This is a genomic window from Pseudomonas sp. 22082 (assembly GCF_052046055.1).
Lineage (GTDB): Bacteria > Pseudomonadota > Gammaproteobacteria > Pseudomonadales > Pseudomonadaceae > Aquipseudomonas > Aquipseudomonas pharyngis.
In genome coordinates this window covers 1-54905 of record NZ_JBQEQB010000011.1, presented here as the reverse complement: position 1 = coordinate 54905, position 54905 = coordinate 1, and the positions used below count along the sequence as shown (strand labels likewise).

Genomic DNA, 54905 nt, shown 5'->3' with positions numbered 1-54905 from the left:
CGGGCCGATGCTCTATGACGTGGCGATTGCCCTGAACGACTGGTGTTCCGATGACGAAGGCCTGATCGACGGCCCGCGTGCGCGGGCGTTCCTCGGTGCCTACGCGGCATTGCGACCTTTCACGGCGGCCGAGGCCGAGCTGTGGCCGACCATGCTGCGAGTGGCGTGTGTGCGGTTCTGGCTGTCGCGGTTGATCGCGGCGGAATCGTTCGCCGGGCAGGACGTGCTGATTCACGATCCGAAAGAGTTCGAGCAGCGGCTGGCGCAGCGTCAGCAGGTCAGTACACCGCTACCTTTCGCCCTGTAAAAAAACCGCAGCCTGTACAGGCTGCGGTTTTTTTGTATCAGAGCGATTCCAGGCAACCCGCCAGATCATTCCCCAGCTTCTCCAGCACTTGCTCATAACCCTGAGCCGTCGCTGGCGTGTATCCGCCCAGCGCATCCAACTCCGCCAGCTTCACCGGCAGGCCCGCCACCAAGGTCTCGGCCAAACGTGGACGCAGCGGCGGCTCACTGAACACGCACGTCTTGCCGACTTCCTGCAAACGCGTACGCATCGCCGCCACATGCTGGGCCCCCGGCTGCACTTCCGCCGCAACGCTGAACACGCCGGCGTGTTTCAAACCGTAGGCCTCTTCGAAGTAGTCGAAGGCTTCGTGGAAGACGAAGTAGGGTTTGCCTTCAACACTGGCCAGGCGTTTCTTCAAACGCTGATCCAGTGCATCCAGACGCTCATCGAACGCCTTGGCATTGCTCTGATAGCGCTCGGCATTGGCCGGGTCGGCGGCACTCAGGTCAGCGGCCATTTTGTCGGCAATAACCCGCGCGTTCACCGGCGATAGCCACAAATGCGCATCGAGACTGCCCGGGCGATGGTCGTGGTCATGTTCGTCGGCTTCTTCAGCGTGGGAATGGTTGTCCGCAGCGAAGCGGCGCAGCTTCATGCCCGGCAAGTCCTGCACGGCGACGCTCGGCAGCGTACGACCATTCAGCACGCGTGGCAGGAAACCTTCCATGTCCGGGCCGATCCAGTACAGCAGGTCCACCGATTGCACCTTGCGCACGTCGGACGGTCGCAATGCGTAGTTATGCGGCGAAGCGCCCGGTGGCAGCAGCACTTCCGGAATCGCCACGCCGTCCTGCACCGCGGCGGCAATCAGTTGCAGGGGCTTGATGCTGGTGAGAACTCTGACCTCGGCCTGAGCCGGACCGATCAGCAGAAAACCGGTGATGAATACGACAAAAACAGAAAAAAGTCGGGACACGATGACCACTCAATGAGGCGAGAACGGGTAACATAATAACGTCTCTAACCAAACTCGTCGCCGCTCATGCCTATTACACCGATTGCCAGCCGTCCCCACGACCACTCGCACTGCGTTCACAGCGCGCTGTCCGAGGCCGATGCCCTGTGTGCACAGAAAGGCCTGCGCCTGACCGCGTTGCGCCGGCGGGTACTGGAACTGGTCTGGCAGAGCCACAAGCCGCTGGGCGCCTACGACATTCTGGCGGTGCTCAGCGAGCAGGACGGCCGCCGCGCCGCGCCGCCGACCGTATACCGGGCGCTGGATTTCCTGCTGGAAAACGGTCTGGTGCACCGCATTTCCTCGCTCAACGCCTTCGTTGGCTGTGTTCACCCGAAACATTCGCACCAGGGCCAGTTCCTGATTTGCCGCGAATGCCATGCCGCCATCGAACTTGAGCAAAAAACCATCAGCGATGCGATTGTCCACAGCGCCAAGGACGTCGGCTTCATCGTCGAGGCCCAGACCGTCGAAGTGGTTGGCCTCTGCTCCGGCTGCCGGGGGGCTTGATGAGCGATGCGCTGATCCGTCTGGAGCAGGTAGCGGTCCGGTTTGCCGGGCAGAACGTGCTGGACAACATTCACCTGAGCGTCGAACCGGGGCAGATCGTCACCCTGATCGGCCCCAACGGCGCCGGCAAAACCACGCTGGTCCGCGCCGTGCTCGGGCTGTTGAAACCCGACAGCGGCAGCGTCTGGCGCAAGCCGAAACTGCGCGTCGGCTACATGCCGCAAAAACTTCACGTCGATCCGACCTTGCCGCTGTCAGTGCTGCGCTTCCTGCGGCTGGTGCCGGGCGTCGATCGCCCGCGTGCGCTGGCGGCACTCAAGGAAGTCGGCGCCGAGCACGTCATCGACAGCCCGGTGCAAAGTGTTTCCGGCGGTGAAATGCAGCGCGTGCTGCTGGCCCGTGCCTTGTTGCGCGAGCCGGAACTGCTGGTGCTCGACGAGCCGGTGCAGGGCGTCGATGTCGCCGGGCAAGCCGAGCTGTACAGCCTGATCACCCGCCTGCGTGACCGTCATGGCTGCGGCGTGCTGATGGTGTCCCACGATCTGCATCTGGTCATGAGCACCACCGATCAGGTGGTGTGCCTCAACCGTCACGTCTGCTGCTCCGGGCATCCCGAGCAGGTCAGTGGCGATCCGGCCTTCGTCGAGCTGTTCGGCAACAACGCGCCGAGCCTGGCGATCTATCACCACCATCATGACCACGCCCACGACCTGCACGGTTCGGTGGTCAAAGGGCCTTTGACGGGCCAACCTCACGTTCACGGAGATAGCTGCAAGCATGGCTGATTTTCTGTTCTACGCCCTGCTTGCAGGTCTGGCGCTGGCGGTGGTCGCGGGGCCGCTGGGCTCGTTCGTGGTCTGGCGGCGCATGGCCTATTTTGGCGACACGCTGTCCCACGCCGCGCTGCTCGGCGTGGCGCTGGGCTTTCTGCTGGATGTCAGCCCGACCGTCGCGGTGACTGTGGGCTGCCTGCTGCTGGCAGTGCTGCTGGTGACCTTGCAACAGCGCCAGCCGCTGGCGTCCGACACACTGTTGGGCATTCTTGCACCGAGCACGCTCTCTCTCGGGCTGGTGGTACTAAGCTTCATGCATGAAGTGCGGATCGACCTGATGGCCTATCTGTTCGGCGACCTGCTGGCAATCAGCCCGACCGATCTGGCGTGGATCCTCGGCGGCAGCGCGGTGGTGCTGGTGTTGCTGGTGACGCTGTGGCGCCCGCTGCTGGCGATCACCGTGCACGAAGAGCTGGCCAGAGTCGAAGGTCTGCCGGTGGCCGGTTTGCGCATGGCGCTGATGCTGTTGATCGCAGTCGTGATCGCAGTGGCGATGAAAATCGTCGGTGTGTTGCTGATCACGTCGCTGTTGATCATCCCGGCGGCTGCGGCACAACGTCACGCCCGTTCGCCGGAGCAGATGGCACTGGGCGCGAGTGTGCTGGGCATGCTCGCCGTGTGTGGCGGGCTGGCGTTGTCGTGGTTCAAGGACACCCCGGCCGGCCCGTCAATCGTTGTGACGGCGGCCGCACTGTTTCTGCTGAGTTTTGTTCTGCCCCGTCGAGGGGTGTAGACTTGCTCGTTTTTTGCGCAAATAGAGAGTCGCAGGAATGAAGCCGTTCGCCTCCCGTTATCTGCTCCTTGTGGCCTTTTCAGTGCTGCTGGGCGCCTGCCAAAGCACGCCACCGGTGGCCGAAGTCCCCGATGCGCGGGCCACGGCCATCGCACAGCTGGAGCAAAGCCTGGCCAGCAGCGAACTGGCCACTGCCGAAGACCAATTGGCAGCCTTGCAGGCCGAAACCCCCAACGATCAATCCCTTGAGCAATACCAGCGCCAGTTGGCCGAGGCCTATCTGCGCCGCAGCCAGATCGTCCTGCAAAAGGGCGATGTGAATGCGGCCGCGACCGCGTTGGCCCGTGCCCGCGTGCTGATGCCCAAGGCCCCGGCACTGACCGGTGGCGTCAATGGCGCGATCACCGAAGCGCGCAAGGCCGAGCTGGAGAAAGCCGAAGCAGCGCTGCAGGCCGCTGAAGCCAAGCCGAAAGCCAAGGTGATCGATCCGACTGCCGAAAGCACCACGGTTGCGCTGAATATCACTGATAGCCGCAAACTTCGCCGCCAACTGGATGCGATCGCCGCCGATGTGGTGAATTATGACTGTGCGGTGAGCATTCAGGCTCCGCGCACCAATGATTACCCGTGGCTGGCGACGTTGATCACCAAGCGCGTTAAGAAGCTCGATCCGGATTTCGATCTGCAAATCAAGAAGCAGATCCTACGCAGCGTTCCCGCTCAAGTGGTTTTGAGTCCTCGTAAACCATAAAAAATCGCGAGCAGGCTCGCTCCCACAGGTACAACATGATTCCTGTGGGAGCGGGCTTGCTCGCGAAGGCGTCCTTTCAGTCAACCAGCAACCTTAAGCTGGAATGGCCTTGGCCTTAGGCTCCCGATCCCAGACCCGATGCTGCCCGATCGCCGCAAAGAACGGCTGGGTCAACGCCTGCACATCCTTGCCTTCGATCAACCCCGCATCCGCCTCCAGTTTCAGCACATCCAGCAACTGTTTGGCCTCGCCATGCAGCGCAATCGCCTTCAAGTGCTTGTACGCCTCCAGCAGGTAATGCAACGCCACGCCGTCACCGCTCAACGTTTTGACCGACGCCGCGCCACCCGGCACGAACACCGCATCGAACGCCACAGAAGGCAAACCTTCCATCGACGCATCCACCGCCAGGCTTTTGCCATCGGCGGTTTTCACCGGCGCCGAGGTCGGGCCGAGCAGTTTGGCGTGCGCACCTTCTGCCGCCAGCGCCTGCTTCATCGCATCAATCGCCGCACCATCGACGCCGTTGGCCGCCAGGATCGCGACTTTTCGGGTCTTGATGTTCTCCGGCAGCAGGTTGGCCTGACTCAGCGCCGGCGAGCGATCCAGTGATGTTTTCGGCACGTCCACGGTGCCTTTGCCTGGCGCTGGCAGACCCAGGTTGGCCGCCACGCGTTTGGCCAGGTCCAGATCGATGTTGGCGAGAATCTCGTTCACTTCCCGCGCCCGGATGAACTCACGCTCGACCTTGCCCAGTTCGAAACTGTAGGCGGCGATGATGTGCTCCTTTTCGTGCGGGCTCATGCTGTTGAAGAACAGCCGCGCCTGGGAGAAGTGGTCGCTGAACGACTCGCTGCGCTGACGGATCTTGTTGGCGTCGATACGTTCCGGGTAGCTCTCGAAGCCGCCGTCCTGCGCGGCCGGTGGCGTCTCTTTCGGCCAACCGCCATCGATGGAATTGGGTTCATACGAGGCACGGCCCTTGTCGATCACTGTACGGTGCTGGGCATCGCGCTGGCCATTGTGGAACGGTGCTACCGGGCGGTTGATCGGCAGCTCATGAAAGTTCGGCCCGCCGAGTCGGCTGATCTGCGTGTCGGTGTAAGAAAACAGCCGACCTTGCAGCAGCGGGTCATTGGAGAAGTCGATCCCCGGCACGATATGGCCGGGGCAGAACGCGACCTGCTCGGTTTCGGCGAAGAAGTTGTCCGGGTTGCGGTTGAGGGTCATCTTGCCCAGCGGCGTGATCGGAACGATTTCTTCGGGAATCAGTTTGGTCGGGTCGAGGACGTCGAAATCGAAGTCGTGCTCGTTTTCCTCTTCGATGACCTGAACGCCGAGTTCCCATTCCGGGTAGTCACCCATTTCGATGGCTTCCCAGAGATCGCGCCGATGGTAGTCGGTGTCTTTACCCGCGAGTTTTTGCGCCTCGTCCCATACCAGCGAACAAGTGCCGGCAGTAGGGCGCCAGTGGAATTTGACGAAGCGCGATTTGCCCTCGGCATTGATCAGCCGGAAGGTGTGCACGCCGAAGCCCTGCATGCTGCGCAGGCTTTTCGGGATGGCCCGGTCGGACATGGCCCAGATCACCATGTGCGCCGATTCCGGCACCAAGGACACGAAGTCCCAGAAGGTGTCGTGGGCCGAGCCGCCGGTAGGGATCTCGTTATGCGGTTCGGGTTTCACCGCGTGGACGAAGTCAGGAAACTTGATCGCGTCCTGAATGAAGAACACCGGCATGTTGTTGCCGACCAGATCGAAGTTGCCTTCTTCGGTGAAGAACTTCACAGCAAAACCGCGCACGTCACGGACGGTGTCGCCGGAGCCGCGCGGCCCCTGGACCGTGGAAAAGCGCACGAACACCGGAGTTTTCTTCCCCGGATCCTGCAGGAAACCGGCCTTGGTCAGCGCCGCATGGTTCTCGTAGCTTTGAAAGAATCCATGGGCGCCGGTGCCGCGGGCGTGAACGATGCGCTCGGGAATCCGTTCATGGTCAAAGTGCGTGATCTTCTCACGCATGATGAAGTCTTCCAGCAGCGACGGCCCGCGAGCCCCGGCCTTGAGGGTGTTCTGGTTATCAGCAATTTTCACGCCCTGGTTGGTGCGCAGGGCCTGACCGGTAGCGTCGGAGCGAAACTTTTCCAGGCTGTCGAGTTTGGCGTTGGTATTGGCGCGATCCGGGGTATCGGTGCCGGCCAGTTGGCTTTTGTCATCGGCAGGTTTCTTGGTACTCATCAGTCATGAACTCCTGTTTGTCCCGGGATTGCTCCGGGACGCTTGAGTGTTTCCCAGGCACGGCACCCAGGGTTTTCAAGTCGCTTAAGTAGTGACTAACGAGGGTTTCGGGCGTTCCTTTTTTATGACCTTTGATCCTGTTATTGCCAAATCGAAGGTTATTTGCGAAATAAATGCTAAGAACCTCTATACGGACAGGCTAAAATGCGCGCCCGGCTAACCGCTGATCCTTTTCCAACGCGCCCCACAAGGTTCGCTACGTGATCGAGTTTCAAAACGTCCATAAGACTTACCGCGTCGCCGGTAAGGACATCACCGCGCTGCACCCGACCAGCTTCTCCATCGAGAACGGTCAGGTGTTCGGCCTGATTGGCCATTCCGGCGCGGGAAAAAGTACCCTGCTGCGTCTGATCAATCGCCTGGAGCAATCCAGTGGCGGCAAGATCATCGTCGACGGCGAAGAAGTCACCGCGCTGGACGCCAACGGCCTGCGCCGTTTCCGTCAGCAGGTCGGGATGATCTTCCAGCACTTCAACCTGTTGGCGTCCAAGACCGTGGCCGACAACGTCGCGCTGCCGCTGACCCTGGCCGGTGAACTGTCCCGCGCCGAGATCGACCAGCGTGTGGCCGAGTTGCTGGCGCGGGTCGGTCTGTCCGATCACGCCAAAAAGTACCCGGCGCAGCTGTCCGGCGGTCAGAAGCAGCGTGTCGGCATCGCCCGCGCCCTGGCGACCAAACCGAAGATCCTGCTGTGCGACGAAGCCACCAGCGCCCTCGACCCGCAGACCACGGCGTCGGTCCTGCAACTGCTGGCCGAGATCAACCGCGAGCTGAAGCTGACCATCGTCCTGATCACCCACGAGATGGATGTGATCCGCCGCGTGTGCGATCAGGTCGGCGTGATGGATGCCGGTGTGATTGTCGAGCAAGGTTCGGTAGCCGATGTGTTCCTGCATCCGAAACACCCGACCACCAAGCGCTTTGTTCAGGAAAGCGAGCAGATCGACGAAAGCGAGCAGCGCGATGACTTCGCTCACGTGCCGGGCCGCATCGTGCGTCTGACCTTCCAGGGCGAAGCGACCTACGCGCCGTTGCTCGGTACCGTCGCCCGGGAAACCGGTGTGGACTACAGCATCCTGGCCGGTCGTATCGACCGCATCAAAGACATTCCTTACGGGCAATTGACCCTCGCCGTCACCGGTGGCGACATGGAAGCGGCGTTCGCCCGCTTCACCGCCGCTGACGTTCATATGGAGGTGTTGCGCTAATGGAAGACCTGATGAGTTTCTTCACCAATATCGACTGGTACGAAATCTGGCTCGCAACCGGCGACACCATGATGATGCTCGGCGGTTCGCTGCTGTTCACCGTGCTGCTCGGCCTGCCGCTGGGCGTGCTGTTGTTCCTGTGCAGCCCACGCCAGTTGCTCGAAGCCAAAGGCGTGTACGCCTTGCTGTCGCTGGTGGTGAACATCCTGCGTTCGCTGCCGTTCATTATTCTGTTGATCGTGATGATCCCGTTCACCGTGCTGATCACCGGCACCTCGCTGGGCGTGGCCGGTGCGATTCCACCGCTGGTGGTAGGTGCAACGCCGTTCTTCGCGCGGCTGGTGGAAACCGCCCTGCGTGAAGTCGATCGCGGCATCATCGAAGCGACCCAGTCGATGGGCGCGACCACTCGCCAGATCATCATGAACGCTTTGCTGCCGGAGGCCCGTCCAGGCATCTTCGCAGCGATTACGGTGACGGCGATTACACTGGTTTCCTACACGGCGATGGCCGGGGTGGTCGGTGCCGGTGGCCTGGGTGACCTGGCGATCCGTTTCGGTTACCAGCGGTTCCAGACCGACGTGATGATCGTTACCGTGGTGTTGCTGCTGATTCTGGTGCAAGTGCTGCAAATGGTCGGCGACCGACTGGTCGTGCACTTCTCGCGCAAATAACCGGTTTTGTAATGACATGAGCCGGCCATTCGCTGGCAGGCGCCAGACGGGCGCCGTAAAAAGGAGTTAGCTGAATGAAAAAACTGATCGTTGCCCTGGCTGCCGTTGCAGCGTTCTCGGCCCACGCCGACGAAACCCTGACCGTTGCTGCCACTCCGGTACCGCACGCGGAAATCCTCGAATTCGTGAAGCCGGCTCTGGCCAAAGAAGGCGTGGATCTGAAGGTCAAGGTCTTCACCGACTACGTACAGCCGAACGTCCAGGTGGCCGAGAAGCGTCTGGACGCCAACTTCTTCCAGCACCAGCCGTACCTCGATGAGTTCAACAAGGCCAAGGGCACCAGCCTGGTGTCCGTGACCGGCGTGCACCTGGAACCGCTGGGCGCCTACTCCAGCAAGTTCAAGAAAATCGAAGAGCTGCCAAGCGGCGCCAACGTGGTGATCCCGAACGACGCCACCAACGGCGGCCGTGCGCTGTTGTTGCTGGCCAAGGCCGGCGTGATCACCTTGAAGGATCCGACCAACATCCTGTCGACCGTCAAGGACATCGCCCAGAACCCGAAAGACCTGAAAATCCGTGAACTGGAAGCCGCGACCATCCCGCGCGTGCTGACCCAGGTCGATCTGGCGCTGATCAACACCAACTACGCGCTGGAAGCCAAGCTCGATCCATCCAAGGACGCGCTGGTCATCGAAGGCAGCGACTCGCCTTACGTGAACATCCTGGTGTCCCGCGCGGACAACAAGGACAGCGATGCCATGAAGAAACTGGCCGCTGCGCTGCACAGCCCGGAAGTGAAGAAATTCATCACCGAGAAGTACAAAGGCGCGGTGCTGCCGGCGTTCTGATTCGGACGCCGCAACGAAAAAGGGGACGCCATTGGCGTCCCCTTTTTTTGTGCCCAAAACACAGCCCCTGTGGGTGCGGGCTTGCCCGCGAAAGCGGTGGGTCAGATAAACATAGGTCGACTGACACACCGCATTCGCGAGCAAGCCCGCTTCCATATTGGAACAGTGCTGTTCTTACTTGCGGTTGAGCATAATCGGGAGTTGCGCCACCAGCTTGGCATTATTCAACGGCGCCCGAATAAACCCGCGCTGTGTCCCGTCCGGCCCGATCACCGCCAGGTTGCCGCTGTGATCCACCGTGTAATTCGGCTTGCTGGTGTCCGCCGGAATGAACGGAATGCTCACCGCGTTCGCCATCTTCTGCAGCTCGTCGATGGACTTTGGTGTCAGGCCGATGAACTGTGGATCGAAGTAGCCCAGGTACTGTTTCAACTGCGCAGGGTTATCGCGGTTCGGGTCGACGCTGACCAGCACGATCTGCAACTTGTCCACGGCATCCTTCGGCAGTTCGCTCTTGATCTGGCGCAGCTGGGCGAGGGTGGTCGGGCAGATGTCCGGGCAGAAGGTATAGCCGAAGAACAGCAGGCTCCACTTGCCCTTGAGCTCGTTGATCGTAACCGGTTGGCCGTCCTGATTGGTCATCGTCACGTCCGGCAGGTTGCGGCTCTGCGGCAGCAGGATGATGCCGGCGTCGATCAGTGCGGTCGGGTCGCCCTGGCCCTTGCCGCTCAGCACTTTGTTGACGGTCAGGCCGAGGATCAGCGCGATCACGGCGACGAGGATGAAGACGGTTTTCTGTGTTCGAGTCATAGGTTCAACAGTAAGTAGTGGTCTACGAGCAGGGCGATGAACAGCAGAAACAAGTACCAGATAGAGTACTTGAAGGTGTTGATCGCCGCGTGCGGCCGGGTGCCACGGTACAGCACCACGGCCCATTGCAGAAACCTGGCGCCCAGCCCGAGCGCGCAGATCAGGTACAGCAGGCCGCTCATGTGGATCACGTACGGCAACAGGCTGACCGCCAGCAGGGCGAAGGTGTACAGCAGAATGTGCACCTTGGTGTAGTGCTCGCCATGGGTGACCGGCAGCATCGGAATGTCGGCCTTGGCGTATTCCTCTTTGCGATGGATGGCCAGCGCCCAGAAGTGCGGCGGGGTCCAGGCGAAGATGATCAGCACCAGCAGCAGCGGTTCGGCGCTGACGTGGCCGGTGGCGGCGGTCCAGCCGAGCAGTGGTGGCGCGGCGCCGGCGAGGCCACCGATGACGATGTTCTGCGGCGTCGCGCGTTTGAGGAAACCGGTGTAGATCACCGCGTAGCCGAGCAGCGAGGCCAGGGTCAGCCAGGCAGTCAGCGGGTTGGTGAAAGTCAGCAGCAAGGCCTGGCCGAGCAGCGCCAGCACCAGCGCAAAGGTCAGTGCCGCCGTGGGCGAAACCCGGCCCTCCGCCAGCGGCCGTTTATGGGTGCGGGCCATGACCGCATCGATGCGCCGGTCCACCACGTGATTGACCGCCGCCGCGCCACCGGCACACAACGCGATCCCCAGGTTGCCGAACACCAGCACCGTCCACGGCACCCCGGCGCGGGTCGCGAGGAACATGCCGACCAGCGAGGTGATCAGCATCAGCACCACGACTTTCGGTTTGGTCAGCTCCAGGTAATCACGCCACAGCGCCTGCGCCGGACGTTCGCCGATCAGAATCGCCATGGCGTCTCTCCTTTAATAGTGATGGGCGCCGCCGAGTGTTTACGCGGGCTCAGGCGCCAGCGCGCGATCATCGGCTGCTTGACCCGAACCAGACTGGTCCGCGCGTGATAGTTGACCAGCACCATCGTCAGCAGCAGCGCTGCACCGCCGGCGTTATGCGCCACGGCCACCGGCAGCGGCAGATGGAACAGCACGTTGCTGATGCCGAGGGTGATCTGCGCGCCGAGGGCGATCAGCACCAGCCCGGCCAGTCGTGTCATGCCCACCACTTTCAGTTGCCAGGCCAGACCGAGCAGGACGACCGTCACCAGCAGCGCGCCGATGCGGTGGGTCAGGTGAATCGCCGTGCGTGCATCGCTGTCGAGTTGCCCGCCCAGGTAATTGGGGCCGATGTGTTGGGTCAGGTGAAAGCCGTTGGCGAAATCCGCCGGCGGCAGCCATTGGCCGTGGCAGGTCGGGAAGTCGATGCAGGCCACCGCCGCGTAGTTGGAACTGACCCAGCCGCCGAGGGCAATCTGGCCGATCACCAACAGCAATCCGGCAGTCGCCCAATATTGCAGACGCTTGGGCACGGTCAGCGCCGGCAGCACGCCGGACAGTCGCAACGTCAGCAGAAACAGCAGGCTCAGGGTCGCGAAGCCACCGAGCAAATGCCCGGTCACCACTTGCGGCCAGAGTTTGAGCGTCACCGTCCACATGCCGAACGCTGCCTGGGCGAACACCACCGCCAGCAGAAACAGCGGCAGTTTCAGCGGTTGCCCGGGATGACGACGATTGACCCACGCGCGCCCGGCCAACACCGAGATCAGCAGGCCGAGGGTGCCGGCGAAGTAGCGGTGGATCATCTCGTTCCAGCCTTTGTGCGCCTCCACTGGCGAGTCGGGGTAATGCAGTTCGGCATGGGCCAGCTGGGCTTCGCTTTTCGGCACGCTGATGAATCCGTAGCAGCCCGGCCAGTCCGGACAGCCGAGGCCGGCATGGGTCAGGCGGGTGTAGGCGCCGAGCAGCACGACGATCAGTGCCAGCAGGGTGGCAAACAGCGCGAGGCGAAATCCAGGTTTGGCCATGACGATGCCCTTATCCGATGTTCGACAGTTTCAGCAGGTGGCGCAGGTCGTTGAGCAGATCCTTGCCCTTGACGCTCGGGTCGTAACGCAGCACGAGGTTGCCGTGGGGGTCGATGATCCACAGCTGCGGTGTGGCCTTGTCGCCCGTGGCCTTGCTGAAGGTGGCTGCGTCCAGCGGGTAGCGTTGCAGCTGCGGATATTCGCGGGTCAGCTTGGCTTCGTAGTCGGCAGCCAACGGTTGTGCAGCGGCCAGGGCGTGGCTGGCGCGCCCGGCTTCGCGGCCCAGGCCGATCTGGATCTGCCGCGCCAGGTACACCAGTTGCTGGCAGTCCACCGCGCAATCCTTCGGTGCGGTAACCAGCATCTGCCAGCGCGTTTCGTCAGCCTGGATGCCAAGGTCGGCGCGGGTCTGGCCGTTGCCGATCAGTTCGCCGTGGTAGCTGCGACCTTCCGGCACCCAGAACTGCAACTTGTACATGCCGGTGGCGAGGATCATCGGACCGACCACGCCGAGCACGATCAGCAGCAGCTGGATGCGTCCGCGACGGCGACTGGCCGGGACTTTCGTTTCAGACATGCTGGGTGGATTCATGGCCGCTCCCATGGTGTTTCTCCTTTGCGTTGTGCCAGCCGAGATAGAGGTAGAGACCGAGCAGGGCGGTGGCCATGGCGAACCACTGCACGGCGTAACCGAGGTGTTTTTCCGGGCCCATCGCGACCACCGGCCAGTCGGCCTGATAGCTGGCGGGGCCGGGTTCGGCGCGTAATTCGTAGGCGAAGCCGTCGCGTTCGAGGGTTTTCCACAACTTCGCGGGGTCGATGGCGGTGACGGTTTGCGGCCAGGTGCTGCTGACCGGATCGGCATGCAGCTGGAAGGTGGCGCCGGGGGCGACATACACCCAGGCATCGACATTCACGGCATCGGTCGGGGTGTTGAATTGCGGTGCCGTGCGCCGGTCCGGCCACGGCAGCCAGCCGCGATTGACCAGCAGCCACTGGCCGCTGCGCTGATCCTGAAACGGTTGCAGCAATTCGACACCGACCTTGCCGTTGCGCTGACGGTTGTCCAGCAACAGGCTGTGGGCGGCATCGAACTGGCCGTGCAGATGCACCCGGCGAAAGGCCGGATCGGCGCTGTGCAGCAACTCGGTGCTGGCCATCGGTTCGGCGGCGCGGCGTTCGGCGTAGCTGGCGAGCAGGGCGGTTTTCTCCGCGCCCCGGCCCAGTTGCCAGAAGCCCAGCGAAATCAGCAACGGCAGCAGCAGGCCGACCACCAGTGTCGGCACCACGCCCGGCCGGAAGCGCTTCATGGTCGCGCCAGAAAATCAGTCAGTGCGATCGCTATACTCAACTGCATCGCTTGTTCCCCCGGAGTTCTTCCCATGCTCAAAGCAGCCATCGTCCTGATGCTGATTGCCACGGTGGTCAGCCTGTTCAGCGGCCTGTTTTTCCTGGTCAAGGACGACAGCAGCTCGAATCGGCTGGTGATCGCCTTGAGTGTTCGGGTGACGTTGGCCGCTGTCACCGTCGGCCTGATCGCCTGGGGTTTCTACAGCGGCCAACTGGTGTCGCACGCGCCTTGGTAGCTCTGTTCCTCAGAGCACGTAAACGAAGATGAACAAGCCGATCCACACCACATCGACGAAGTGCCAATACCAGCTTGCCGCTTCAAAACCGAACTGATGTTCGTTGTCGAAGTGGCCCTTCATGATGCGCATCAGCATCACGAACAGAATGATCGTGCCGATGGTCACGTGGGCGCCGTGGAAACCGGTGAGCATGAAGAACGTCGCGCCGTAGATGCCCGAGCCGAGGGTCAGCCCCAGTTCGTGGTAGGCGTGGATATATTCTTCGGCCTGGAAACCGAGGAACGCGCAGCCCAGCAGCACGGTGATCGCCAGCCACAGTTTCAGCGCGCCGCGATGACCTTTCTTCAGCGCGTGGTGGGCGATGGTGATGGTCACGCTGGAACTCACCAGCAGGATGGTGTTGATCAGCGGCAGGCCCCAGGGGCTGATGACTTCCTTGGGCGGCGGGAACAGTTTCGGATCCGGCGTGTGCAGCAGCGGCCAGGTGAACTGGAAATTCGGCCAGAGCATGTGGGCGATGCCTTTGGTGCCTTCGCCACCCAGCGCCGGGCCGGAAATGTGTCGCACGTAGAACAGCGCGCCGAAGAAGGCGATGAAGAACATCACCTCGGAGAAGATGAACCAGCTCATGCCCCAGCGGAACGAGCGGTCCAGCTGCGGGCTGTACAACCCCGCGCGGCTTTCCTTGATCACCGTGCCGAACCAGCCGAACAGCATGTACGCCAGCAACAGGCCGCCGACGAAAAAGATCAGCGGGCCGTGGGATTCCGGACGCGCTGCCTTCAGATCGTTGAACCAGGTCGCCAGGCCGTACACGGTGACGAACATCCCCACCGTGGCGACGATCGGCCACTTGCTCTGGGCCGGGACGTAATAGTGCTCATGAGTTGCCATTTATTGTTCTCCTTATCGGGCACGCTTAACCGCCAGTGTTTGCAGCCACCGGAGGATGTCGGGCGGTGATATCGAACAGCGTGTAGGACAGCGTCAGGTGCTTCACGTCCTTGGGCATGTCGCGGTCAACGATGAAACGCACCGGCATCTCGATCTGCTGACCGGGCTGCAGCACCTGCTGGGTAAAACAAAAGCATTCGGTCTTGTGGAAATACGCCGCCGCATTGCTCGGCGCGATGCTCGGTACGGCTTGCGCGCTCATCGGTTTGTCGGTGGGGTTGCGCGCAATGAAGATCATCTCGTTCACCGCGCCGGGGTTGGCCGTCAGTTCGTCATGCTTGGGGTAGAAATCCCATGGCATGTCGGCGGTGTTGGTCGACAGAAACTGCACCCGCACCTGCCGCGAGGCATCGACGGTCTGCTCGCCCTCGTACTGCCCGGCGGTCTTGCCGTTGATGCCGAACGCCTTGCACATCACGTCGTAGATCGGCACCAGGGCAAAGCCGAAGACGAACATCGCCACCACCACGCCGAGCAGTCGGGTGACCAGCTTCTTCATCGAAATCGAGTCAGCCATGGTGGCGGCCCTCAACGGCTACAGGGTTCATTTCACTTCCGGCGGCGTGGTGAAGGTGTGATACGGCGCCGGAGACGGCACGCTCCATTCCAGACCTTCGGCGCCATCCCACGGTTTGGCCGGAGCCGGTTCGCCGCCACGGATGGTCTTGATCACGATGAACAGGAAGAAGATCTGCGTGGCGCCGAACATGAACGCGCCGATCGACGAGACCATGTTGAAGTCGGCGAACTGCAGGTTGTAGTCCGGAATCCGCCGGGGCATGCCCGCCAGGCCCACGAAGTGCATCGGGAAGAACGTCAGGTTCATGCCGACGAAGGACAGCCAGAAGTGCAGCTTGCCCAGGGTTTCGTCGTACATGTGGCCGGTCCATTTCGGCAGCCAGTAATAGGCCGACGCGAAGATCCCGAAGATCGCCCCCGGCACCAGTACGTAGTGGAAATGCGCGACCACGAAGTAGGTGTCCTGGTACTGGAAGTCGGCCGGGGCGATGGCCAGCATCAGCCCGGAGAAACCGCCGATGGAGAACAGAATCACGAACGCCACGGCAAACAGCATCGGCGTCTCGAAGGTCATCGAGCCTTGCCACATGGTGCTGGCCCAGTTGAACACTTTCACCCCGGTCGGCACCGCGATCAGCATCGTCGCGTACATGAAGAACAACTCGCCCACCAGCGGGATGCCCACCACGAACATGTGGTGCGCCCAGACGATGAACGACAGGAACGCGATGCTCGCCGTGGCGTAGACCATCGAGGTGTAGCCGAACAGCGGCTTGCGCGAGAAGGTCGGAATGATCTGGCTGACGGCACCGAAGGCCGGCAGGATCATGATGTACACCTCGGGGTGGCCGAAGAACCAGAACACATGCTGGAACAGCACCGGGTCACCGCCACCGGCAGCACTGAAGAAGCTGGTGCCGAAGTGGATGTCCATCAGCATCATCGTCACGCACCCCGCCAGCACCGGCATCACCGCGATCAGCAGGAACGCGGTGATCAGCCAGGTCCAGACGAACAGCGGCATTTTCATCAGGGTCATGCCGGGGGCGCGCAGGTTGAGGATGGTGGCGATCACGTTGATCGCGCCCATGATCGAACTGATCCCCATCAGGTGGATGGCGAAGATAAAGAACGTCACGCTTTCCGGCGCATAGGTGGTGGACAGCGGTGCGTAGAACGTCCAGCCGAAGTTCGGCCCGCCACCGGCGGTGAACAGGGTCGAGACCAGCAGCAGGAACGCCGCCGGCAGCAGCCAGAAGCTGAAGTTGTTCATCCGCGGCAGGGCCATGTCCGGCGCGCCGACCATCAATGGGATCATCCAGTTGGCGAGGCCGACGAACGCTGGCATCACCGCCCCGAATACCATCACCAGCCCGTGCATGGTGGTCATCTGGTTGAAGAATTCCGGCTGCACGATCTGCAGGCCGGGCTGGAACAGCTCGGCGCGGATCACCATGGCGAACGAGCCGCCGAGCAGGAACATGCAGAACGCAAACCACAGGTACAGCGTGCCGATGTCCTTGTGGTTGGTGGTCAGCACCCAGCGCATCAGGCCTTTGGCGGGGCCGTGGGCGTGGTCGTGGTCGGCATGACCGTGGTCATCGATGACAGCGCTCATGGCCGGTCTCCTTCAAGTGAGTGGACTGGGCAGGCCGGGACGCAGGGCCCCGACCGGTTCACGAAGTACGCAATAGACCGGCTCATTTGCTTTCCGCCTGTTTCAGCTCCAGCACTTCTTTTGGCGTGACCATGTCGCCCTTGTTGTTGCCCCAGGCGTTACGTTCGTAGGTCACGACCGCTGCGATATCGACTTCCGACAGCTGCTTGCCGAACGCCGCCATGGCGGTGCCGGGCTTGCCGTGGAAGACAATGCTCAAGTGGCCTTCTTTCGGGCCGGTGGCGATTTTCGAGCCCTTGAGGGCCGGGAACATCGGCGGCAGGCCCTGGCCTTCGGCCTGGTGACAGGCGACGCAGGTGGTGTGGTAGATCTTGTCGCCACGTTCCTTGAGTTCGTCGAGGGTCCATTCCTTGCTGGTCAGCTCCTTGAGCTGCAACGCTTCGGCCTTGCGCTCGGCGAGCCATTTTTCGTAGTCGGCCTTCTCCTTGACGTCGACCACGATCGGCATGAAGCCGTGGTCCTTGCCGCACAGTTCGGCGCACTGGCCACGGTAGAGGCCGGGCTTGTCGATGCGGGTCCAGGCTTCGTTGACGAACCCGGGGATCGCATCGCGCTTGACCGCGAAGGCCGGCACCCACCAGGAGTGGATCACGTCGGCGGAGGTCACGAGGAAGCGCACCTTGGCCCCGGTCGGCAGTACCAGCGGCTTGTCGACCTCGAGCAGGTAGTGTTCGCCCTTGGCTTCCTTGTTGTGGATCTGCTCGGCGGGCGTGGCCAGGTTGCTGAAGAACTCGACGTCCTGGCCCAGGTATTTGTAGTGCCACTTCCACTGATAACCGGTGATCTGGATATCGATATCCGGCTCACTGGTGTCGTACATCTTGATCAGGGTCGCGGTCGCCGGAACGGCCATCGCCACCAGAATCAGCAGCGGGACGACGGTCCAGAGAATTTCGACGGTGGTGCTTTCGTGGAATTTTGCGGCGACCTGCCCGGTAGAACGGCGGTGCACCATCATCGACCAGAACATGGCGCCGAAGACGATGATCCCGATCACCACACAGATCCAGAAAATGGTCATGTGCAGGTCGAATACTGCGTGACTGATTTCAGTCGCTCCAGGCGCCATATTCACAGTCCAGGCAGCGTGCACCGGGCTGAAAATCGACCACAACAGGAGGCCCATCCAGACGTGTGGATGTCGCATCATTGCGGGTTCCCCTTATCGTTCTTGTTATCCCGCCGGCTTTCACCAGAGGCAAGGGAGCGGCTGCATCAGACTACGAACTTGAATCGCCGGGCCTTGCTGCGTGGGCAGTCGGGCGTCATCAGCTAACTCCATTCAATGGCGAGTATAGACAGCCACCGAGAAATGCAATGTGAGGACGTAAATCGAATGAAACAGCTGACGCTTGCGTTCCAGGGCACGAATGGAGAAGGATGCAGACGAGTGGTGGCAAACCGATATAACGCCGGTGCATCAAGGATGAAATAATTATGACAAATGCGTCTTAGCATTTTTCGTAAGCCAGCTAAGTTATGTCTTCCCTATTTCATTGCCTTGTTTCCTGGAGTTTTCATGAACACCGCCGCATTGCGCGAGCAAATACACATAGCCCGACAACACGAGATTGAAACCGGAAAGCTGACCCGTCAGCTCGAAGCCCAACTGCAACACCTGCACCCGGCGATCCAGTTGCCGGAAACCGACGCCAACGGCGTGCTGACGCGTTTTGTCGCCGCCTACATCGACGAAGTGCCAGACCTGCTGGATGCAGCCAATGAAGTCGCCAGGGAAGCGGGAATCGAATCGCAGATCAAACCGGTGCTGAAAATCGCCGAGCAGTACTTCCTCCAGCCGCCCGTGGGCCTGGACAGTCTGCTGGACGAAGCCTATCTGGCGCACCGTTTCGTCGAAGAGGTCAACGACCTGTACATCAAGCATTTCGGCCAGCCACTGATCCCCTTGGACATGACGGTCGCCAATCTGATTGCTCACCAGTTGATCGGTGAGAAATTTGCCAACCAACTCGACGAAGTGGTGCATCACGCGGTGGACAGCATGCTCGACGACGACAGCTTTGCGCTGGAGTCGGTGGAAGCCTACCGCGAGAAACTCAGCAGCCCGGACACCGGCGCGGCGTGGAAACGCTGGCCGTGCATGAGTCGCCGTCTGGGCGTGGGCCTGGAACTGGATCAGCCTGCGGCTTGATCTCGGCGCAAACGATTGGGGGAACAGATTGCTCTGTTCCCCCAAATGTTTTCAGCCCGCCGCTCCGATCCCAGTGGTGGTGCGGATCCGTCCCTCGAGCCGTCGCTTCAATCCACGCGACTCGATCAACAGTTTCGCCCCCTTGGCCGCATTCGCCCGGCCCCACTCTTCAAGCAGTTCCAGACACGAATGGTCGATGTAGCTCAGGTTGTTGAGTGGCACATGCACCGTCGTGCCCGGCGGAATGCTGCCCAGCACCTGAGTCAGTGCCGGCACCTTGAGGAACGTCGCGGCGCCCACCAGACGCAACTCCATTTCCCCTTCCTGCGGCAGATCGATCAGGCTGATTTTCAGGCGCGAGGCCTTGAACGCCAGTTTCAACAAAGTCAGGCCGAAACCGATCAATACGCCCGTCAACAGGTCGGTGAAGATGATCGCCAGCGCCGTGGCGGCGTAGGTGAACATCGGCATCCGCCCATAACGCCCCAGACCACGGAACGCCTTGAGATCCACCAGTTTGAAACCGGTGTAGACCAGAACGCCCGCCAGACTCGCCACCGGAATGCTCTGCAGTACACTCGACAGCAACAGCACGAACGCCAGCAGCCACAGGCCATGGAAAATCGTCGAGTAGCGCGTGGTGGCGCCGGCCTGGACGTTGGCCGAACTGCGTACGATCACCCCGGTCATCGGCAGCGCGCCGACCAGACCGCAAAGCATGTTGCCGACGCCTTGCGCCGACAGCTCACGGTCGAAGTCCGAACGCGCGCCACTGTGCATGCGATCCACTGCGGCGGCGGACAGCAGGGTTTCGGCGCTGGCGATGAAGGCGACAGCGAACGCGGCGATCAGCAGCGTCGGGTCAGCAAGGCTGAGCAGGTCCGCCGGTTTCAGCCAGTCGATGGCTTCGGCCAGATTCGCCGGCACTTCAACCCGCTTCACTTGCAGCGCCAGCAAAAGGCTGGCACCTGTCGCCAGCCCGACCCCGAGCAGCGCGCCGGGAATGAAACGCAGCGAATGCGGGCGGAATTTTTCCCACAGCCACATCACCGCGATGGTCGACAGCCCGAGCAGCCCGGCCTGCCAGCCAAAGGACGGCAAGGCCTGCGCCACTGCGCCGGGAAATGCCGTCAGATTGTCCAGACCAGAGGGTTTCGGTGACGCGTCAAGCATCACATGCACCTGTGAGAGCACGATCAGCACACCGATACCGGCAAGCATGCCGTACACCACCGCTGGCGCCGTGACCCGGAACCAGCATCCGAGCTTCAGGCGTCCCGCTACCAGTTGCAGGAAACCGGCGAGCAGCAGGATCGGCCCGAGCATTTCGATGCCATGCTGGCGTACCAGCTCGAACACCAGCACCGCCAGACCCGCCGCCGGCCCGCTGACCTGCAACGGCGACCCCGCCAGCCAGCCCACCACCAGACCGCCGATGATCCCGGTGATCAGGCCTTTGGCCGGCGGCAGCCCTGACGCAATGGCAATGCCCATGCACAGCGGCAACGCGACCAGAAACACAACCACCGAAGCGAGCAGCTCCCGTGGCAACACAGCTTTCAATTGAGCCGCACGCATGGCGATACTCCCGAAGTTTTCTTCAGGCGTGGCAAGGCCTGGCCGCTGAAACAGCGGCCGGCGTCAAACCACACGGATTTTAAGGAGGATTTAGAAGCGCGCTTTGGGCGTCGCCACCGGAATCGGATGGCTGCCGTCGAGCGGCAGGAAGCATCCCTGATCCGCGTCGTAAGCTTTGATTTCGCTGGTTTCGATGTTGTAGACCCAGCCATGGATGAACAGATGACCGTTCGCCATGCGCGAGGCTACCGAAGGATGGGTACGCAAGTGCTGCAGTTGGGCGATGACGTTTTCCTCGGTGAGGATCGGCATGCTTTCTTTTTCGTCGGCGCAGTTGCAGTTGTCATGCACCATGGTTTTCGCGACTTCGGCGTGGCGCAGCCAGGCTTTGACCGTCGGCATCTTTTCCAGGCTGTCCGGATTGAGTACCGCGCGCATGGCGCCGCAGTCGGAGTGGCCGCAAATGATGATGTGCTGCACGCCGAGGGCCAGTACCGCGTATTCGATGGCGGTGGAAACGCCGCCGTTCATCTGGCCGTAGGGTGGCACGACGTTGCCGACGTTACGGGTCACGAACAGATCGCCGGGCGAACTCTGGGTGATCAGTTCAGGAACGATGCGCGAGTCGGCGCAGGTGATGAACATGGCCCGTGGCGATTGGGCCGTGGCGAGTTTCTTGAAGAGTTCTTCCTGCTGCGGAAAGACCTCATGATGAAAATGCAAAAAGCCGTCAACGATACGCTTCAACGCTGCATCGGCGGATTCCGCCACAGGGGCGGCTTGCGCCGACGCAGCCAACGGCTGTTTATCCTTGTCACTCATGATTCATCCTCATTGGCGGATTCGGGGAGTCGTTCCCGTGTATTCCGGTGTGAAGCCAGTGGCTGTTTAGAACATCCGGGTCATCCCGACCCGTCAGTCACTCGATGAGCAAGGTAACTGCCGAAACTTAACTCAAACTGAATCAAGCGCTCTAGAACGTGTGTTCCAGGTCACAAAATGTGTGACCGGCGTAAACCGGGTCAAGCATTCCTTCCTCTCAACCATGGGCCAATTGTCGCTAAATCAGCGCCATCTGACGACCCGGCGGACAGAAGGCCGTGCAGTCGAGGTTGTAGCCTTCGCGGTGATTGAGCCCAAGACGTTTCAATGCTTTGGCGAAGCGCTGGGCGAGCAGGTCGGCAAACGGCCCCTCGCCGCGCATCCGGGCACCGAAACGGCTGTCGTACAGCTCGCCGCCACGGCTCTGGCGGATCAGGCTCAGCACATGCGCCGCACGCTGCGGGTAGTGCGCCTCGAGCCATTCCTCGAACAGCGGCGCCACCTCCATCGGCAGGCGCAGCATCATGTAGGCCGCGCTCTGGGCGCCGGCCGCGTGGGCCTCGGTCAGCAGGCTTTCGATTTCGCTGTCGTTGATCATCGGAATCATCGGCGAACACAACACGCCCACCGGAATCCCCGCCTCGCGCATCACCCGGATCGCCCGCAACCGGGCCTTGGGTGCGGCGGCGCGGGGTTCGAGGATGCGTTTGAGTTCGTCGTCCAGGGTGGTCAGGCTGATCATCACCGCCACCAGCCGCTGTTGTGCCAGTTCGGTGAGCAGGTCGAGGTCGCGCAGGATCAGCGAGCCCTTGGTGACGATCGTCACCGGATGCCGGTAGCGCAGCAGCACTTCGAGGGTCTGGCGGGTGATCCGGTGTTCGCGTTCGATCGGCTGATAGGGATCGGTGTTGGATCCGAGGTTGATCGGCGCACATTGATAGCCTTTTTTCCCCAGCTGCTCTTCCAGTAGCTGTGCGGCGTTGGTTTTGGCGATCAGTTTGGTTTCGAAATCCAGCCCCGGCGACATGTCCCAATAAGCGTGGCTGGGCCGTGCATAGCAATAAATGCAGCCGTGCTCGCAGCCGCGATAGGGGTTGATCGAACGGTCGAAGGGCAGGTCCGGCGAGGTGTTGCGGGTGATGATGGTCTTCGCGGTTTCGAAGCTGACTTCGGTGCCCTGAGTCAGTGGCACTTCCTGATACCAGCCGTCATCCTCGGCCACCGAACGACTCGGCGCGAAGCGGTTGTGCGGGTTGGTGGCGGTGCCGCGACCGCGCGGAGGAAGAGGGGTGGACATGGCAATGCCTCGATACTGTGTGCATATACAGTATCGAGGCGCTGTCGGTCTGACTAGTGCCGTTGGGCGAACAGTCAGTTGTGCTGTGTCACCTGGCCGAGGTCATCGTTCGAGGTTTGCTTCATATCGTCCTTGCGCAACTGGGTCACGTCAGCGGCCTTGACCGGCGCGCCCTTGTTGCCCCAACTGCCACGGATGAAGCTCACCACATCGGCCACTTCCTGATCCGACAGACGCCAGGCGAAGCCAGGCATGGTGAAGGTCGATGGCGCGGCGTGCGTCGCAGGTAGAGTGCCGCCCTTGAGCACGATGTGAATCAGCGAGGTCGGGTCGTCCGATTGCAGCACCGGATTGCCTGCCAGCGCCGGGAACACCCGGGTGTAGCCGTGGCCGTCCGTGCGGTGGCACGCCGCGCAGTTGTCGATGTACACCGACGCGCCACGCTGACTGTCATCACCGTTCCACAAGGCCTTGGCGGCTTTCTCGTCGTACTGGTGCGGCTGGTCGGCAGGATCATTGGCCGGCAGCGATTTCAGGTAACGGGCAATCGCGGTCAGGTCGGCGTCGGTCATGTACTGCATGCTGTGGGTGACCACGTCGCTCATGCCGCCGAACACGGCGCTGCGGTCGCTGCGACCGGTCTTGAGGAACTGCACCAGTTGCTCTTCGCTCCAACTGCCGAGACCGTCCTTGTGGTCACCGCGCAAACTTTTGGCGATCCAGCCCTCCAGCGGCGCGCTGCCTGACAGAAAACTGCTGCCTTCGGCCGCGCTCAGGGATTTTTCCTGCATGGTCAGGGCCCGTGGCGTATGGCAGGCGCCGCAATGTCCGAGGCCTTCCACCAGATACGCCCCACGGCTGACGACGGCATCGTCCGACGCGGGTTTGTAGTCCTCGACCTTTGGCGCGAACAGCCAGCGCCAGCCCATCAGCGGCCAGCGCATGCTCAATGGCCACGGGATGTCACTGGCCTTGTTCTCTTGCGCCACCGGTGCAACGCCATGCATGAAGTAGGCGTAGAGCGCCCGCATGTCGGTTTCGCTGACACGGGCGTAGGACGGGTACGGCATCGCCGGGTACAGGGTCGTGCCGTTTTTGGCCACACCATGCCGCACGGCCTGGTCGAAGTCCTCGAAACTGTAGTCACCGACACCGGTTTTATCCGGGGTGATGTTGGTCGAGTAGATCGTGCCGATCGGGGTTTCCATCGGCAGGCCACCGGCGAACGGCTTGCCATCCTTGGCCGTGTGGCAGGCCACGCAGTCGCCGGCACGGGCGAGGTATTCGCCTTGCTTGATCAAGGATTGATCAACTTCGGCGCCGTGAGCGGCCGTGCTGCCGAGCAGCGCGAGGGTCGCGATAACGAGAGTCTTCATGGTCATCGCTCCTTAAGCCTGAACCAGCGGGCCGGGGTTTTTCAGGTACTGCTCGCGAATCGCTTTCGCCGACCAGTAGGTCAACGCGGCGACCAGCCCGGTCGGGTTGTAACCCAGGCCTTGCGGGAATGCCGAGGCACCCGGAACGAACACGTTGTGCACGTCCCAGCTCTGCAGGTAGCGGTTCAGCGCGCTGGTCTTCGGATCGGTGCCCATGATCGCGCCGCCGTTGAGGTGGGTGGTCTGGTACGACGCGCTGTTGAAGTGGTCGCCGACTTTCTTGCCGATCACGGCAATGGCTTTCGGGCCCATGGCCTCGGCGATCTTGCCCATTTTCTCGACCATGAAGCGGTTCATCTTGATGTCGTTTTCCTGCCAGTCGAACGTCATCCGCAGCAGCGGCATGCCGTAGGCATCGCGGTACACCGGGTCCAGATCGAGGTAGTTGCCACGGTAGGACTGATGTGCGCCGTGGGCGTCCATCGACACCTGGTGGGTGTAGTAATCGGCGGTCGCGCGTTTCCACGCACTGCCCCAGGCCGGAGTACCGGGCGGGTTGGAGGTGCCGGCGATCGGTCGGCTGCCGGCCTGGTTGACCCACATCGGCGAGCCACCGACGAAACCGTGAGGCCCGTGGTCGAAGTTGTCGGCGTTGAAGTCATCCACCGCCACACCGTTGCCGCCGGCGCCGATGAAGTTGTTGGTGTGGGTGTCCTTGTCGAAGAACGCCTTGATCGTGGCCATGTTCTGGTAGGCGAAGTTGCGCCCGACCACGCCTTCTCCGCTGACCGGGTCGTAGGGTTTGCCGATGCCGGAGAGCAGCATCAGGCGCACGTTGTGCAACTGGAATGCGCCGAGGATCACCAGGTCCGCCGGTTGTTCGATCTCGCGGCCCTGGCCGTCGACGTAAGTGACGCCGGTGGCTTTGGTTTTCGTACTGTCGAGGTTGACCCGCAGCACGTGGGCGTTGGGCCGCAGTTCGAAATTCGGCAGCGGCTTCAGCGCCGGCAGAATGTTCACGTTCGGCGACGCCTTGGAATACATGTAGCAAACGTAACCGCTGCAGAAACCGCAGAAGTTGCATGGTCCCATCTGCGCGCCGTAAGGGTTGGTGTACGGCCCTGAAGTATTGGCGGAAGGCAGGTTGTAGGGTTTGTAACCCACCTCCGTAGCCGCTTTACCGAACAGTTGTGCGGAAACCGTGTTTTTCTGCGCTTCCAGCGGGAACGGGTTCGAGCGATCCGGTGCGTACGGGTTGCCGCCCTTGCCCTGGCCGACCAGTTGGCCTTTCACGGTCCAGGCCTGGCCGGAGGTGCCGAAGACTTTTTCGGCGAAATCGAAGAACGGTTCCAGCTCTTCATAGCTGACGCCGAAGTCCTGGATGGTCATGTCCTTGGGGATGAAGCTTTTGCCGTAGCGCTCTTCGTAGTGGCTGCGCATGCGCAACTCGATCGGGTCGACCCGAAAGTGCACGCCCGACCAGTGCAGCCCGGCGCCGCCCACGCCATTGCCGGGCAGGAACGCGCCCAACTGGCGATTCGGGAGGGCGATGTCGTTGATGCTGTGGCGGATGGTGACGGTTTCCTTGGAAACGTCCTGGAAGAGTTTTTTCCGCACGCTGTAGGTGAGTTCGTCGATCACCTGGGGATAGTTGCCGTCCGGGTAGGTGTCCTGCATCGGCCCGCGCTCCAGCGCCAGCACGTTGAGTCCCGCTTCGGTCAGCTCCTTGGCCATGATCGCGCCTGTCCAGCCGAAACCGACGATCACTGCGTCGACCTTCTTCATTACCGTTGCCATGCTCACGCCCTCTCGCCGCTAATCGAAACTGCCGGGAAGGGGTACTGCTCGTTGCGTTCCACCCAATCCATGAAATCGGCGCGGGCGCCGGGGAAGCCGATCATGGTCCAACCGACCATGCCTTTATTGCCGCCGTGGATCGGGTCGCAGAAGAACCCTTCCTTGGTGTTTTGCAGCAGCAGACTGAAGAAAATCTTCGCCGGAACCGCGTCGAATTGCGGTTTTCCGGCTTCAAGCTGCTTGAGCAGGTCGTCTCGGGTAGCGCTGTCTTGCTCGGCAAATGTTTTACCGTTGATGGATTTTGCCCACTGATCCGTGGCGGCAATGCCGAGGCGATAGATCTCTTTCGGGACCAGTTTGCTCTGCCAGCCCATCTCCGGCGCGGCGTCGGCATTGAATGGCCCTTGCATGTACCAGAGGGCGCCGGCGGCGTACGGCGTGTTCATCTGACGGTCGATGTATTCCGGCACGCCGGCCTCGAGCGCACCTGGGCCTTGCGCATCGTTGGGGATCAATTGCGCGACGGCGGCATTGATGAACGCCCACTCTTCGGCAGTGAAGTAGCTCGGCTGATAAGTGCTGGCTTCAACGGCGGCCGTTTTCGCCGGCGCTTTGGCAGGCGCGCTTTCGGGCGCGGCTTGCAGCACCGAGCTGCCGAGACCGCTACCGGCGAGGGTGACGACCGGAATAAGGGTCAGGGATTTGCGCAAAAACTCACGCCGCGGGTTGTCTCGATCTTCATCAGACATGGGGATACACCTCATCAGGCATTGATGGTTGTCAGCCGTTTCTGCGAACGGCTCAAGAATTTTCTGGCTGCGACGTGGCCGGAATGACCGGGAGAAAGGGGACGCGTCTGCAACATGATGTGACAAATGGTAGCAGGCTAAGCAACGGGATGAACCGATTCAGCCAAAAAAACAGCGCTTTTCGATCAAGGGAACCGCGGTATTCACGATTCTTTTACAAGCGCCTCACGCGGATTTGACCGCGAAGCTCGCAAGCTGCGGCCTTCACTGACGAAACCCACACGGTCGCCGTAAAGCATGTTCCTGACGCGTTTTTCCTCCGCTTTCTGTTTATCGCTGCTGGCCCTGTTCAGCTGGATTCCAGCTCAGGCTGCGCAAACCCCGGCTTCCCGTCCCGTCGAGTGGGCGCAACCGGTAGAGGTGCAATACAACCTGTTCCAGATGTCGCCCACGCTGTATCGCAGCGCGCTCCCTGATGACGGTGCGGTGCCGTTGCTGAACAACCTGAAGGTGGCCACCGTCATCAATTTTCTGCCGGAAGCGGATTCCAGCTGGCTGAAGGCCCCCGGTATCCATCAGGTGCAATTGCCCTATCGCACCAATCACGTGGACGACAGTGATGTGCTCAAGACCCTGCGTGCGATTCAAGCCGCCGAAGCCGACGGCCCGGTGTTGATGCACTGCAAGCACGGCTCCGATCGCACCGGCCTGATGGCGGCGATGTACCGGATCGTCGTGCAGGGCTGGAGCAAGGAGGATGCCCTGAACGAAATGACCCAGGGCGGCTTTGGTGAAAGTGGTCACTTCCGCGACAGCGTGCGTTACGTGATGCAGGTCGATGTCGACAAGTTGCGCACCGCGCTGGCCAATGGCGATTGCAGTACCAGCGCGTTTGCTACGTGCTCGATGAAGAGCTGGTTTCAGACGGTCAATCTGAAGTAACCCTTCCGGCCTCCTCATTAACGAGACCGGCGACTGGCCGGCCGATGAACGCTTCAACCGCATCCAGGAGCGGACGCCCCGCACCCGGTGTAAAGAACGTTGCGCGAAACTCACGACCGGTCTGCGCGTTGAACACCCAGTCGCGGCTGAAGCGCTTGAATGCTTCCTGGGCCAGCATGTTCGACCAGACATAGGCGTAAACCGAAGCGTCGTACTGGGTCACCATGTAATCGAAACCATTGGCGAACCGGTGATCGTCCGGTAATTGCAGATGAGTCAGAGTGCGCTGCACATCGTCGCAAACCTCTTCGACCGAGCGTCCATCGCCGTGGGTCAAGTGCAGTTCGAAGTCAATCATCGCCCCCATCAGCAACAAGGCCTGTTGCCGGCTGGAATGGGCCTGACTGGCTGACAGAGCCGCGTCGACCCGTGCGGCGCTCAAGCGCTCGCCGGTCTGAAAATGGGCACCGAGCCACAGCACAAACTCGCGCGACTGACACCATTGCTCAAACAATTGCCCGGAAAACTCTGCCGCTTCATGCCCCAATTGCAGGATGCCGGACAGCGTGTAATGGGGCGAACGCGTCAACACGTGCTGGAGGCAGTGGCCAAACTCATGGAAAAGCACCCGAAGATCGTCGATTTCGAGGCGGCACGGATGGGTATCGGTGGGCAGTGTGAAATTGCTGTGGAGCAGGGCAATCGGCAGCGCCGGGCGACCTTCGGCGTTGATCCGGCGATTGCGCAGTGTGGTGGTGCCGGGGAAGTCCACCGCCTTGTCGCGGTGAAACGGGTCAAGGTAGATGTAGCCGATGACCTGTTCATGCTCGCTGATTTCCAGCAGGCGCACATCGTCATGCCAATGCCCGCCGCCGGACTGCTCGACGATGCGGATCCCGAACATCCGTTCACAGAACAGAAAGAGCCTGCGCAGGGTGCCCTCCAGTGGGAAGTAATCACGCAGGTTTTCCAGTGCGCCGGGAAACTGCTGCTGGCGCCATTGTTCGGCGAGGAAGTCTTCATCCCACGGCTGGACCCGGTCGATCCCGCATTGCTGCGCAAAGGCCGCCAGTTGTTCTGCATCCTGCGCGAGGGCAGGTGCCAGCTGCGCCGCCTGACGCTGGAGAAAACCACTGACCCACGCCGTCGTCCGGGCGCTGTGTTTGGCCAGACTCAGTTGCGCGGCGTTTTCATGACCGAGCAAACGGGCTTTCTGCTGGCGAAAGGCGAGCAGCTTGGTCAACACCGGGCCGTTATCGAAGCGTCCGGCCAGTGGGCCCCGATCAGAGGCACGGGTCAGGTAGGCCACATAGCATTCCTCCCGCAAGGCGCGGTTTTCGGCGTACTTGAGGATGTGCTGGCAGGTGTTCTGGTCCAGGCGGATCAGCCAGCCGTCATGCCCGGCCTGGCGTGCGGCGCGCGCCAGGCGATCCTTCATCGCCTGTGACAAGCCTGAGAGCAGCGCAATATCGTCAACACGTTTGCTCCACGCCTCGGCCCAGCGTTCGAGGTTGTCCAGAAATACGAATTCCAACCCACCGATCTCGCGGTTCAACCGCGCCAGCTCCTGCTGCTGTTCAGTGGGAAGCTCAATGCCCGACTGCTTGAATCGGCGCAGAATCCGCGCCAGTGCGATGTTGCGCGACTCATCGAAACTGCCGGCGATCGAGCTCTGCGCCAGACGCTGATAGGTCTCGTACAACCGGCGATTGCGGGCTTTTTCAGAGCGATACTGATTGATCGCCAGATGCGCCTTGGCGCTTTCCACGAGCCAGGTGGGATCGTCGGACCTGACCATCGACAACGTTTCGAGAATCGAGCGGACTTCACCGAGGCGGGCATCGGCTTCGTCGATGCTCAGCACCAGATCGTCCCAGCCGGGATGTTCGGACTGACTGGCGATCACTTGGGCGATGATGTGTCGATTGTCGGCAATGATGCGGTTGACTGCCGGCACGAGATGCTCGGCGCGAATCGCTGGCCAGGGTGGCAGCGTCCAATGTTGCAGGAGGGGATTGGTGTCGGGCATGGCAGCTTCCTTCGAGGCGTGGCGCAAAGGGGCCAGCCTACGAAGCAAGTGCGGGGGACAGGTGTTAAGCCAATACCACCTTCCACCGACGAATCGGGGAAGGTGGTCGAGGATCAGTGCTGCTCGTCAGGCTTTTTCTTCAGCTTCGGATTCGGGAAGAACTGCACCGCCTGAATTGTTTTGTCCGGGGCAGGCTTGAGCGCGCTGGTGTTGACCCGCGTGCCCAGCTCTTTCGGCACCGACAGCCCCTGGGCATTGAGCGTGTCGCTGTAACCGCACGCCACGCATTCACGGTGCGGGACATCGTCCTCGCTCCACATCATCAATTTGTCCGGCTCGCTGCACGCCGGGCAGACCGCCCCGGCGATAAAGCGTTTTTTGGTCTTCACGGGTGCCTCACTCATGCTGCCGCGTCCTCACTCAGGCCGCTGTGGCGCAAGAGTGCGTCAATCGACGGCTCACGGCCACGGAAGTCGACGAACAGCACCATCGGCGCCTGCGAACCACCGCGGGCGAGGATCGCTTCGCGGAAGGCGCGACCGGTGTCGGCATTCAGCACGCCGTCTTCTTCGAATTTGGAGAAGGCATCCGCCGACAGCACTTCCGCCCACTTGTAGCTGTAGTAACCCGCCGCGTAACCGCCGGCGAAGATGTGGGCAAAGCTGTTCGGGAAGCGGTTGTAGGCCGGAGGACGCATCACCGAGACTTCGTTGCGCACGCCTTCGAGCACCTGCGCGACGCTGCGGCCGTCACCGTGGGTGGCGTGCAGTTCGAAGTCGAACAGCGAGAACTCCAGTTGGCGCACCATCATCAGGCCGGACTGGAAGTTCTTCGCCGCGAGCATTTTTTCCAGCAGATCCTGCGGTAGCGGCTCGCCGGTTTCGTAGTGGCCGGAGATCAGCGCGAGACCTTCCGGCTCCCAGCACCAGTTCTCCATGAACTGGCTTGGCAGCTCGACCGCGTCCCACGCCACGCCGTTGATGCCGGACACGCCGGCATGCTCGACGCGGGTCAGCAGGTGATGCAGGCCGTGGCCGAATTCGTGGAACAGGGTGGTCACTTCATCGTGGGTCAGCAGCGCAGGCTTGCCGCTGTCGGCCGGGGTGAAGTTGCACACCAGGTTGGCCACCGGGCTTTGCAGCACGCCGTCGACGGTGCGGCGACGGTCGCGGGCGCCGTCCATCCACGCGCCGCCACGCTTGTTGGCGCGGGCATAGAGGTCGAAGAAGAAGCGGCCGACGTGCTGGCCGTTTTCATTGATCTCGAACAGGCGAACGTCCGGGTGCCAGGTGTCGAAGCCTTTCAGTTCGGCGATCTCGATGCCATACAGACGCTGAACAATAGCGAACAGGCCGCCCAGCACTTTGTCGATCGGGAAGTAGGCGCGCAGGGTTTCCTGGGCGACGCTGTAGCGTTGTTCACGGAGTTTTTCACCGTAGAAACCGCTGTCCCAGCTTTGCAGATCGGGGCAGCCCTGCTCGGCGGCGTAAGCCTTGAGCTGTTGCAGATCCTGGGCGGCGAACGGTTTACTGCGTTTGGCCAGATCGCGCAGGAAGCTCAGTACCTGATCGCTGGACTCGGCCATTTTGGTCGCCAGGCTCAGCTCGGAGAAGCTGGAGAAACCGAGCAGTTTGGCCAGCTCCTGCCGCAGGTCGAGGATTTCGCCCATCACCGGGCCGTTGTCGTTCTGGCCGGCATTCGGGCCTTGATCCGACGCACGGGTGCAGTAGGCGGCGTAGACTTCTTCACGCAGCGCACGGTCCTGGGCGTAGGTCATCACCGCGTAGTAGCTCGGGAATTCCAGGGTGATCAGCCAGCCGTCGAGGCCTTTGGCCTGGGCGGCAGCAGCCATTTGCGCCTTGGCCGAATCGGTCAGGCCGGCGAGGGCGGCTTCGTCGGTCAGGTGCTTGGTCCAGGCCTGGGTGGCGTCGAGCAACTGGTTGGAGAAGCGGCTGCCCAGTTCGGACAGCTTGCTCTGCACTTCGGCGTAGCGCTTCTGCTCGGCTTCCGGCAGGTCGATACCCGACAGACGGAAATCGCGCAGGGCGTGTTCCAGAATGGTTTTTTGCGCCACGTCGAAGCCGGCGGCTTCCGGGCTGTTGGCCAGGGCTTCATAGGCCTGGAACAGTTCGCGGTTCTGGCCCATTTCGGTGGAATAGGCGCTCAATGCCGGCAGGCACGACTCGTAGGCTTCACGCAGTTCGGCGCTGTTGCACACGGCATTGAGGTGGCTGACCGGGCTCCAGGCGGCGCCCAGGCGATCATTGAGTTCGTCCATCGCCAGCACCAGCCCGGCCCAGGTCGGGTTCTGGCCCTGGGTCTTGAGGATTTCGGCGATGGCGGCGCGGTTGTCGGCCAGGATGGTTTCGATGGCCGGCTGCACGTGTTCGGCACGGATCGCGGAGAACGGCGGCAGGTCGTAGGACTGCAGAAGAGGGTTGTTCACGCTCACGGTTGGCACCTTGGCTGGAAGAAACATGCGCCCATCTTAATTACAATCGACACCCACCGCAGCTATCGGCGACAGAGAGAGAACTAATCGTGTCCCTTCGCAAGTACCAGAATCACACCCCACGCTTGAGCCCAGGCGCTTTTGTCGACGGCTCGGCGGTGGTGATCGGCGACGTCGAAATCGGCGAAGACAGCTCCGTGTGGCCGCTGACGGTGATCCGCGGCGACATGCACCGCATCCGCATCGGTGCGCGCACCAGCGTGCAGGACGGCTGCGTGTTGCACATCACCCACGCCGGCCCGTTCAACCCGGACGGCTTCCCGCTGCTGATCGGCGATGACGTGACCATCGCCCACAAGGTCATGCTGCACGGCTGCACCGTCGGCAGCCGCGTATTGATCGGCATGGGTAGCATCGTGATGGACGGCGCGGTGGTCGAGGACGACGTGATCATCGGCGCCGGCAGCCTGGTGCCGCCGGGCAAGCGCCTGGAAAGCGGATTTCTGTACGTGGGCAGTCCGGTGAAACAGGTTCGTCCGCTGACCGACAAGGAAAACGCCTTTTTCACCTACAGCGCGGCGAACTACGTGAAGCTCAAGGACCTGCATCTGGCTGAAGGCTACGACCATCTCTGACTTTTCTCTCTACCGCCCGGGATTTTTCATGCATTACCAGACCGTACTGTTCGACCTCGATGGCACCCTCACCGATCCGCGTGAGGGCATCACCCGTTCCATCCAGTTCGCCTTGAGCAAACTCGGCATTGATGAGCCGGACCTGACCAAGCTGGAACACTTCATCGGTCCGCCGCTGTTGCAGGCATTCATGCAGTTTTATGGTTTTGATGAAGCTAAGGCGTGGGAGGCGGTGAATTTCTACCGCGAGCGTTTCAAGGTTACCGGTCTGTACGAGAACCGGGTGTTTGAAGGCGTCACGCCGTTGCTGGAAACCCTGAGCGGCCAGGGCCGTCAGCTGTATATCGCGACGTCGAAGCCGTGGGTGTTCGCCCGGGAAATCGCCCGGCATTTTGATTTTGCCAGACACTTCAAGGTGATCTACGGCAGCGAACTGGACGGCACTCGCACCAACAAGGTCGAGCTGATTGCCCACCTGATCGCCGAGGAAGGGCTGGACCCGGCCAGCACGCTGATGATCGGTGACCGCAAGCACGACCTGATCGGTGCTCGCAGCAACGGTCTGGATGCAGCGGCTGTTGGTTATGGGTTTGGCAGTTTTGAAGAGTTGAATGCCGAGGCGCCGGCTTATCACTTCGAGACTTTGGATCAGTTGCATCAGGCATTTTTGCAGCGCTGATCAGATAGCCTTCGCGAGCAAGCCCGCTCCCACAGTGACCGCGTTTCAGTACCGGAACTCGGTTTCCTGTGGGAGCGAGCCTGCTCGCGATGGGGCCAAAAAGCCGCAGTAGATTTATGAGCCTGCCAGCACTTTCAGAGCCGACTTACGCTCAACGACTGGCAAGCCACCCAACTTCTCGACTTCTGTGTAAAACCTGACCCAATCCCCATCGACCTGCCTGAACAACGCCGCAAACGCCGGCACCCACTGGTCATAAAGCCCGAACGGCAACAGCCGCGCGTTGTTCAACGGCGCATTGACCCAGGCGTCATAGCGTTTGTCGCCGGCCCACTGGCTATCGCGCATTGTTCGGTAGTCGTGTCGAAACCGTTCGAACTCCGCCGCCTTGCGCTCGCGCATCTGCGCTGCCGCCAATGGTTGTGCATAAAGCTTTTCAAGACGTGAGCGGGTATCGAGGATCAACTGAATGAATTGATCCCGCTGCTTGAGCTTCGAGTCGTTTTCCGGGGGTAAGCCCCGAAACGCTCGCCACTGCCGCGTACCTTCCTGCTCGACGAAGGTCGCGAAGGACTCGTTGAACTCGGTGTCGTCCTTCACATAGAGACGCTGGTGAGCCAGTTCATGGAAGATCAGCGTTGCCAGACGCTCGTCGCCCCAGCCCATCATCGAATTGAGGATCGGGTCATTGAACCAGCCCAGGGTCGAATAGGCCTCGACGCCGCCGATCGACACGTCCATACCCTGCAGGCGCTGAATCGCGGCTTCGCCCCGCGCCGCACTCTGGCTGTAAAAGCCGCGATAGGCCACACAACCGGCAATCGGGAAGCAATGGTTCTGCGGGCTCAGGGAAAACTCCGGGGTGGCGAACACATTCCACACGACAAACGGCCGACCGATGTCGGCGTAGAGGCGATAGCTTTGGTTGTCCGGCAGGTGCAGGTGTTCGCTGGCGAAGGCCCGGGCTTTCTGGGACTGGGCCAGGTGCGTGCGCAGTTTGGCATCGCGAGCCGGGTCGGCGATCACCTTGGCCACCGGCTCCCGCGCCCGCAAAAGCTGCAGCTGACCGCTGGCCAGCTGGCTGTAATAGCTCAGGCTTGAGCAACCGTTGAGCAACAAAATCATCACACCCGGAAACAAAATCCGCAAAACGCGATCAAGTAACCCATGGCTTGGAAGCGGCCTGATCAAAATAAGAAATCCCCCGGAAAGTCTGCCCAAGACTATCCCGCCCATTGGAGCTTCGCTATGCGCATGTTGATACTGACAGGAAGCGTGCTGACGCTGGCCGGTTGTGCCGGATTCGGAATGCCGACCCCTGACCCCTCGCAAGCCTGGATCGATCTGGATGCCCGGCAACAGGACACGGCGCTGCAGGCGCTGGAAGTCGACGACAAGGCTGCCGTCGATCATCGTTACTTCGAAGTGCAGCCCGGCAGCCATGAGCTGAGGGTGCGTTATCAATTTCCGGTCGAGGCGACCAACATCGGCCCGGATGCCGAGCCGCTTTGGCGTGATTGTCAGTTGAACGTGAAATTCAAGGATTTCAACGCCGGCCAGCGTTATCAGTTGCAGGCGGGAAGCATCGGTTTCCGCCCGTGGGCCAAACTCTACGATCAACAACGCAACGTGGTGGGCCAGGGCACGCCGGCGGGCTGTCAGCGAACCTGATCGGCGTTATGCTGGATGTCCGAACTCACGGACATCCATCATGCGCACGTTGATGCTGTTGCTGGTCGCAGGCTTGCTCGCCGGTTGCCAGACACCGTTGCCCCCTGTCGATCCGAACATGGCCTGGGTCGAATTCTCGACGCCGTCCCCGGGCGGTAAGTTGCTGATGGCCGAGCGTCTCGACAACCAGCGACTGACTGATGGGCGTTTCTTTCAGGTTACGCCCGGCAGCCATGAGTTGCGGGTGCGTTTCGACTTTGAAGTGTTCGGCGGAGGCGGCAGCCTAATGACCGGCCCTGTGGAGCGCCTGTGCTACCTGACCATCCGCTACGATCATTTCGAGGCAGGGCAGCGTTACAGGCTGGAAGGCCGCTCTCTGGCATTCACCCCGAGTGCCCGCCTTTACAACGACAGGCGGGAAATCGTCGCCGAGGATCGCGAAGTCAACTGCATCATCTGAGGCGTATCAGCGGTCGTTCTTCTGATAGATGATCTTTTTTGTGCCGTTGTCGCAGGTGCCAACAACCATGTTCTGATCATGGACTTCGTCGTTGGTGACAATCTCGAGCGTATAAGAAGTCACTCCCTGAGCCTGGATCTTGGCTTCGATCTCGGCTTTCAGTTCTTCACAGGGTTTTGGTGCGGCCCAAACCGAGCTGGCTACTACCAGACCAAAAACCGCCAAGGCAAAACGTTTCATGGTTGAAGCTCCATCGAAGCAGCGCGCACGAAGATGCGCGAAAGCTGCTGTCATTTATTCGACCACACTTTTGCCTGGCGGGTTCTGATCCGGCTCAAGGCAGTCAGCTGTCCAGCGATGCGTCGAGACTGATCTTCGCATTCAGCACCTTGGATACCGGGCAACCTTCCTTGGCCTTGTTGCTCAGATCTTCGAACTGCGCCTGGGTCGCTCCCGGAATTTTTGCCTTGAGGATCAGTTTCACTGCGGTGATTGCAAAGCCGCCGTCCACCTGATCCAGCGTGACCTCAGCCTGGGTGTCGATGCTGTCGGCCTTGAGCCCGGCGTCGCCGAGAATCATCGAAAACGCCATGGAGAAACAACCCGCATGGGCGGCGCCGATCAGTTCTTCCGGATTGGTGCCCTTGCCGCCTTCGAAGCGGGCCTTGAAGCCGTAGGGCGCTTCACGCAGGACGCCGGTTTCGGTGGAAATCGAGCCGATGCCGGTTTTCAGGTCACCTTCCCAATGCGCGGATGCCTTCTTCACGATAGCCATGTGTGCCTCCTTCAATTCGGGCGCGAAACGCCGCGCCGTCGTGGTTTTTGCCTGCAAGGCTTCTGAGGATAGATGCCGGAACAAAGTTCAGCCCAAGTGAATCGTTGACTTTTTTAGTAGGAAATTTCAGATCGGCTATTGAAACTCGGGTATATGCCCTTATTGCACAGAACACGCTTATGAATTGGGCAGGTTTGCGTTCGCCAAGAACACACCTGCGCCCTCAATCGGAGATGCAGGTTTATGAAGCAACTGTCCGACGTAAAATTTTCCACCCTCGATCTGGTGCCGGTGCGCGAGAACGGCAGCCCGGCCCAGTCGCTGCGCAACTCGCTGGACCTGGCTCAGCATGTCGAGAAATTCGGCTACACGCGGTTCTGGGTCGCCGAGCACCACAACATGGATGGCATCGCCAGTTCCGCCACCTCGGTGTTGCTGGGTTATCTGGCCGGCGGCACGTCGACCATCCGCGTCGGCTCTGGCGGCGTGATGCTGCCCAACCACGCACCACTGGTGATCGCCGAGCAGTTCGGCACCCTCGAAAGCCTGTATCCGGGACGTATCGACCTCGGCCTGGGCCGTGCGCCGGGTTCCGATCAGATGACCGCCCGGGCCTTGCGTCGTGAGCGTTCCGGCAGTGCTGATGATTTCCCCGAAGACGTGGCTGAGCTAGCGCGCTTTCTAGGTCCGCGCACGCCGGATCAGCGGGTGATCGCGATGCCGGGAACCGGCACCAACGTGCCGATCTGGCTGCTCGGCTCGAGTCTGTTCAGTGCGCAACTGGCCGGTGAGCGCGGTTTGCCCTACGCTTTCGCCTCGCATTTCGCACCGCGTTTCATGCACGAGGCGATTCGCGTCTACCGCAATCACTTCAAGCCATCGGCGGTGCTCGACAAGCCGTACGTAATGCTCGGTGTGCCGTTGGTGGCAGCCGACACCGATGAACAGGCCGACTACCTGGCGACCTCGGTGTACCAACGAATCCTCGCGCTGATGCGTGGGCAAAGTCTGGTGCAGCGCCCACCGGTGAAAACCATGGACGGCCTGTGGCTGCCCCACGAGCGTGAGGCCGTGGGTGATTTCCTTGGTCTGGCGATGGTCGGCAGTCCGCAGAAAATCCGCGCGAAACTCGAAGTGCTGATCGAACAGACCCAGGCTGATGAGCTGATCTTCACCTGCGACCTTTACGAACATGCCGATCGCCTGCATTCCTACGAGTTGCTGGCGCAGGTCATGAGGGGCTGAGCCCGATAGCCGCGCACAAAAAAGCCGACGCATAGCGTCGGCTTTTGTTTCTCCGGCGTGATCAGCCGCGTGTGTAGACGATCTCTTTGTCGCCGCCTTCACAGGTGCCGACGACTTTGCCGCCACTGGCCGCACCCTTGTCGACAATCTCCAGCGAATACCCGGAAACGCCCTTGGCATCCAGCTTGGCCGCGATTTCGGCCTTCAGTTCTTCACAGGGCTTGCCGGCAGCAAACGCACCACCCGCAAGGCTCAACAAACCTACTGCCAATATCAACTTCTTCATCGGTCGCACTCCCTGGTCGGATTAATTAAGGCGGGCATCGAGCCGTTCGCTCGATGCACTCACCTCGTAGCGCATTGCCATTCCTATGGCACTCGGCCAGCGCGCAAGTTCAGAAGCGTAGACCAAACTCAGCTGCTGGCTATCCGGAACCCGACTTTCAGGGTCACTTGAAAGTGGGCAGCCTTGCCGTCCTTGATGTGGCCGCGGGTTTCGGTCACTTCAAACCATTCCAGATGCTTGATGCTCTTGTTGGCCTCGGCCAACGCATTGTTGATGGCGTCTTCGATGCTGCTGGTGGACGAACCGACCAGCTCGACTTTCTTGTAGGTGTGATGGTCACTCATGGTGTTCTCCTTGAAGTGTGCAATTGAGCCTAGCAGCGATTTGCCGTGTTGATTTCGGCGACTTGGGGGAATGGAAGTTCAGATTTTCTGCACTTTCCAGAAACGTTGAAGTCCCAACCAACACACGCCACTCATCAACAATGCAGGAGAGCCACCATGGCCAACACCTCGTTACGCAAAGCCTCGTTGCAAAGCATGGAAGCGGAGATCGAGAGTCTGCTCAAGTCGTTGGAAAGCCTGAAGGACGACGCTTCTGACGAGTCGCGCAAGACCCTCAAGGCGCTCAAGAGCAACGCTGAAAGCGCGCTGAAACACTCGCGCAGCCTGCTCAGCGATGCCTACGAAGAAGTCAAAGTCAAAACCCGCGAGACCGGGATTGCCACCCGCGATTACGCGCAGGAACACCCGTGGACGACTGCCGGTGTGGCGGTCGGTGCGCTGGGTCTGCTGGCCGCTTACTTGCTGTTCAAGCGCGGCGAGTGATCCGCCTGGCGCAGTTCGTTCCTGAGCCACTGCGCCAATTGCCGGGCGCGCCCGTCCGCGGCGCGCTTGGGTAGCCACAACGCCAGTTGCGCCGGGGTTTCGCTGAAACCCCACGGCGCGACCAGGCGCCCGGCCTTTAAATCTTCGGTCACCAGCGGTTCCGGCGCGATCGCCACGCCCAGCCCGGCGACGGCCGCTTCCAGCAAGTAATACAAATGCTCGAAACCTTGCCCCATCTTCAACGCCTTGGCGTTGAGGCCGCTTTGCTGCGCCCAGCTCGGCCAGGCTTGCGGGCGTGAAGTCGTGTGCAGCAAGGGTTCATCGAGCAGGGCAATGGGCGGTGCCGATTGCAGGCGCTGGTAGCCGCTGAACAGCGGGCTCATGACCGGGCCGATGCGCTCGCTGGCCAGCTCATAGACTTGCATGTCTGCCGGCCATGGCGGTTCGGCGAACAGCAGCAATGCATCCAGCCCCGGGCGACGCGGGTCGAGATCGCCTTCACCGGCGGACAGGTGCAGGCGCAAATCCGGCAGATCGGCATTCAGCCTTCCCAGTCGCGGAATGAACCAGCGCGCCAGCAAGCTACCGGAGCAACCGAGCACGAACGGCGCATCGGCGGTGCTTTGGGTCAGTTCGGCGCAGACGCTGCGCAAGCGGTCGAACGCCTCGCCGCTGGCATCGCGCAGGCGGATGCCGGCATCTGTGAGTTTCAGGCCACGACCGTCCTTGACGAAAAGACTGATACCGAGATGCTCTTCCAGCACCTTGAGCTGGCGGCTGACCGCACCGTGAGTCACGTGCAGTTGCTCCGCAGCCTGGCTGACGCTGTTCAGGCGGGCGGTGGCTTCGAAGGCGCGCAGGGCGTTCAGCGGGGGAAGGTCATGGCTCATGATATCTGTGAGTTTTCCTGACAGGTTGTGGCGATCTTATCGGTTTTCAGTCTGGAAGGTCAGGGGTAGAGTGAACGCCATTGTCTTCTCGTGAAATCCGCTGGAGCGAACCATGACCCAGACTTCGAACACCTCCGATCTGCGTAACGGCCCTGACGCCAACGGCCTGTTTGGCTCGTTCGGCGGCCGTTATGTCGCGGAAACCCTGATGCCGTTGATCCTCGATCTGGCCCGCGAATACGAGGCGGCCAAGGAAGATCCGGCGTTCAAAGAGGAATTGGCCTACTTCCAGCGTGACTACGTCGGACGTCCGAGCCCGCTGTATTTCGCCGAGCGCCTGACCGAGTTCTGCGGTGGCGCCAAGATCTACCTCAAGCGCGAAGAGCTGAACCACACCGGCGCGCACAAGATCAACAACTGTATCGGCCAGATCCTGCTGGCGCGGCGCATGGGCAAGAAACGCATCATCGCCGAGACCGGAGCCGGCATGCACGGCGTAGCCACCGCCACCGTGGCTGCGCGTTTCGGTCTGGATTGCGTGATCTACATGGGCACCACCGACATCGAGCGCCAGCAGGCCAACGTGTTCCGCATGAAGCTGCTGGGCGCCGAGGTGATCCCGGTGGTCGCCGGCACCGGCACCCTGAAAGACGCAATGAACGAAGCGCTGCGTGACTGGGTGACCAACGTCGACAGCACCTTTTACCTGATCGGCACCGTGGCCGGCCCGCACCCTTATCCAGCCATGGTTCGCGACTTCCAGGCCGTGATCGGCAAGGAAACCCGCGATCAGCTGCAAGCTCAGGAAGGTCGCCTGCCGGACAGCTTGGTGGCGTGCATCGGCGGTGGTTCCAACGCCATGGGCCTGTTCCACCCGTTCCTCGATGACAAGAGCGTCGAGATCATCGGCGTGGAAGCCGCCGGTTATGGCATCGAGACCGGTAAGCACGCGGCCAGCCTCAACGGTGGCGTACCGGGTGTGTTGCACGGCAACCGCACCTTCCTGCTGCAGGACGACGATGGCCAGATCATCGACGCCCACTCGATTTCCGCCGGCCTCGACTATCCGGGCATCGGCCCTGAGCACGCGTGGTTGCATGACATCGGCCGCGTCCAGTACACCTCGGTGACCGACGACGAAGCCCTCGCTGCGTTCCACCAGTGCTGCCGTCTGGAAGGGATCATCCCGGCACTGGAAAGCGCCCACGCCCTGGCCGAAGTCTTCAAACGTGCACCGAAACTGCCGAAGGATCACCTGATGGTGGTCAACCTGTCCGGCCGCGGCGACAAAGACATGCAGACCGTCATGCACCACATGGAACACTCTCAACAAGAGCAATCGAAGCAGGAGAAACACTGATGAGCCGCCTGCAAACCCGCTTTGCCGAACTCAAGGAACAGAATCGCGCCGCCCTCGTGACCTTCGTCACCGCTGGCGACCCGGACTACGACACCTCGCTGGCGATCCTCAAAGGCCTGCCGAAAGCCGGTGCCGACGTGATCGAACTGGGCATGCCGTTCACCGACCCGATGGCCGACGGCCCGGCAATCCAACTGGCCAACATCCGTGCCCTTGGCGCCAAGCAGAATCTGATCAAAACCCTGCAAATGGTCCGCGAGTTCCGCAAGGACAACAGCGACACGCCGCTGGTGCTGATGGGTTACTTCAACCCGATCCACAAGTTCGGCGTCGAGCGTTTCATCGCCGAAGCCAAAGAGGCCGGCGTTGATGGCCTGATCGTGGTCGACATGCCGCCGGAGCATAACTCGGAGCTGTGCGACCCGGCCCAGGCAGCGGGCATCGACTTCATTCGTCTGACCACCCCGACCACCGATGATGCGCGTCTGCCGAAAGTGTTGACCGGCAGCTCCGGCTTTGTTTACTACGTGTCGGTTGCCGGTGTGACCGGCGCCGGTGCGGCGACTCTGGAACACGTCGAGGAAGCGGTGGCACGTCTGCGTCGTCATACCGATCTGCCGATCAGCATCGGTTTTGGTATCCGCACGCCGGAGCAGGCCGCGTCCATTGCGCGTCTGGCCGATGGTGTGGTGGTGGGTTCGGCGCTGATCGATCACATTGCCAACGCGACCACGCCGGACCAGGCCATCGACGGCGTGCTGAGCCTGTGCTCGGCGCTGTCCGAAGGCGTGCGTAAGGCTCGCGTCAGCTGAAGGTAAAGTTCCTGATACAGAGGAATTAGGGCCTCGCGGCACAGACTAATTGAGCAAGACCGAGGGGTTCAGAGCCACGTTCTGAACCCCTTTTTGCTGTCAGTGCAGTGAGGAAAGACCCGATGAAAATGCCGAAACGTCTGATTGCCAGTCTGGGCGTGCTGATGATCAGCGCGACGCCGCTGCTGGCCAGCGCCGATCCGCGCGACGATCACGACCACGGCGGCCCGCAGCAGGGCCACTACGACAATCGCGGTGGTGATCACCCTGATTGGCAAAACAACCATCGCGGCGGCCCGCCGCCTCGGGATTTCGGCCCGGTGCGTCAGGTGATCCGTGACAATCATGGCTATTTCGTTCGCGGTGCGCCGCCCCCTCCAGGCATCCATCTGGTCCGTGGCCGCCCGCTGCCCCATGGCTATTACGGCGAGCGCCTGGATAACCGGGCCTTGAGTCGTTTGCCGTATTACCCGGGTTATGAATGGCGTCGTGCCGGCGGTGACATCGTGCTGATCGCGGTGGGCACTGGGATCGTTTACGAAGTGTTGGATGGCGTTCTGTACTGATCGTCAGGCAATAAAAAAGACCGCAGCCTTTACGGGCTGCGGTCTTTTGTTTTCAGGGCTGTTGTTCAGGGCAACTCCAATCCGCCCGAGGCTTTGTGCAGTTTGCGCAGATGTTCGCCGATCTGCTTTACGTTGGCCTCGCTGGCCGCAATCTCGGCTGCTCGTTTGGGCTCCAGCAGCGCGCGCACTTCCTTATCCAGATCGCCGGTCAGTGCCAGCAACTGTTTCTGGCGCTGGCTGCTTTCGGCTTCCAGGCGGCTGAACTCGCTCGGTTGCGGCAGGCCATAACCCCGGGAATCGAGCAGTTCCGCCGGTCGGCTGAGGAAGCCGCTGTTGGCGAGAATTTGCTGCAACGTCGCGTTGGCCTTGTCCATGCCACCGTTCTCCAGCTCCCGGGCGCCGAGGTAGCGTTGCTTGACCTCATCCTGAGCCAGCAGCAGTTGGCGGCGGAAACTGGCCTGTTCCAGCAATAGCAGCGCGGCACTGGTGCGCAGGTCGGCCCGTTCGAACCAGGGGCGACGCTCTTCGGCGGATAGCGAAAGCCATTCTTCAACGGTTGTCTGCTTGATCGGCAATTGCTTCTTCAACACATCGAACATCGCCTGATAACGGTCACGGAACGAGTCAAAGCGATAACCCAGGCGCAGCGCCTCTTTCGGATCATCGAGCACGCTGGTGTCGGCCAGGCCTCGCCCCTTCAGCACTTCCAGCAAACCGTTGGGCATGATGCTGTCGAGGCCGGTCAACCGGGCGTTATTGCTGCCGCTGCGCAGCAGTTTCAAGCCTTCGACCGCACAGTTGTTGGAGAGGAAGAAGTAATTGCCGTCGTAGCTCCAGTGCATTTCGGCAGCGTGTTCGACCACGCCCTCGATTTCGCTGCGAGAGAGATTCAGCGGCACCGAAGCGAGGCTGCGCAGTTCGGTCTTGGTGTATTCGTCGATCACCTGCGCCAGCGGCAGCACGAACAGTCGCGAAGGGTACTTGCCGACCAGCCCGTCCCAGCTCGACAGCTGCACGTCGCCGACGAAAGCGCGGTACGACAACACCAGATGCTGATCCAGATCCAGTCGGCAGTCCGGCCCGCGTGGCCGGCCCGGTGCGCAGATCACCAGACGCAACATGCTGTGGCCCCAACGGCTGACCCAGTTCTGGTTGGCTTCGGCCAACAGGTAATCCACCGCGTACACCCGCTCCGGATCGACCTGGCCCAGAGGCTGTTTGGCAAAGTCGTTGCCGGCATTGAGGAAAGCGAAGGTTTTGGCGCATTCATCCTTTGCTGGCGGTGCCCAGCCGAAGTGTTCCTGGTAATAGCGATACAGCGCCGGGCGACGGCAGGCGTAGCTCGGGTCGAGGAGAAAGTACTCCATGTTGACCGCGACAAACTCCTTCGGGCTGGAGATTTCGTAGAGGTCGGGGCTGCGGGCAATCTGCCGGTTGTGCTGTTCACGTTCGCCACGACGGCCAACGTATTGCTGCCAGCCAGCGAGGTCGAGCAGGCGTGGATCATCGCTGAGGGTGAAGCGCCGACCGTTCTGGCCTCGGCATTCATCGGGAATGCCGATCAGCCCGGCGCTGTTGTGGCGCCGGGTGCAGCGCTGGATCAGCGTGCGTTCGGCCGCCGGCCACAAGCGCGCGCGATCGTAAATATGGGTGATTTCGTGCAGCACCGTCGCCAGCAGTTCTCGGCGAACGGTGCCGTGGGGGCGATTGGTTTTTTCCTTCGCCGCACTGCCGTGGGTGAGGCTGGCGAGCAGTTTGCGGTTCAGGTCCAGTTCGGAGACGAGGGTCGCCTGACCGTAGGCGTTGCCGGGCATGTCGTCGGTCCAGCCGACATCGATGCGCCGATCCAGGCGTTCGATGAAGCTCGGCGGCAATGCCTGCATGGCTTCATCGAGCAGCGCCTGGCTGGCCTGTTGTTGGGCGGGGCTCAAACCATCGGTCTTGAGCCGCAATTGCAGGCCGGCGTGGGCGCTGTTGCCAAGCAGCAACAACGCCCCGGCCAGCAGCCAGGCGCCGAGTGACCTCACAGTGCGAGGATGGCTTCGGCGAGTACCTGATCACTGGCGTCGCGGGCTTCCGGCACGCGGGTGCGCAAGGTCTTGAAGGCCGCTTCCAGGTTTGCACCACGGATATCACCGTCGCTGGCAACGAAACTGGCAGCGTCGTCATGGGCTTCGCGGATGATTTTCGAATCGCGAATCGACGTGGTGGTGTCGGAGGTGAAATCGATGGTGCGCTGGGAGGCGCGGACGATGATGTTACTGGTGGCTACCAGGGTGTGCGCCTGGGCCATATCGGCCAACAACAGCAGGCCAAGGGCGGCAGCAATCAGCGGGCTACGCATGGAACGACTCCGAAAGGACAGGGATGACTATTGGACGAGAATTGCCTGTGCCAGTTCAAGGTCGCTGACATGAAGTTTTGGCCGGCTCTTGCGCAAGTAATGCAGCGCAGATTCGAGCTGTGCGCCGCGCATCTGGCCGTCACTGGCAACGAACGCTGCGGCATCGTCGTGCGCGGCGATGATCAGTTTACGGTCGAACGGTGCGGACGAAACCATGCCCGTGGCCCAGACGCTGACCACGGTGTTCTGTGTGGACACATCGAAGGCGTCTGCCAGAGGAACCCAGCAGGCGGTGAGCAGTACAGAAGGAATAAGCAGATTTGAAAGAAAACGCATGGGACTCGGCAACTGTTGGCGAGTCCCAAGGCTAGCGCAATGCCCGGACTAGAGCCAGCGCCGAAACATCGGGACACGACCGGGGTGTCCCGCGATGCCCCTGTCGCTTAGATCGTCAGAATGGCCTGGGCCAGCTGTGCGTCGGTGGCGTTCAGTTGCGGAGCCTGATGACGGATGTGATCCAGTGCGCTCTCCAGTTTCACGCCACGGATTTCACCTTCGCTGGCCACGAAGCTGGCAGCGTCGTCACGGGCAGCGAGCACGATCTTGTCGTCACGGAAGGACGACGTAACGTCGGAGGTGGCATCTGAAGAAGACTTGAGCGCGCCAACCACGGCGTCGGTGGTCACGATGAAGCTGCTGGCGCTGGCGTTTGCAGCTACGGCCAGCAGGGCGGCGGCGCTAAGAAGACGAAGACGGGACATGGGGGAACTCCTGTGGATAAACCGTATTGAGAGGTGGCTCGGTGTCTGAAGGTCAGACGCCAGTTGCACAGCATTCGCCACGTTCTGAATGGAGCTTAGGCTTCCGTTGCGACTTCGCACAGTGGTCAGGATGCTGGCCTGAACCGATTTATCGTAACTGTACCTGTATTTAGTTAAATTACGAGAACTGTACCTGTTCGATGATCAAGAGTGGATACTCGGTTTTCCTGGCCCATAAACGACAAGACCCGTCGCGGTTTCCCGCGACGGGTCTTGTTTATTCAATTCGGGTTGCTGGCGGTGGGTCTAGCGACCAGAGCCAGCGACGCTGATTAGCGCCAGAACGGCTTGCTCAGCTCTTCGTAGCGTTGTGCTTCGCTGATACCGGCATCGGCCAGCAGACGCGAATCCAGACGAGCCAGTTGGTGGCGGCTGGAGATGCGGCGCTGCCACAACATCAGGTTGGCGATAACGCGCAGAGGCAGGGAAGCCTGGGTTTTTGCAGCTTTGTCTTCGAAGAACAGTTCGGAACTGAGTGTACGTTCCATGGTTGACATCCTTCCGCTTGTGGCGGGATTAGGTAGTGGTTTAACTGGTGCCCATAATCCTCTCGTTTGGCCAGACTCTCTAGATACAGTTCACCTGTATTGTGAGTGACCAGTTAACTGTTTATAGGGGGTGTACGGGTCAAAATTGCGCAAACTGTACCTGTCTGCGCTTATTTGGTGCATTTTGACCCATTTCGATGATGTAAGTAGGTAAAAACTGTAGGAAATGACCGGTACAGCAGTACAGTTTTTGACGATTGCAGTGGTTTTCAAAATCCCGCTGGCGAAACTGTGTTTGCGCCAGCGGAAATCTGTGCGGACTACACCGCCAGCATGCGTCCGGTTTCTTCCAGATTGATGTGCCAGCTCAGGGCGTCACGCAGAATGTGCGGGGTGTGGCCGCCGATCGCGCAGGCTTTGTCGAAGTAGTCGTTCAGCGCCTGGCGGAAGTCCGGGTGCACACAGTTGTCGATGATCACCCGGGCGCGTTCCCGTGGCGCCAGGCCGCGCAGGTCGGCCAGGCCCACCTCGGTCACCAGGATGTCGACGTCATGCTCGGTATGGTCGACGTGGCTGACCATCGGCACCACGCTGGAAATCGCGCCGCCCTTGGCGATCGACTTGGTCACGAACACCGCCAGGTGTGCGTTGCGAGCGAAGTCGCCCGAGCCACCGATGCCGTTCATCATCCGCGTGCCGCAGACGTGGGTCGAGTTGACGTTGCCATAGATGTCGAACTCAAGGGCCGTGTTGATGCCGATGATGCCCAGACGCCGCACCACTTCCGGGTGGTTGGAGATTTCCTGCGGGCGCAACACCAGCTTGTCTTTGTACTTCTCCAGATTGCCGAACACGTCGCTGTTGCGCCGCTCCGACAGGGTGATCGAGCTGCCCGAGGCAAAGCTCAGCTTGCCGGCGTCGATCAGGTCGAAGGTCGAGTCCTGCAGCACTTCGGAATACATGGTCAGGTCTTCGAACGGCGAATCGATCAGCCCGCACATCACCGCGTTGGCAATGTTGCCGATCCCGGCCTGCAACGGCCCGAGCTTGTTGGTCATGCGCCCGGCATCGACTTCCTGCTTGAGGAAGGTGATCAGGTGATCGGCGATGGCTTTGGTATCGACATCCGGCGAGGACACGGTGGACGGCGAGTCCGACTGCTGGGTGATGACGATCGCGACGATCTTCTCCGGCGGGATCGGGATCGCGGTGCTGCCGATGCGGTCGTCGACCTTTACCAGCGGAATCGGCGTGCGGGTCGGGCGATAGGTCGGAATATAGATGTCATGCAGACCTTCGAGGTTGGCGTTGTGCGCCAGGTTGATCTCGACGATCACGTGTTTGGCGAAGATCGCGAAGCTCGCCGAGTTGCCCACCGAAGTGGTCGGCACGATGTGGCCCTGTTCGGTGATGGCCACGGCTTCGATGACGGCGATGTCCGGCAGCTTCAGTTGCTGGTTGCGCAATTGCTCGACGGTTTCCGACAGGTGCTGGTCGATGAACATCACTTCGCCGGCGTTGATTGCCTTGCGCAAGGTGCTGTCGACCTGAAACGGCATGCGCCGGGACAGCACGCCAGCCTCGGTCAGTTGCTTGTCGAGGTCGTTGCCCAGACTGGCGCCGGTCATCAGGCTGATCTTCAGCGGCGTGACCTTGGCTCGCTCGGCCAGCGCATGGGGCACGGCCTTGGCTTCGCCGGCGCGGGTGAAGCCGCTCATGCCGACGGTCATGCCGTCCTCAATCAGCGCAGCGGCGTCGGCGGCGCTCATCACTTTATCCAACAACGAAGGCAGGCGAATACGGTCACGGTACATGGATTATTTTCTCGGGCAGCGAGTAGCAGGATGCGCAGTCTAGTGAATTTCGCGAGCGCCTGTCCCGCTACCAAGGTCGCAAACGAGGCGTCTATTTAGCGGGTTTCAAGTAAAACACCGTTACTGGATCTGCAACAACGTGGCAAATTGTCCGACGGTTTGCGCAAACAAAAACGCCCCGACAAGTCGGGGCGTCCGGTAAGCAGAGAGCGAGTTACTCGACCGCTTTGACCATGTCTTCGATGACTTTTTTCGCGTCGCCGAACACCATCATGGTCTTGTCCAGGTAGAACAGTTCGTTGTCCAGACCGGCATAGCCGCTGGCCATCGAGCGCTTGTTGACGATGATGGTCTTGGCCTTGAACGCTTCGAGGATCGGCATGCCGGCAATCGGCGATTTCGGATCGTTCTTGGCGGCCGGGTTCACCACGTCGTTGGCGCCGAGCACCAGCACCACGTCGGCCTGACCGAACTCGGAGTTGATGTCTTCCATCTCGAACACCTGGTCGTACGGCACTTCGGCCTCGGCCAGCAGTACGTTCATGTGGCCAGGCATCCGACCGGCCACCGGGTGGATCGCGTATTTCACGGTCACGCCATGGTGGGTCAGCTTCTCTGTCAGCTCTTTCAATGCGTGCTGTGCACGGGCCACCGCCAGGCCGTAACCCGGAACGATGATCACGGTGTCGGCGTTGGTCAGCAGGAACGTCGCGTCGTCAGCCGAACCGGATTTCACCGGACGGGCTTCCTTCTCACCGGCAGGACCGGCGTCTGCTGTATTGCCGAAACCGCCGAGCAATACATTAAAGAAGGAACGGTTCATCGCCTTGCACATGATGTACGAGAGGATCGCACCGCTCGAACCCACCAGCGAGCCGGCAATGATCAGCATCGAGTTGTTCAGCGAGAAGCCGATACCCGCCGCTGCCCAGCCGGAATAGCTGTTGAGCATCGACACCACCACCGGCATGTCGGCGCCGCCGATCGGGATGATGATCAGCACGCCCATGACGAACGCCAGAGCCAGCATCAGGGCGAACGCGGCGAGGTTGCCGGTCAACATGAAGGTAACACCGAGGATCAGCGTCGCCAGCCCCAGTACCGCGTTCAGCTTGTGCTGACCGCTGAACTGTACCGGTGCACCCTGGAACAGACGGAACTTGTATTTGCCCGACAGCTTGCCGAAGGCGATCACCGAACCGGAGAAGGTGATTGCACCGATGGCTGCGCCGAGGAACAGCTCCAGACGGTTACCCGCCGGGATCGAGTCACCCAGTTGCTTGACGATGCCCAGCGACTGCGGCTCGACCACCGCCGCAATGGCGATGAACACCGCTGCCAGACCGATCATGCTGTGCATGAACGCAACCAGTTCCGGCATCTTGGTCATTTCAACGCGCTTGGCCATGATCGAACCGGCGGTGCCGCCGATCAGCAGGCCGACGATCACGTAACCGATGCCTGCGGTCGCCAGCTCAGCGCCCAGCTTATAGATGAGGCCGACAGTGGTGATGATTGCCAGCGCCATGCCGAGCATGCCGAACAGGTTGCCGCGGCGCGACGTGGTCGGGTGCGACAAACCCTTGAGGGCCTGAATGAAGCAGATCGACGCGATCAGGTAGAGCGTCGTGACGAGGTTCATGCTCATTACTTAGGCGCCTCTTCTTTTGCTTTCGGGGCTTTCTTCTTGAACATCTCAAGCATGCGGCGGGTGACCAGGAAGCCACCGAACACGTTGACCGCGGCCAGTGCCACGGCGAGAGTGCCCATGGTCTTGCCCAGCGGGGTGACGGTCAGGGCTGCAGCGAGCATGGCGCCGACGATCACGATCGCCGAAATGGCGTTGGTCACTGCCATCAAAGGCGTGTGCAGCGCGGGTGTAACGTTCCAGACCACGTGATAACCGACATAAATCGCCAGCACGAAGATGATCAGGTTGTAGATACCGGGGGAGATAAGCTCTTCCATCGTCTGAATCCCTGCTTAGGCGTTTTTGCGGATGACTTGGCCGTCGCGGCACATCAGGCACGCAGCGACGATGTCGTCTTCGAGGTTAACTTCGAACTGGCCTTCTTTGGTGAAGACCAGCTTCAGGAAGTCCAGCAGGTTGCGTGCGTACAGCGCCGAGGCGTCTGCGGCGACTTCACCGGCGAGGTTGGTCGGGCCGACGATGGTCACGCCGTTCTCGATCACGACCTGATCGGCCACGGTCAGCGGGCAGTTGCCACCCTGTGCTGCCGCGAGGTCGATGACCACCGAGCCGGGTTTCATCTGCGCGACGGTGTCCGCACTCAGCAGCGTCGGTGCCTTGCGGCCCGGGATCAGTGCGGTGGTGATGACAATGTCAGCCTGCTTGGCGCGCTCGTGCACGGCCTGGGCCTGACGCTGCATCCAGCTCGCCGGCATCGGGCGTGCGTAGCCGCCGACGCCGACCGCGCATTCGCGTTCTTCATCGGTCTCGTAAGGCACGTCGACGAACTTGGCGCCGAGGGATTCGATCTGTTCCTTCACGGCCGGACGTACGTCGGACGCTTCGATGACGGCACCCAGACGTTTCGCCGTGGCAATCGCCTGCAACCCGGCCACACCAGCCCCCAGAATCAGCACGCGCGCCGCTTTCACGGTGCCCGCAGCGGTCATCAGCATCGGCATGAAGCGCGGATAGTAGTGAGCAGCCAGCAGCACGGCTTTATAGCCGGCAATGTTCGCCTGGGACGACAACACGTCGAGGCTCTGGGCCCGGGAGGTACGTGGCGCCGCTTCCAGGGAGAACGCGGTAATCCCGCACTCGGCCATCTTCGCGATGGTGTCGTTGTTGAACGGGTTGAGCATGCCCACCAGCACCGTTCCGCGCTTGATCAGCGTCAGTTCGGCATCGCTTGGCGCGACCACTTTGAGAATCAGCTCGGCGCCAAACGCGTCATTGGCACTGCCAATGGTTGCGCCTGCCGCTTCATAGGCACTGTCGACAACGCTGGCTTTAACGCCGGCGCCGGTTTGCACAGTGACCTTATGACCTTGGCTGATCAGCTTTTTAATGGTTTCCGGGGTTGCAGCAACCCGTGTTTCACCGGTCTGGGTTTCGAGAGGAACACCAATGTGCACGTCAAATCTCCTGCGTGATCTTATTGAGTAAACCCATGCACTACGGATGGTGCGACTGGGGCGGCCGATCAGCACGATCCCGCCAAATCAGGGCGGGGCGCGGCATTTTGCAGGCGAAGTTTATGCCCTTCAAGGGATTATGACGGGTGACGGAAAATTAACTACAAGTCATCCCGTGACCGAATGTCGCAGATGGCCAGTTGAATCCCTTGCAGGCCGTGCCTTTCAAGGAGTCTGGATGAATTTGAAGAATTTTCTCATCGGTGACGTGAATAGGCCGCAATGCGTCGCGAATGAGGGCGCAAAGCCACGTCGTCAGGCGCTTGTGGGACGTCTGTACGACTTTCGGATACAGTCTGTCTATTTGCGACAAATAGTTATATCTGTAGGGCTTTGATTTTCCTGACTACGAGGTTAGTAATCGCTGGAGCCCTTTATCCTTCTGGGTTGTAGCTGTGTGCCTGGTTCACCAGCCAATCGCGAAAAGCCTTGAGTGACGCCGATTCGACCTTTCGCTCCGGAATCATCAGGTAATACGCCTTGATGCTGGAGAGTGCGTTCGGGTTGGCAATCACCAGGCGTTTTTCGGCCAGTTCGCGCTGAATCAGGAACGGTGGGATCAGCGCGATGCCCATGTCGTGCATGGCCGCCTGAGCCAGCATGGAGAATAGTTCGTAGCGCGGACCTGTCATGTCGCGTGGGATGTTCAGGTGTTGCGAGTTGAACCACTGTCGCCAGGCGTAGGGACGGGTGGTTTGCTGGAGGAGCGGCAGATCGGCGATTTCTTCGGGTGTCAGACTGTTCTTGTCACCAAGCAAGGCAGGGCTGCACACCGGCATCGGATTCTCGCCCATCAACCTGTGGGATTCGGTACCGGACCAGTCGGCATCGCCAAAGTAGATGGCGGCATCGAAGTCAGTGTCGGCAAACAGGAACGGGCGCGTGCGGTTGGTCAGGTTGACCGTTACCTCCGGGTGCTTGAGCTGGAAGTCCTTCAGTCTTGGCAGCAGCCACTGCGTGCCGAAGGTGGGTACCACAGCGAGTTCGATCACGTTGGTACCTTGCTGACCCATCACCGACAGGGTGTCGCGCTCTACGGCATCGAGCTGGGTCGCTACCCGACGGCTGTATGAAAGCCCCGCTTCCGTCAGCTTCACTCCGCGACGCGAGCGCCGGAAAAGTTCGACGCTGAGGAAATCTTCCAGGCTGGCGATCTGTCGACAAATGGCGCCCTGGGTGAGGGAAAGTTCTTCGGCGGCCCTGGTAAAGCTCTCGTGACGGGCAGCGGCCTCGAAGCTGATCAGGGCGGTGGTGCTGGGGATCTTGCGACGCATGTACGTCAACCTCACTAATACATTGCTTAATCGGCATTTCGCGACGTTTCGGAGTGAGAAATTAGCACAACAGGATGCGAAATCCTCGTTTGCCGGGACAGCGAAGCGGGCCTAGGATCAATGCCACGTTAATTCACCCGATTTGCGAGGACTCACTCATGGGCGGTAAAGCTAGCTTCAACTGGATCGATCCCCTGCTGCTGGATCAACAGCTGACTGAAGAAGAACGCATGATCCGCGACACTGCCGAGCAATTCGCCCAGCAGAGCCTCGCTCCACGTGTTCTTGAAGCCTTCCGCCATGAGAAGACCGATCCGGCGATATTCCGTGAAATGGGTGAGGTCGGCCTGTTGGGCGCGACCATCCCCGAGCAGTACGGTGGCAGCGGCCTCAACTACGTCAGCTATGGCCTGATTGCCCGTGAAGTCGAGCGTGTCGACTCCGGCTACCGTTCGATGATGAGTGTGCAGTCTTCGCTGGTGATGGTGCCGATCAACGAGTTCGGCACCGAAGCACAGAAGCAGAAGTACTTGCCGAAACTGGCTTCCGGCGAGTGGATCGGTTGCTTCGGTCTGACCGAGCCAAATCACGGTTCCGACCCGGGCGCGATGATTACGCGTGCACGCAAAGTCGACGGCGGCTACAGCCTGACCGGCGCCAAGATGTGGATCACCAACAGCCCGATCGCCGATGTGTTCGTGGTGTGGGCCAAAGATGATGCTGGCGATATTCGCGGCTTCGTTCTTGAGAAGGGCTGGAAAGGCCTGAGTGCTCCGGCGATTCACGGCAAGGTTGGCCTGCGGGCTTCGATCACCGGCGAAATCGTCATGGACAACGTGTTCGTGCCGGAAGAGAACATCTTCCCGGATGTACGTGGTCTGAAAGGTCCGTTCACCTGCCTCAACTCCGCACGTTATGGCATTTCCTGGGGGGCGCTGGGCGCGGCCGAGTTCTGCTGGCACACCGCTCGCCAGTACACCCTGGATCGTCAACAGTTCGGTCGTCCGCTGGCCGCCACTCAGTTGATCCAGAAGAAGCTGGCTGACATGCAGGCCGAGATCACTTTGGCACTGCAAGGCTGTCTGCGTCTGGGTCGCATGAAGGACGAAGGCACTGCTGCCGTTGAAATCACTTCGATCATGAAGCGCAACTCTTGCGGCAAGTCTCTCGAGATCGCCCGCATGGCGCGTGACATGTTGGGCGGCAACGGGATCTCTGATGAGTTCGGTGTGGCCCGTCACCTGGTCAACCTGGAAGTGGTGAATACCTATGAAGGTACGCACGACGTTCACGCACTGATCCTCGGTCGTGCTCAGACCGGCCTGCAGGCGTTCTATTAATAGGAGAGCGACCATGGGCGCGCTGTCGCATCTGCGGGTACTGGATTTATCGCGAGTGCTGGCCGGCCCGTGGGCTGGTCAGATCCTGGCCGATCTCGGAGCGGAAGTGATCAAGGTCGAGCGCCCGGGTAATGGTGACGATACCCGCGCCTGGGGGCCGCCCTTCCTGAAAGACGCTTACGGCGAGAACACCAGCGAGGCGGCTTATTACCTGTCGGCCAATCGTAACAAGCAATCGGTGACGATCGACTTCACGCGTCCCGAGGGTCAGAAGCTGGTACGGGAGTTGGCCGCCAAGTCCGACATCCTTATCGAAAACTTCAAGGTGGGTGGTCTGGCGGCTTATGGCCTGGATTACGAGTCGCTGAAGGCAATCAATCCGGATCTGGTCTATTGCTCGATCACCGGCTTCGGTCAAACCGGACCGTATGCCAAGCGTGCGGGTTATGACTTCATGATCCAGGGCCTCGGCGGTCTGATGAGCCTGACCGGGCGACCCGAAGGTGATGAGGGTGCCGGGCCGGTGAAGGTGGGTGTGGCGCTCACGGATATCCTGACGGGGCTGTATTCGACCGTAGCGATTCTGGCGGCGCTGGCCCACCGTGATCACGATGGTGGTGGGCAGCATATCGATATGGCTTTGCTGGATGTGCAGGTGGCATGCCTTGCCAACCAGGCGATGAACTACCTGACGACGGGCACTGCGCCAAAGCGGCTGGGTAATGCGCATCCGAACATCGTGCCGTATCAGGATTTTCCTACGGCTGACGGTGACTTCATTCTCACGGTGGGTAATGACGGGCAGTTCCGCAAGTTCGCCGAAGTGGCGGGGCAACCGCAGTGGGCGGACGATCCGCGTTTCGCGACTAATAAGCTGCGAGTGGCGAATCGGGCCGTCCTGATTCCGCTGATCCGCCAGGCGACCGTCTTCAAGACCACCGCAGAGTGGGTGAGTCAGCTGGAGCAGGCGGGCGTGCCATGCGGGCCGATCAATGATCTGTCACAGGTGTTCGAGGATCCGCAGGTGAAATCGCGCGGGTTGGCGATCGAGCTGCCTCACGCGCTGGCGGGGATGGTGCCGCAGGTGGCTAGCCCGATTCGGTTGTCGCGGACTCCTGTCGAGTATCGCCGTGCGCCTCCTTTGTTGGGGGAGCATACCTTGGAGGTTTTGCAGCGGGTGCTGGGGCTGGGAGCGGGTGCAGTGGCTGCGATGACAGAGGATGGAGTGCTCTGAGAGTTCTCTCTATATAGAAGGGATATTGAATCCTTCTTCTATATAGAGGGAGTTGGATGTTTTTTGGTCTATCTGCAAGTTATTGAAAGAAAAGCGAAATTAAGGGTTGACGGCAGATTCTGAGTCTCTATAATTCGCCCCACTTCCGGCGCAGTCGAAACGGAAAACTCCTTGAGATTCAATGAGTTAAGTATGTTTCGAGAGTGGATCGCTTCAGTTCATCGAAGCCAGGAAGGAGTTGGAAATGCCGGTTTTTCTGGTGCTTTCAACGGTTCGATCTTCTCGGTCGAAAGCGGAGAAAAGAGGTGTTGACAGCAGCGTGTAACGCTGTAGAATTCGCCTCCCGCTAACGAGAG

Annotated in this window: 58 protein-coding genes (1 of these 58 running past the window's edge); 22 read left to right on the top strand and 36 right to left on the bottom strand. The window is 61.0% G+C overall.

All coding sequences use genetic code 11. The features are described from left to right. Positions 1-307 carry the end of a homoserine kinase gene (locus tag ACTJK9_RS14810; protein WP_085612516.1) on the top strand. Its footprint begins 647 nt before the window's first position, so only the last 307 of its 954 coding nucleotides appear in the window; the start codon falls outside the window, past its left edge; it ends in the stop codon at positions 305-307. 37 nt (positions 308-344) lie between these two features. On the opposite strand, the gene ACTJK9_RS14805 is transcribed toward ACTJK9_RS14810, so the two are convergent. Beyond that, a complete protein-coding gene (locus tag ACTJK9_RS14805; protein WP_064592485.1) occupies positions 345-1274 on the bottom strand; it encodes a zinc ABC transporter substrate-binding protein ZnuA in 930 nt (309 codons plus the stop codon). A 57-nt stretch (positions 1275-1331) separates the two neighbouring features. Between ACTJK9_RS14805 and zur the strand changes: the two genes are divergently transcribed. Genes zur through ACTJK9_RS14785 form a run of 4 tightly spaced genes read left to right on the top strand, consistent with a single transcriptional unit; the run spans position 1332 to position 4131 of the window. Continuing rightward, a complete protein-coding gene (zur, locus tag ACTJK9_RS14800; protein WP_011331783.1) occupies positions 1332-1814 on the top strand; it encodes a zinc uptake transcriptional repressor Zur in 483 nt (160 codons plus the stop codon). Continuing rightward, positions 1814-2599, top strand: coding sequence for a zinc ABC transporter ATP-binding protein ZnuC (znuC, locus tag ACTJK9_RS14795; protein ID WP_039764852.1), 786 nt, complete (start codon positions 1814-1816; stop codon positions 2597-2599). The genes zur and znuC overlap by 1 nt, the downstream gene beginning before the upstream one ends. After that, positions 2592-3380, top strand: coding sequence for a zinc ABC transporter permease subunit ZnuB (znuB, locus tag ACTJK9_RS14790; protein ID WP_085612518.1), 789 nt, complete (start codon positions 2592-2594; stop codon positions 3378-3380). Before znuC ends, znuB begins: the two co-directional genes overlap by 8 nt. Positions 3381-3417: 37 nt before the next feature. Continuing rightward, positions 3418-4131, top strand: a complete 714-nt coding sequence (locus ACTJK9_RS14785; protein ID WP_064592487.1) for a PA5502 family lipoprotein — start codon at positions 3418-3420, stop codon at positions 4129-4131. A 93-nt stretch (positions 4132-4224) separates the two neighbouring features. Here ACTJK9_RS14785 and katE read toward each other — a convergent pair whose 3' ends face one another. Next, positions 4225-6366, bottom strand: coding sequence for a catalase HPII (gene katE / locus ACTJK9_RS14780; protein WP_440814582.1), 2142 nt, complete (start codon positions 6364-6366; stop codon positions 4225-4227). A 260-nt stretch (positions 6367-6626) separates the two neighbouring features. Here katE and ACTJK9_RS14775 point away from each other — a divergent pair, with 260 nt between their 5' ends. The 3 genes from ACTJK9_RS14775 to ACTJK9_RS14765 all read left to right on the top strand — a co-directional run bounded on the left by ACTJK9_RS14775 (position 6627) and on the right by ACTJK9_RS14765 (position 9156). Further along, positions 6627-7634, top strand: a complete 1008-nt coding sequence (locus ACTJK9_RS14775; RefSeq protein ID WP_007953999.1) for a methionine ABC transporter ATP-binding protein — start codon at positions 6627-6629, stop codon at positions 7632-7634. Beyond that, positions 7634-8308, top strand: a complete 675-nt coding sequence (locus tag ACTJK9_RS14770; RefSeq protein WP_007953997.1) for a methionine ABC transporter permease — start codon at positions 7634-7636, stop codon at positions 8306-8308. The genes ACTJK9_RS14775 and ACTJK9_RS14770 overlap by 1 nt, the downstream gene beginning before the upstream one ends. 74 nt (positions 8309-8382) lie before the next feature. Next, positions 8383-9156, top strand: a complete 774-nt coding sequence (locus ACTJK9_RS14765) for a MetQ/NlpA family ABC transporter substrate-binding protein (RefSeq protein WP_085647188.1) — start codon at positions 8383-8385, stop codon at positions 9154-9156. A 174-nt stretch (positions 9157-9330) separates the two neighbouring features. Here ACTJK9_RS14765 and ACTJK9_RS14760 read toward each other — a convergent pair whose 3' ends face one another. From ACTJK9_RS14760 to ACTJK9_RS14740, 5 genes are read right to left on the bottom strand one after another with little or no spacing between them, the layout of a single operon-like run. Continuing rightward, entirely contained in the window at positions 9331-9966 is a 636-nt protein-coding gene (locus ACTJK9_RS14760; protein WP_440814579.1) for an SCO family protein, read from the bottom strand. Continuing rightward, positions 9963-10862 carry a heme o synthase gene (gene cyoE / locus ACTJK9_RS14755; RefSeq protein WP_085606403.1) on the bottom strand — a complete coding sequence of 300 codons (900 nt, stop codon included), beginning with the start codon at positions 10860-10862 and terminating at the stop codon, positions 9963-9965. The genes ACTJK9_RS14760 and cyoE overlap by 4 nt, the downstream gene beginning before the upstream one ends. Then, positions 10850-11929 carry a COX15/CtaA family protein gene (locus ACTJK9_RS14750; RefSeq protein WP_440814577.1) on the bottom strand — a complete coding sequence of 360 codons (1080 nt, stop codon included), beginning with the start codon at positions 11927-11929 and terminating at the stop codon, positions 10850-10852. Before ACTJK9_RS14750 ends, cyoE begins: the two co-directional genes overlap by 13 nt. A gap of 10 nt (positions 11930-11939) precedes the next feature. Next, on the bottom strand, positions 11940-12533 hold the full coding sequence (locus ACTJK9_RS14745; RefSeq protein WP_064384047.1) for a hypothetical protein: 594 nt from the start codon (positions 12531-12533) through the stop codon (positions 11940-11942). Continuing rightward, the gene (locus ACTJK9_RS14740; protein WP_085612522.1) at positions 12499-13239 is read right to left on the bottom strand and encodes an SURF1 family protein; all 741 of its coding nucleotides are present in this window, start codon (positions 13237-13239) and stop codon (positions 12499-12501) included. Before ACTJK9_RS14740 ends, ACTJK9_RS14745 begins: the two co-directional genes overlap by 35 nt. Positions 13240-13311: 72 nt before the next feature. Between ACTJK9_RS14740 and ACTJK9_RS14735 the strand changes: the two genes are divergently transcribed. Next, a complete protein-coding gene (locus ACTJK9_RS14735) occupies positions 13312-13515 on the top strand; it encodes a twin transmembrane helix small protein (protein WP_064592503.1) in 204 nt (67 codons plus the stop codon). A gap of 9 nt (positions 13516-13524) precedes the next feature. Here ACTJK9_RS14735 and ACTJK9_RS14730 read toward each other — a convergent pair whose 3' ends face one another. The 4 genes from ACTJK9_RS14730 to coxB form a co-directional block, all read right to left on the bottom strand. Beyond that, complete coding sequence (locus tag ACTJK9_RS14730; protein ID WP_011331798.1) at positions 13525-14412, bottom strand: cytochrome c oxidase subunit 3; 888 nt, start codon at positions 14410-14412, stop codon at positions 13525-13527. 25 nt (positions 14413-14437) lie between these two features. Then, entirely contained in the window at positions 14438-14989 is a 552-nt protein-coding gene (locus ACTJK9_RS14725; RefSeq protein ID WP_011331799.1) for a cytochrome c oxidase assembly protein, read from the bottom strand. A gap of 27 nt (positions 14990-15016) precedes the next feature. Continuing rightward, complete coding sequence (gene ctaD, locus ACTJK9_RS14720; protein ID WP_085612523.1) at positions 15017-16609, bottom strand: cytochrome c oxidase subunit I; 1593 nt, start codon at positions 16607-16609, stop codon at positions 15017-15019. Between the two features lie 82 nt (positions 16610-16691). Beyond that, entirely contained in the window at positions 16692-17819 is a 1128-nt protein-coding gene (coxB, locus tag ACTJK9_RS14715; RefSeq protein ID WP_440814572.1) for a cytochrome c oxidase subunit II, read from the bottom strand. A 369-nt stretch (positions 17820-18188) separates the two neighbouring features. Between coxB and ACTJK9_RS14710 the strand changes: the two genes are divergently transcribed. Continuing rightward, positions 18189-18821, top strand: coding sequence for a hypothetical protein (locus tag ACTJK9_RS14710; protein WP_440814570.1), 633 nt, complete (start codon positions 18189-18191; stop codon positions 18819-18821). A 51-nt stretch (positions 18822-18872) separates the two neighbouring features. Here the strand turns inward: ACTJK9_RS14710 and ACTJK9_RS14705 are convergent, their stop codons facing one another. The 6 genes from ACTJK9_RS14705 to ACTJK9_RS14680 all read right to left on the bottom strand — a co-directional run bounded on the left by ACTJK9_RS14705 (position 18873) and on the right by ACTJK9_RS14680 (position 26440). Next, complete coding sequence (locus tag ACTJK9_RS14705) at positions 18873-20399, bottom strand: SulP family inorganic anion transporter (RefSeq protein ID WP_064592507.1); 1527 nt, start codon at positions 20397-20399, stop codon at positions 18873-18875. A gap of 90 nt (positions 20400-20489) precedes the next feature. After that, the gene (locus ACTJK9_RS14700) at positions 20490-21221 is read right to left on the bottom strand and encodes a carbonic anhydrase (RefSeq protein WP_064592510.1); all 732 of its coding nucleotides are present in this window, start codon (positions 21219-21221) and stop codon (positions 20490-20492) included. A 238-nt stretch (positions 21222-21459) separates the two neighbouring features. Then, positions 21460-22518 carry a PA0069 family radical SAM protein gene (locus ACTJK9_RS14695; protein ID WP_085613566.1) on the bottom strand — a complete coding sequence of 353 codons (1059 nt, stop codon included), beginning with the start codon at positions 22516-22518 and terminating at the stop codon, positions 21460-21462. Positions 22519-22592: 74 nt separating this feature from the next. Beyond that, entirely contained in the window at positions 22593-23894 is a 1302-nt protein-coding gene (locus ACTJK9_RS14690) for a c-type cytochrome (RefSeq protein ID WP_085613565.1), read from the bottom strand. Between the two features lie 12 nt (positions 23895-23906). Further along, positions 23907-25691: a GMC family oxidoreductase gene (locus ACTJK9_RS14685; protein ID WP_085613564.1), complete on the bottom strand. Its 1785-nt coding sequence runs from the start codon at positions 25689-25691 to the stop codon at positions 23907-23909. Positions 25692-25693: 2 nt separating this feature from the next. Beyond that, positions 25694-26440 carry a gluconate 2-dehydrogenase subunit 3 family protein gene (locus ACTJK9_RS14680; RefSeq protein ID WP_440814564.1) on the bottom strand — a complete coding sequence of 249 codons (747 nt, stop codon included), beginning with the start codon at positions 26438-26440 and terminating at the stop codon, positions 25694-25696. Between the two features lie 297 nt (positions 26441-26737). Here ACTJK9_RS14680 and ACTJK9_RS14675 point away from each other — a divergent pair, with 297 nt between their 5' ends. Continuing rightward, positions 26738-27382, top strand: coding sequence for a phosphatase domain-containing protein (locus tag ACTJK9_RS14675; protein ID WP_064592520.1), 645 nt, complete (start codon positions 26738-26740; stop codon positions 27380-27382). Here the strand turns inward: ACTJK9_RS14675 and ACTJK9_RS14670 are convergent. The 3 genes from ACTJK9_RS14670 to prlC all read right to left on the bottom strand — a co-directional run bounded on the left by ACTJK9_RS14670 (position 27369) and on the right by prlC (position 31890). Further along, the gene (locus ACTJK9_RS14670) at positions 27369-29411 is read right to left on the bottom strand and encodes a M3 family metallopeptidase (RefSeq protein ID WP_440814561.1); all 2043 of its coding nucleotides are present in this window, start codon (positions 29409-29411) and stop codon (positions 27369-27371) included. The two genes, ACTJK9_RS14675 and ACTJK9_RS14670, sit on opposite strands and share 14 nt — an antisense overlap. Positions 29412-29524: 113 nt before the next feature. Continuing rightward, positions 29525-29815, bottom strand: coding sequence for a YheV family putative zinc ribbon protein (locus tag ACTJK9_RS14665; RefSeq protein WP_221398429.1), 291 nt, complete (start codon positions 29813-29815; stop codon positions 29525-29527). Further along, the gene (prlC, locus tag ACTJK9_RS14660) at positions 29812-31890 is read right to left on the bottom strand and encodes an oligopeptidase A (protein WP_440814558.1); all 2079 of its coding nucleotides are present in this window, start codon (positions 31888-31890) and stop codon (positions 29812-29814) included. Before prlC ends, ACTJK9_RS14665 begins: the two co-directional genes overlap by 4 nt. A gap of 62 nt (positions 31891-31952) precedes the next feature. Here prlC and ACTJK9_RS14655 point away from each other — a divergent pair, with 62 nt between their 5' ends. Both ACTJK9_RS14655 and ACTJK9_RS14650 read left to right on the top strand, forming a co-directional pair. After that, the gene (locus ACTJK9_RS14655) at positions 31953-32498 is read left to right on the top strand and encodes a gamma carbonic anhydrase family protein (protein WP_440814555.1); all 546 of its coding nucleotides are present in this window, start codon (positions 31953-31955) and stop codon (positions 32496-32498) included. A 28-nt stretch (positions 32499-32526) separates the two neighbouring features. Beyond that, positions 32527-33177 carry an HAD family hydrolase gene (locus ACTJK9_RS14650; protein ID WP_440814553.1) on the top strand — a complete coding sequence of 217 codons (651 nt, stop codon included), beginning with the start codon at positions 32527-32529 and terminating at the stop codon, positions 33175-33177. A gap of 114 nt (positions 33178-33291) precedes the next feature. Here ACTJK9_RS14650 and ACTJK9_RS14645 read toward each other — a convergent pair whose 3' ends face one another. Next, positions 33292-34368, bottom strand: a complete 1077-nt coding sequence (locus tag ACTJK9_RS14645; RefSeq protein WP_440814550.1) for an aminopeptidase — start codon at positions 34366-34368, stop codon at positions 33292-33294. A gap of 57 nt (positions 34369-34425) precedes the next feature. Between ACTJK9_RS14645 and ACTJK9_RS14640 the strand changes: the two genes are divergently transcribed. Both ACTJK9_RS14640 and ACTJK9_RS14635 read left to right on the top strand, forming a co-directional pair. After that, the gene (locus ACTJK9_RS14640) at positions 34426-34848 is read left to right on the top strand and encodes a PA0061/PA0062 family lipoprotein (RefSeq protein ID WP_064592534.1); all 423 of its coding nucleotides are present in this window, start codon (positions 34426-34428) and stop codon (positions 34846-34848) included. A 40-nt stretch (positions 34849-34888) separates the two neighbouring features. Next, on the top strand, positions 34889-35308 hold the full coding sequence (locus ACTJK9_RS14635) for a PA0061/PA0062 family lipoprotein (protein WP_440814548.1): 420 nt from the start codon (positions 34889-34891) through the stop codon (positions 35306-35308). Between the two features lie 6 nt (positions 35309-35314). On the opposite strand, the gene ACTJK9_RS14630 is transcribed toward ACTJK9_RS14635, so the two are convergent. Together ACTJK9_RS14630 and ACTJK9_RS14625 are read right to left on the bottom strand one after the other, a co-directional pair. Then, positions 35315-35548 (bottom strand): DUF1161 domain-containing protein, encoded by a 234-nt coding sequence (locus ACTJK9_RS14630; protein WP_440814545.1) that lies wholly within the window; start codon positions 35546-35548, stop codon positions 35315-35317. 103 nt (positions 35549-35651) lie between these two features. After that, complete coding sequence (locus tag ACTJK9_RS14625; protein ID WP_236187684.1) at positions 35652-36083, bottom strand: OsmC family protein; 432 nt, start codon at positions 36081-36083, stop codon at positions 35652-35654. A 243-nt stretch (positions 36084-36326) separates the two neighbouring features. On the opposite strand from ACTJK9_RS14625, the gene ACTJK9_RS14620 reads away from it, so the two are divergent. After that, on the top strand, positions 36327-37328 hold the full coding sequence (locus tag ACTJK9_RS14620; RefSeq protein ID WP_064592540.1) for an LLM class flavin-dependent oxidoreductase: 1002 nt from the start codon (positions 36327-36329) through the stop codon (positions 37326-37328). A 61-nt stretch (positions 37329-37389) separates the two neighbouring features. On the opposite strand, the gene ACTJK9_RS14615 is transcribed toward ACTJK9_RS14620, so the two are convergent. Both ACTJK9_RS14615 and ACTJK9_RS14610 read right to left on the bottom strand, forming a co-directional pair. Next, on the bottom strand, positions 37390-37614 hold the full coding sequence (locus ACTJK9_RS14615; protein ID WP_085613556.1) for a DUF1161 domain-containing protein: 225 nt from the start codon (positions 37612-37614) through the stop codon (positions 37390-37392). A 128-nt stretch (positions 37615-37742) separates the two neighbouring features. Continuing rightward, positions 37743-37958, bottom strand: a complete 216-nt coding sequence (locus ACTJK9_RS14610) for a dodecin (RefSeq protein ID WP_007953919.1) — start codon at positions 37956-37958, stop codon at positions 37743-37745. 156 nt (positions 37959-38114) lie between these two features. On the opposite strand from ACTJK9_RS14610, the gene ACTJK9_RS14605 reads away from it, so the two are divergent. Next, positions 38115-38441, top strand: a complete 327-nt coding sequence (locus tag ACTJK9_RS14605; RefSeq protein ID WP_011331820.1) for a DUF883 family protein — start codon at positions 38115-38117, stop codon at positions 38439-38441. On the opposite strand, the gene ACTJK9_RS14600 is transcribed toward ACTJK9_RS14605, so the two are convergent. After that, positions 38414-39331: a LysR family transcriptional regulator gene (locus ACTJK9_RS14600; protein WP_085613555.1), complete on the bottom strand. Its 918-nt coding sequence runs from the start codon at positions 39329-39331 to the stop codon at positions 38414-38416. The genes ACTJK9_RS14605 and ACTJK9_RS14600 overlap by 28 nt on opposite strands. Before the next feature lie 112 nt (positions 39332-39443). Here ACTJK9_RS14600 and trpB point away from each other — a divergent pair, with 112 nt between their 5' ends. The 3 genes from trpB to ACTJK9_RS14585 all read left to right on the top strand — a co-directional run bounded on the left by trpB (position 39444) and on the right by ACTJK9_RS14585 (position 42069). Continuing rightward, entirely contained in the window at positions 39444-40691 is a 1248-nt protein-coding gene (gene trpB, locus ACTJK9_RS14595; protein ID WP_064379337.1) for a tryptophan synthase subunit beta, read from the top strand. Next, on the top strand, positions 40691-41503 hold the full coding sequence (gene trpA / locus ACTJK9_RS14590) for a tryptophan synthase subunit alpha (RefSeq protein WP_085613554.1): 813 nt from the start codon (positions 40691-40693) through the stop codon (positions 41501-41503). Before trpB ends, trpA begins: the two co-directional genes overlap by 1 nt. Positions 41504-41625: 122 nt before the next feature. Beyond that, positions 41626-42069 carry an anti-virulence regulator CigR family protein gene (locus ACTJK9_RS14585; protein ID WP_440814537.1) on the top strand — a complete coding sequence of 148 codons (444 nt, stop codon included), beginning with the start codon at positions 41626-41628 and terminating at the stop codon, positions 42067-42069. A gap of 65 nt (positions 42070-42134) precedes the next feature. On the opposite strand, the gene ACTJK9_RS14580 is transcribed toward ACTJK9_RS14585, so the two are convergent. From ACTJK9_RS14580 to ACTJK9_RS14535, 10 genes are all read right to left on the bottom strand, one after another. Continuing rightward, entirely contained in the window at positions 42135-44096 is a 1962-nt protein-coding gene (locus ACTJK9_RS14580) for a DUF7844 domain-containing protein (protein WP_440814535.1), read from the bottom strand. Next, complete coding sequence (locus ACTJK9_RS14575; RefSeq protein WP_039764795.1) at positions 44093-44413, bottom strand: DUF2388 domain-containing protein; 321 nt, start codon at positions 44411-44413, stop codon at positions 44093-44095. The genes ACTJK9_RS14580 and ACTJK9_RS14575 overlap by 4 nt, the downstream gene beginning before the upstream one ends. A gap of 27 nt (positions 44414-44440) precedes the next feature. After that, positions 44441-44749 carry a DUF2388 domain-containing protein gene (locus ACTJK9_RS14570; RefSeq protein ID WP_085613552.1) on the bottom strand — a complete coding sequence of 103 codons (309 nt, stop codon included), beginning with the start codon at positions 44747-44749 and terminating at the stop codon, positions 44441-44443. 107 nt (positions 44750-44856) lie between these two features. Further along, a complete protein-coding gene (locus ACTJK9_RS14565; protein ID WP_064592550.1) occupies positions 44857-45174 on the bottom strand; it encodes a DUF2388 domain-containing protein in 318 nt (105 codons plus the stop codon). 332 nt (positions 45175-45506) lie between these two features. After that, positions 45507-45722 (bottom strand): DUF1127 domain-containing protein, encoded by a 216-nt coding sequence (locus tag ACTJK9_RS14560; protein WP_003220409.1) that lies wholly within the window; start codon positions 45720-45722, stop codon positions 45507-45509. Between the two features lie 320 nt (positions 45723-46042). After that, on the bottom strand, positions 46043-47536 hold the full coding sequence (locus ACTJK9_RS14555) for an acetyl-CoA hydrolase/transferase family protein (RefSeq protein WP_064592552.1): 1494 nt from the start codon (positions 47534-47536) through the stop codon (positions 46043-46045). 214 nt (positions 47537-47750) lie between these two features. Then, on the bottom strand, positions 47751-49184 hold the full coding sequence (locus tag ACTJK9_RS14550) for an NAD(P)(+) transhydrogenase (Re/Si-specific) subunit beta (protein WP_085613551.1): 1434 nt from the start codon (positions 49182-49184) through the stop codon (positions 47751-47753). Then, complete coding sequence (locus tag ACTJK9_RS14545; protein ID WP_003220416.1) at positions 49184-49504, bottom strand: NAD(P) transhydrogenase subunit alpha; 321 nt, start codon at positions 49502-49504, stop codon at positions 49184-49186. Before ACTJK9_RS14545 ends, ACTJK9_RS14550 begins: the two co-directional genes overlap by 1 nt. A gap of 15 nt (positions 49505-49519) precedes the next feature. Next, positions 49520-50641 (bottom strand): Re/Si-specific NAD(P)(+) transhydrogenase subunit alpha, encoded by a 1122-nt coding sequence (locus tag ACTJK9_RS14540; RefSeq protein WP_085613550.1) that lies wholly within the window; start codon positions 50639-50641, stop codon positions 49520-49522. Between the two features lie 434 nt (positions 50642-51075). Beyond that, on the bottom strand, positions 51076-51975 hold the full coding sequence (locus ACTJK9_RS14535; protein ID WP_440814529.1) for a LysR family transcriptional regulator: 900 nt from the start codon (positions 51973-51975) through the stop codon (positions 51076-51078). Positions 51976-52133: 158 nt separating this feature from the next. Here ACTJK9_RS14535 and ACTJK9_RS14530 point away from each other — a divergent pair, with 158 nt between their 5' ends. Together ACTJK9_RS14530 and ACTJK9_RS14525 are read left to right on the top strand one after the other, a co-directional pair. Further along, on the top strand, positions 52134-53315 hold the full coding sequence (locus ACTJK9_RS14530; protein ID WP_440814526.1) for an acyl-CoA dehydrogenase: 1182 nt from the start codon (positions 52134-52136) through the stop codon (positions 53313-53315). A gap of 13 nt (positions 53316-53328) precedes the next feature. Beyond that, the gene (locus ACTJK9_RS14525) at positions 53329-54549 is read left to right on the top strand and encodes a CaiB/BaiF CoA transferase family protein (RefSeq protein WP_440814524.1); all 1221 of its coding nucleotides are present in this window, start codon (positions 53329-53331) and stop codon (positions 54547-54549) included. Positions 54550-54905 lie beyond the last annotated feature (356 nt).

Bases quoted from the DNA above. Each gene is read 5' to 3' on its own strand.
- zur (WP_011331783.1), top strand. From the start codon at position 1,332: ATGCCTATTACACCGATTGCCAGCCGTCCCCACGACCACTCGCACTGC.
- znuC (WP_039764852.1), top strand. From the start codon at position 1,814: ATGAGCGATGCGCTGATCCGTCTGGAGCAGGTAGCGGTCCGGTTTGCC.
- znuB (WP_085612518.1), top strand. From the start codon at position 2,592: ATGGCTGATTTTCTGTTCTACGCCCTGCTTGCAGGTCTGGCGCTGGCG.
- ACTJK9_RS14785 (WP_064592487.1), top strand. From the start codon at position 3,418: ATGAAGCCGTTCGCCTCCCGTTATCTGCTCCTTGTGGCCTTTTCAGTG.
- katE (WP_440814582.1), bottom strand. From the start codon at position 6,366: ATGAGTACCAAGAAACCTGCCGATGACAAAAGCCAACTGGCCGGCACC.
- ACTJK9_RS14770 (WP_007953997.1), top strand. From the start codon at position 7,634: ATGGAAGACCTGATGAGTTTCTTCACCAATATCGACTGGTACGAAATC.
- ACTJK9_RS14765 (WP_085647188.1), top strand. From the start codon at position 8,383: ATGAAAAAACTGATCGTTGCCCTGGCTGCCGTTGCAGCGTTCTCGGCC.
- ACTJK9_RS14760 (WP_440814579.1), bottom strand. From the start codon at position 9,966: ATGACTCGAACACAGAAAACCGTCTTCATCCTCGTCGCCGTGATCGCG.
- cyoE (WP_085606403.1), bottom strand. From the start codon at position 10,862: ATGGCGATTCTGATCGGCGAACGTCCGGCGCAGGCGCTGTGGCGTGAT.
- ACTJK9_RS14750 (WP_440814577.1), bottom strand. From the start codon at position 11,929: ATGGCCAAACCTGGATTTCGCCTCGCGCTGTTTGCCACCCTGCTGGCA.
- ACTJK9_RS14745 (WP_064384047.1), bottom strand. From the start codon at position 12,533: ATGGGAGCGGCCATGAATCCACCCAGCATGTCTGAAACGAAAGTCCCG.
- ACTJK9_RS14740 (WP_085612522.1), bottom strand. From the start codon at position 13,239: ATGAAGCGCTTCCGGCCGGGCGTGGTGCCGACACTGGTGGTCGGCCTG.
- ACTJK9_RS14735 (WP_064592503.1), top strand. From the start codon at position 13,312: ATGCTCAAAGCAGCCATCGTCCTGATGCTGATTGCCACGGTGGTCAGC.
- ACTJK9_RS14730 (WP_011331798.1), bottom strand. From the start codon at position 14,412: ATGGCAACTCATGAGCACTATTACGTCCCGGCCCAGAGCAAGTGGCCG.
- ACTJK9_RS14725 (WP_011331799.1), bottom strand. From the start codon at position 14,989: ATGGCTGACTCGATTTCGATGAAGAAGCTGGTCACCCGACTGCTCGGC.
- ctaD (WP_085612523.1), bottom strand. From the start codon at position 16,609: ATGAGCGCTGTCATCGATGACCACGGTCATGCCGACCACGACCACGCC.
- coxB (WP_440814572.1), bottom strand. From the start codon at position 17,819: ATGATGCGACATCCACACGTCTGGATGGGCCTCCTGTTGTGGTCGATT.
- ACTJK9_RS14710 (WP_440814570.1), top strand. From the start codon at position 18,189: ATGAACACCGCCGCATTGCGCGAGCAAATACACATAGCCCGACAACAC.
- ACTJK9_RS14705 (WP_064592507.1), bottom strand. From the start codon at position 20,399: ATGCGTGCGGCTCAATTGAAAGCTGTGTTGCCACGGGAGCTGCTCGCT.
- ACTJK9_RS14700 (WP_064592510.1), bottom strand. From the start codon at position 21,221: ATGAGTGACAAGGATAAACAGCCGTTGGCTGCGTCGGCGCAAGCCGCC.
- ACTJK9_RS14695 (WP_085613566.1), bottom strand. From the start codon at position 22,518: ATGTCCACCCCTCTTCCTCCGCGCGGTCGCGGCACCGCCACCAACCCG.
- ACTJK9_RS14690 (WP_085613565.1), bottom strand. From the start codon at position 23,894: ATGAAGACTCTCGTTATCGCGACCCTCGCGCTGCTCGGCAGCACGGCC.
- ACTJK9_RS14685 (WP_085613564.1), bottom strand. From the start codon at position 25,691: ATGGCAACGGTAATGAAGAAGGTCGACGCAGTGATCGTCGGTTTCGGC.
- ACTJK9_RS14680 (WP_440814564.1), bottom strand. From the start codon at position 26,440: ATGTCTGATGAAGATCGAGACAACCCGCGGCGTGAGTTTTTGCGCAAA.
- ACTJK9_RS14675 (WP_064592520.1), top strand. From the start codon at position 26,738: ATGTTCCTGACGCGTTTTTCCTCCGCTTTCTGTTTATCGCTGCTGGCC.
- ACTJK9_RS14670 (WP_440814561.1), bottom strand. From the start codon at position 29,411: ATGCCCGACACCAATCCCCTCCTGCAACATTGGACGCTGCCACCCTGG.
- ACTJK9_RS14665 (WP_221398429.1), bottom strand. From the start codon at position 29,815: ATGAGTGAGGCACCCGTGAAGACCAAAAAACGCTTTATCGCCGGGGCG.
- prlC (WP_440814558.1), bottom strand. From the start codon at position 31,890: ATGTTTCTTCCAGCCAAGGTGCCAACCGTGAGCGTGAACAACCCTCTT.
- ACTJK9_RS14650 (WP_440814553.1), top strand. From the start codon at position 32,527: ATGCATTACCAGACCGTACTGTTCGACCTCGATGGCACCCTCACCGAT.
- ACTJK9_RS14640 (WP_064592534.1), top strand. From the start codon at position 34,426: ATGCGCATGTTGATACTGACAGGAAGCGTGCTGACGCTGGCCGGTTGT.
- ACTJK9_RS14635 (WP_440814548.1), top strand. From the start codon at position 34,889: ATGCGCACGTTGATGCTGTTGCTGGTCGCAGGCTTGCTCGCCGGTTGC.
- ACTJK9_RS14630 (WP_440814545.1), bottom strand. From the start codon at position 35,548: ATGAAACGTTTTGCCTTGGCGGTTTTTGGTCTGGTAGTAGCCAGCTCG.
- ACTJK9_RS14625 (WP_236187684.1), bottom strand. From the start codon at position 36,083: ATGGCTATCGTGAAGAAGGCATCCGCGCATTGGGAAGGTGACCTGAAA.
- ACTJK9_RS14620 (WP_064592540.1), top strand. From the start codon at position 36,327: ATGAAGCAACTGTCCGACGTAAAATTTTCCACCCTCGATCTGGTGCCG.
- ACTJK9_RS14615 (WP_085613556.1), bottom strand. From the start codon at position 37,614: ATGAAGAAGTTGATATTGGCAGTAGGTTTGTTGAGCCTTGCGGGTGGT.
- ACTJK9_RS14610 (WP_007953919.1), bottom strand. From the start codon at position 37,958: ATGAGTGACCATCACACCTACAAGAAAGTCGAGCTGGTCGGTTCGTCC.
- ACTJK9_RS14605 (WP_011331820.1), top strand. From the start codon at position 38,115: ATGGCCAACACCTCGTTACGCAAAGCCTCGTTGCAAAGCATGGAAGCG.
- ACTJK9_RS14600 (WP_085613555.1), bottom strand. From the start codon at position 39,331: ATGAGCCATGACCTTCCCCCGCTGAACGCCCTGCGCGCCTTCGAAGCC.
- trpB (WP_064379337.1), top strand. From the start codon at position 39,444: ATGACCCAGACTTCGAACACCTCCGATCTGCGTAACGGCCCTGACGCC.
- trpA (WP_085613554.1), top strand. From the start codon at position 40,691: ATGAGCCGCCTGCAAACCCGCTTTGCCGAACTCAAGGAACAGAATCGC.
- ACTJK9_RS14585 (WP_440814537.1), top strand. From the start codon at position 41,626: ATGAAAATGCCGAAACGTCTGATTGCCAGTCTGGGCGTGCTGATGATC.
- ACTJK9_RS14575 (WP_039764795.1), bottom strand. From the start codon at position 44,413: ATGCGTAGCCCGCTGATTGCTGCCGCCCTTGGCCTGCTGTTGTTGGCC.
- ACTJK9_RS14570 (WP_085613552.1), bottom strand. From the start codon at position 44,749: ATGCGTTTTCTTTCAAATCTGCTTATTCCTTCTGTACTGCTCACCGCC.
- ACTJK9_RS14565 (WP_064592550.1), bottom strand. From the start codon at position 45,174: ATGTCCCGTCTTCGTCTTCTTAGCGCCGCCGCCCTGCTGGCCGTAGCT.
- ACTJK9_RS14560 (WP_003220409.1), bottom strand. From the start codon at position 45,722: ATGGAACGTACACTCAGTTCCGAACTGTTCTTCGAAGACAAAGCTGCA.
- ACTJK9_RS14555 (WP_064592552.1), bottom strand. From the start codon at position 47,536: ATGTACCGTGACCGTATTCGCCTGCCTTCGTTGTTGGATAAAGTGATG.
- ACTJK9_RS14550 (WP_085613551.1), bottom strand. From the start codon at position 49,184: ATGAGCATGAACCTCGTCACGACGCTCTACCTGATCGCGTCGATCTGC.
- ACTJK9_RS14545 (WP_003220416.1), bottom strand. From the start codon at position 49,504: ATGGAAGAGCTTATCTCCCCCGGTATCTACAACCTGATCATCTTCGTG.
- ACTJK9_RS14535 (WP_440814529.1), bottom strand. From the start codon at position 51,975: ATGCGTCGCAAGATCCCCAGCACCACCGCCCTGATCAGCTTCGAGGCC.
- ACTJK9_RS14530 (WP_440814526.1), top strand. From the start codon at position 52,134: ATGGGCGGTAAAGCTAGCTTCAACTGGATCGATCCCCTGCTGCTGGAT.
- ACTJK9_RS14525 (WP_440814524.1), top strand. From the start codon at position 53,329: ATGGGCGCGCTGTCGCATCTGCGGGTACTGGATTTATCGCGAGTGCTG.